Annotated in this window: 50 protein-coding genes (2 of these 50 cut by a window edge); 11 read left to right on the plus strand and 39 right to left on the minus strand. The window is 48.5% G+C overall.

Annotated elements, in window-relative coordinates; genetic code table 11:
- On the plus strand, positions 1–937 hold the 3' portion of the coding sequence (locus HCZ42_RS05140; RefSeq protein ID WP_167419671.1) for a sensor histidine kinase. It extends 467 nt beyond the left edge of the window; the window shows 937 of its 1,404 coding nt (coding positions 468–1,404); its start codon lies off the left edge, out of view; its stop codon occupies positions 935–937.
- Positions 938–956: 19 nt separating this feature from the next.
- On the opposite strand, the gene HCZ42_RS05145 is transcribed toward HCZ42_RS05140, so the two are convergent.
- Positions 957–1,919, minus strand: a complete 963-nt coding sequence (locus HCZ42_RS05145; protein ID WP_167419800.1) for a phosphotransferase — start codon at positions 1,917–1,919, stop codon at positions 957–959.
- Positions 1,920–1,929: 10 nt separating this feature from the next.
- Positions 1,930–2,208: a GNAT family N-acetyltransferase gene (locus HCZ42_RS05150; protein ID WP_167419672.1), complete on the minus strand. Its 279-nt coding sequence runs from the start codon at positions 2,206–2,208 to the stop codon at positions 1,930–1,932.
- Positions 2,209–2,368: 160 nt separating this feature from the next.
- Here HCZ42_RS05150 and HCZ42_RS05155 point away from each other — a divergent pair, with 160 nt between their 5' ends.
- Positions 2,369–3,106 carry a PilZ domain-containing protein gene (locus HCZ42_RS05155; RefSeq protein ID WP_167419673.1) on the plus strand — a complete coding sequence of 246 codons (738 nt, stop codon included), beginning with the start codon at positions 2,369–2,371 and terminating at the stop codon, positions 3,104–3,106.
- 61 nt (positions 3,107–3,167) lie between these two features.
- Here HCZ42_RS05155 and gltS read toward each other — a convergent pair whose 3' ends face one another.
- On the minus strand, positions 3,168–4,394 hold the full coding sequence (gene gltS / locus HCZ42_RS05160) for a sodium/glutamate symporter (RefSeq protein ID WP_167419674.1): 1,227 nt from the start codon (positions 4,392–4,394) through the stop codon (positions 3,168–3,170).
- Between the two features lie 693 nt (positions 4,395–5,087).
- Between gltS and HCZ42_RS05165 the strand changes: the two genes are divergently transcribed.
- Positions 5,088–6,008: a DUF368 domain-containing protein gene (locus HCZ42_RS05165; protein WP_167419675.1), complete on the plus strand. Its 921-nt coding sequence runs from the start codon at positions 5,088–5,090 to the stop codon at positions 6,006–6,008.
- A 90-nt stretch (positions 6,009–6,098) separates the two neighbouring features.
- On the opposite strand, the gene HCZ42_RS05170 is transcribed toward HCZ42_RS05165, so the two are convergent.
- The 4 genes from HCZ42_RS05170 to ectA all read right to left on the minus strand — a co-directional run bounded on the left by HCZ42_RS05170 (position 6,099) and on the right by ectA (position 9,839).
- On the minus strand, positions 6,099–7,520 hold the full coding sequence (locus HCZ42_RS05170) for an aspartate kinase (protein WP_167419676.1): 1,422 nt from the start codon (positions 7,518–7,520) through the stop codon (positions 6,099–6,101).
- Positions 7,521–7,606: 86 nt separating this feature from the next.
- The gene (locus HCZ42_RS05175) at positions 7,607–7,993 is read right to left on the minus strand and encodes an ectoine synthase (RefSeq protein ID WP_167419677.1); all 387 of its coding nucleotides are present in this window, start codon (positions 7,991–7,993) and stop codon (positions 7,607–7,609) included.
- A 13-nt stretch (positions 7,994–8,006) separates the two neighbouring features.
- Complete coding sequence (gene ectB / locus HCZ42_RS05180) at positions 8,007–9,272, minus strand: diaminobutyrate--2-oxoglutarate transaminase (RefSeq protein ID WP_167419678.1); 1,266 nt, start codon at positions 9,270–9,272, stop codon at positions 8,007–8,009.
- Positions 9,273–9,296: 24 nt separating this feature from the next.
- Positions 9,297–9,839, minus strand: coding sequence for a diaminobutyrate acetyltransferase (ectA, locus tag HCZ42_RS05185; protein ID WP_167419679.1), 543 nt, complete (start codon positions 9,837–9,839; stop codon positions 9,297–9,299).
- Between the two features lie 315 nt (positions 9,840–10,154).
- On the opposite strand from ectA, the gene HCZ42_RS05190 reads away from it, so the two are divergent.
- On the plus strand, positions 10,155–10,997 hold the full coding sequence (locus HCZ42_RS05190; protein WP_167419680.1) for a tetratricopeptide repeat protein: 843 nt from the start codon (positions 10,155–10,157) through the stop codon (positions 10,995–10,997).
- A 22-nt stretch (positions 10,998–11,019) separates the two neighbouring features.
- On the opposite strand, the gene choV is transcribed toward HCZ42_RS05190, so the two are convergent.
- Genes choV through betI form a run of 6 tightly spaced genes read right to left on the minus strand, consistent with a single transcriptional unit; the run spans position 11,020 to position 17,872 of the window.
- Complete coding sequence (choV, locus tag HCZ42_RS05195; protein WP_167419681.1) at positions 11,020–12,207, minus strand: choline ABC transporter ATP-binding protein; 1,188 nt, start codon at positions 12,205–12,207, stop codon at positions 11,020–11,022.
- A gap of 2 nt (positions 12,208–12,209) precedes the next feature.
- Positions 12,210–13,052 (minus strand): choline ABC transporter permease subunit, encoded by an 843-nt coding sequence (choW, locus tag HCZ42_RS05200; RefSeq protein ID WP_053407171.1) that lies wholly within the window; start codon positions 13,050–13,052, stop codon positions 12,210–12,212.
- A 49-nt stretch (positions 13,053–13,101) separates the two neighbouring features.
- Complete coding sequence (locus HCZ42_RS05205; RefSeq protein WP_167419682.1) at positions 13,102–14,040, minus strand: choline ABC transporter substrate-binding protein; 939 nt, start codon at positions 14,038–14,040, stop codon at positions 13,102–13,104.
- A gap of 36 nt (positions 14,041–14,076) precedes the next feature.
- Positions 14,077–15,768: a choline dehydrogenase gene (betA, locus tag HCZ42_RS05210; RefSeq protein ID WP_167419683.1), complete on the minus strand. Its 1,692-nt coding sequence runs from the start codon at positions 15,766–15,768 to the stop codon at positions 14,077–14,079.
- 25 nt (positions 15,769–15,793) lie between these two features.
- Positions 15,794–17,254, minus strand: a complete 1,461-nt coding sequence (betB, locus tag HCZ42_RS05215; RefSeq protein WP_167419684.1) for a betaine-aldehyde dehydrogenase — start codon at positions 17,252–17,254, stop codon at positions 15,794–15,796.
- 21 nt (positions 17,255–17,275) lie between these two features.
- Positions 17,276–17,872: a transcriptional regulator BetI gene (gene betI / locus HCZ42_RS05220; RefSeq protein WP_053407167.1), complete on the minus strand. Its 597-nt coding sequence runs from the start codon at positions 17,870–17,872 to the stop codon at positions 17,276–17,278.
- Between the two features lie 384 nt (positions 17,873–18,256).
- On the opposite strand from betI, the gene proV reads away from it, so the two are divergent.
- From proV to proX, 3 genes are read left to right on the plus strand one after another with little or no spacing between them, the layout of a single operon-like run.
- Entirely contained in the window at positions 18,257–19,444 is a 1,188-nt protein-coding gene (proV, locus tag HCZ42_RS05225; RefSeq protein ID WP_167419685.1) for a glycine betaine/L-proline ABC transporter ATP-binding protein ProV, read from the plus strand.
- A gap of 4 nt (positions 19,445–19,448) precedes the next feature.
- On the plus strand, positions 19,449–20,531 hold the full coding sequence (gene proW / locus HCZ42_RS05230) for a glycine betaine/L-proline ABC transporter permease ProW (RefSeq protein ID WP_167419686.1): 1,083 nt from the start codon (positions 19,449–19,451) through the stop codon (positions 20,529–20,531).
- A complete protein-coding gene (proX, locus tag HCZ42_RS05235) occupies positions 20,524–21,531 on the plus strand; it encodes a glycine betaine/L-proline ABC transporter substrate-binding protein ProX (protein ID WP_167419687.1) in 1,008 nt (335 codons plus the stop codon). Before proW ends, proX begins: the two co-directional genes overlap by 8 nt.
- A gap of 60 nt (positions 21,532–21,591) precedes the next feature.
- Here proX and HCZ42_RS05240 read toward each other — a convergent pair whose 3' ends face one another.
- From HCZ42_RS05240 to HCZ42_RS05250, 3 genes are all read right to left on the minus strand, one after another.
- Complete coding sequence (locus HCZ42_RS05240; RefSeq protein WP_167419688.1) at positions 21,592–22,389, minus strand: PhzF family phenazine biosynthesis protein; 798 nt, start codon at positions 22,387–22,389, stop codon at positions 21,592–21,594.
- A gap of 38 nt (positions 22,390–22,427) precedes the next feature.
- Positions 22,428–23,084 (minus strand): Qnr family pentapeptide repeat protein, encoded by a 657-nt coding sequence (locus tag HCZ42_RS05245; protein WP_167419689.1) that lies wholly within the window; start codon positions 23,082–23,084, stop codon positions 22,428–22,430.
- 246 nt (positions 23,085–23,330) lie between these two features.
- A complete protein-coding gene (locus HCZ42_RS05250; protein WP_167419801.1) occupies positions 23,331–24,272 on the minus strand; it encodes a GlxA family transcriptional regulator in 942 nt (313 codons plus the stop codon).
- A gap of 87 nt (positions 24,273–24,359) precedes the next feature.
- Here HCZ42_RS05250 and HCZ42_RS05255 point away from each other — a divergent pair, with 87 nt between their 5' ends.
- Complete coding sequence (locus HCZ42_RS05255) at positions 24,360–24,923, plus strand: cysteine hydrolase family protein (RefSeq protein WP_167419690.1); 564 nt, start codon at positions 24,360–24,362, stop codon at positions 24,921–24,923.
- Positions 24,924–25,018: 95 nt separating this feature from the next.
- Here HCZ42_RS05255 and ureG read toward each other — a convergent pair whose 3' ends face one another.
- The 23 genes from ureG to doeA form a co-directional block, all read right to left on the minus strand.
- Positions 25,019–25,642 (minus strand): urease accessory protein UreG, encoded by a 624-nt coding sequence (gene ureG / locus HCZ42_RS05260; protein WP_167419691.1) that lies wholly within the window; start codon positions 25,640–25,642, stop codon positions 25,019–25,021.
- A gap of 34 nt (positions 25,643–25,676) precedes the next feature.
- Positions 25,677–26,390, minus strand: coding sequence for an urease accessory protein UreF (locus HCZ42_RS05265; RefSeq protein WP_167419692.1), 714 nt, complete (start codon positions 26,388–26,390; stop codon positions 25,677–25,679).
- A gap of 3 nt (positions 26,391–26,393) precedes the next feature.
- Positions 26,394–26,963, minus strand: coding sequence for a HupE/UreJ family protein (locus tag HCZ42_RS05270; RefSeq protein WP_167419693.1), 570 nt, complete (start codon positions 26,961–26,963; stop codon positions 26,394–26,396).
- 55 nt (positions 26,964–27,018) lie between these two features.
- Positions 27,019–27,471, minus strand: coding sequence for an urease accessory protein UreE (gene ureE / locus HCZ42_RS05275; RefSeq protein ID WP_167419694.1), 453 nt, complete (start codon positions 27,469–27,471; stop codon positions 27,019–27,021).
- A gap of 14 nt (positions 27,472–27,485) precedes the next feature.
- Positions 27,486–29,189 carry an urease subunit alpha gene (ureC, locus tag HCZ42_RS05280; protein WP_167419695.1) on the minus strand — a complete coding sequence of 568 codons (1,704 nt, stop codon included), beginning with the start codon at positions 29,187–29,189 and terminating at the stop codon, positions 27,486–27,488.
- A 31-nt stretch (positions 29,190–29,220) separates the two neighbouring features.
- Positions 29,221–29,556 carry an urease subunit beta gene (locus tag HCZ42_RS05285; RefSeq protein WP_167419696.1) on the minus strand — a complete coding sequence of 112 codons (336 nt, stop codon included), beginning with the start codon at positions 29,554–29,556 and terminating at the stop codon, positions 29,221–29,223.
- Positions 29,557–29,567: 11 nt separating this feature from the next.
- Positions 29,568–29,870: an urease subunit gamma gene (ureA, locus tag HCZ42_RS05290; RefSeq protein ID WP_167419697.1), complete on the minus strand. Its 303-nt coding sequence runs from the start codon at positions 29,868–29,870 to the stop codon at positions 29,568–29,570.
- 28 nt (positions 29,871–29,898) lie between these two features.
- Positions 29,899–30,804: an urease accessory protein UreD gene (locus HCZ42_RS05295; protein ID WP_167419698.1), complete on the minus strand. Its 906-nt coding sequence runs from the start codon at positions 30,802–30,804 to the stop codon at positions 29,899–29,901.
- The gene (gene urtE / locus HCZ42_RS05300) at positions 30,801–31,496 is read right to left on the minus strand and encodes an urea ABC transporter ATP-binding subunit UrtE (protein ID WP_167419699.1); all 696 of its coding nucleotides are present in this window, start codon (positions 31,494–31,496) and stop codon (positions 30,801–30,803) included. Before urtE ends, HCZ42_RS05295 begins: the two co-directional genes overlap by 4 nt.
- Before the next feature lies 1 nt (position 31,497).
- A complete protein-coding gene (gene urtD / locus HCZ42_RS05305) occupies positions 31,498–32,349 on the minus strand; it encodes an urea ABC transporter ATP-binding protein UrtD (RefSeq protein WP_167419700.1) in 852 nt (283 codons plus the stop codon).
- Positions 32,346–33,509, minus strand: a complete 1,164-nt coding sequence (gene urtC, locus HCZ42_RS05310; RefSeq protein ID WP_167419701.1) for an urea ABC transporter permease subunit UrtC — start codon at positions 33,507–33,509, stop codon at positions 32,346–32,348. Before urtC ends, urtD begins: the two co-directional genes overlap by 4 nt.
- Positions 33,510–33,519: 10 nt before the next feature.
- Complete coding sequence (urtB, locus tag HCZ42_RS05315; protein WP_167419702.1) at positions 33,520–35,160, minus strand: urea ABC transporter permease subunit UrtB; 1,641 nt, start codon at positions 35,158–35,160, stop codon at positions 33,520–33,522.
- A gap of 88 nt (positions 35,161–35,248) precedes the next feature.
- A complete protein-coding gene (gene urtA, locus HCZ42_RS05320; RefSeq protein ID WP_167419703.1) occupies positions 35,249–36,535 on the minus strand; it encodes an urea ABC transporter substrate-binding protein in 1,287 nt (428 codons plus the stop codon).
- Positions 36,536–37,017: 482 nt separating this feature from the next.
- Positions 37,018–44,178 carry a polysaccharide lyase family 8 super-sandwich domain-containing protein gene (locus HCZ42_RS05325; protein ID WP_167419704.1) on the minus strand — a complete coding sequence of 2,387 codons (7,161 nt, stop codon included), beginning with the start codon at positions 44,176–44,178 and terminating at the stop codon, positions 37,018–37,020.
- A gap of 400 nt (positions 44,179–44,578) precedes the next feature.
- Positions 44,579–45,334: a maleate cis-trans isomerase family protein gene (locus HCZ42_RS05330; RefSeq protein ID WP_167419705.1), complete on the minus strand. Its 756-nt coding sequence runs from the start codon at positions 45,332–45,334 to the stop codon at positions 44,579–44,581.
- A 58-nt stretch (positions 45,335–45,392) separates the two neighbouring features.
- Positions 45,393–46,337, minus strand: a complete 945-nt coding sequence (locus HCZ42_RS05335) for a cyclodeaminase (protein ID WP_167419706.1) — start codon at positions 46,335–46,337, stop codon at positions 45,393–45,395.
- A 15-nt stretch (positions 46,338–46,352) separates the two neighbouring features.
- Positions 46,353–47,327 carry a hydroxyectoine utilization dehydratase EutB gene (eutB, locus tag HCZ42_RS05340; protein WP_167419707.1) on the minus strand — a complete coding sequence of 325 codons (975 nt, stop codon included), beginning with the start codon at positions 47,325–47,327 and terminating at the stop codon, positions 46,353–46,355.
- Positions 47,328–47,377: 50 nt separating this feature from the next.
- Complete coding sequence (locus HCZ42_RS05345; RefSeq protein WP_167419708.1) at positions 47,378–48,784, minus strand: aspartate aminotransferase family protein; 1,407 nt, start codon at positions 48,782–48,784, stop codon at positions 47,378–47,380.
- Between the two features lie 35 nt (positions 48,785–48,819).
- On the minus strand, positions 48,820–50,340 hold the full coding sequence (locus HCZ42_RS05350) for an NAD-dependent succinate-semialdehyde dehydrogenase (RefSeq protein ID WP_167419709.1): 1,521 nt from the start codon (positions 50,338–50,340) through the stop codon (positions 48,820–48,822).
- Between the two features lie 155 nt (positions 50,341–50,495).
- On the minus strand, positions 50,496–50,975 hold the full coding sequence (locus HCZ42_RS05355) for an Lrp/AsnC family transcriptional regulator (RefSeq protein ID WP_053407142.1): 480 nt from the start codon (positions 50,973–50,975) through the stop codon (positions 50,496–50,498).
- 101 nt (positions 50,976–51,076) lie between these two features.
- Complete coding sequence (locus tag HCZ42_RS05360) at positions 51,077–52,087, minus strand: TRAP transporter substrate-binding protein (protein WP_175579401.1); 1,011 nt, start codon at positions 52,085–52,087, stop codon at positions 51,077–51,079.
- Between the two features lie 93 nt (positions 52,088–52,180).
- Positions 52,181–53,188, minus strand: coding sequence for a N(2)-acetyl-L-2,4-diaminobutanoate deacetylase DoeB (gene doeB, locus HCZ42_RS05365; protein ID WP_167419710.1), 1,008 nt, complete (start codon positions 53,186–53,188; stop codon positions 52,181–52,183).
- 24 nt (positions 53,189–53,212) lie between these two features.
- Positions 53,213–54,400 carry an ectoine hydrolase DoeA gene (gene doeA, locus HCZ42_RS05370; protein WP_053407139.1) on the minus strand — a complete coding sequence of 396 codons (1,188 nt, stop codon included), beginning with the start codon at positions 54,398–54,400 and terminating at the stop codon, positions 53,213–53,215.
- Between the two features lie 276 nt (positions 54,401–54,676).
- Here doeA and HCZ42_RS05375 point away from each other — a divergent pair, with 276 nt between their 5' ends.
- The 3 genes from HCZ42_RS05375 to HCZ42_RS05385 all read left to right on the plus strand — a co-directional run.
- On the plus strand, positions 54,677–56,110 hold the full coding sequence (locus HCZ42_RS05375) for a PLP-dependent aminotransferase family protein (protein ID WP_175579402.1): 1,434 nt from the start codon (positions 54,677–54,679) through the stop codon (positions 56,108–56,110).
- A 132-nt stretch (positions 56,111–56,242) separates the two neighbouring features.
- Complete coding sequence (locus tag HCZ42_RS05380) at positions 56,243–56,803, plus strand: TRAP transporter small permease (RefSeq protein ID WP_167419711.1); 561 nt, start codon at positions 56,243–56,245, stop codon at positions 56,801–56,803.
- A protein-coding gene (locus HCZ42_RS05385) for a TRAP transporter large permease (RefSeq protein ID WP_167419712.1) crosses the window boundary here: on the plus strand, positions 56,800–57,671 show its 5' portion. The gene runs 406 nt beyond the window's last position; 872 of the gene's 1,278 nt are visible here — the first part of the coding sequence; it begins with the start codon at positions 56,800–56,802; the stop codon falls past the right edge of the window. Before HCZ42_RS05380 ends, HCZ42_RS05385 begins: the two co-directional genes overlap by 4 nt.

A 57,671-nucleotide genomic window follows, 5' to 3' on the forward strand; every position in this document is an offset into this window, starting at 1 on the left:
CAGTACGCGACATACCGCAATCGCTAACGCACAGGTTGATACACCGTACATTGCCCTCGCAGGATTGGTGTTGGTTTCGATTCTTGGCTTTGCGTTAGGTGCTTATTGGCTGGTAAAACGAAGCTTGCTTCGCCCTATCGAACGAGTGACAAATCAACTGCAAAAACAGGCGGAGCACGATTTTCACCTCCAACCGGATTTCACTCGACAAGTCCCAGAGCTAGTACCGATTGCGCACTCTTTTCACTTGATGGCGAAACATATCCAGCAGCAGTTTTTGCAGTTGGAGTATCAAGCAGAACATCGCCGTCAGAGCTTATTACAACTTAGCCATGATTTAAAAACACCATTATCGAGTGTGCTGGGTTATTTAGAGACATGGCGCTTTCAGCACCCGAAATCCAACCCACTGATTGACGTTGCCTACCGAAACGCTGAAAAGCTCTCAGAACAATTGCACTCGCTGTTGGCGATCGCCAAGCAAGACGCGCCAACACCCAATTACGATTATCGCCCTATCGATTTGGCGGTATTGATCTCAGAATGCGTCGAGACAATGCGACCTCAGTTTGAGCGTAAAGACGTGAAGTTGAATCTCGAAATGGATAACGAAATACAAACTGTCGGAGACAACGGACTTCTAGAGCGGCTGATACTCAACCTAATGGAAAACGCACTTCGCCACAGCCCAACAGATTCAGAAGTCAGCTGCCAAGCGAAGTTGAGTGACGACAACTCTCGTGTCCATTTTTATTTATCGAACCAAGTTGAAGATGGTGCCGAGAGTGGCTCACTCGGAATCGGTACCAAAATCGTCCAGTCGATCTTAATGCTTCACCATAGCTATCTTCAAACCAGCGTAACCTCATCCCTGTATCTGCAGACATTTGCTCTAAGAGTGGCTAATACTGGCTCAACTACAGCCCAAGAAACATGAGTAGAATCAGGCTTACTTTTCAGTAAGCCTTTAATTGTTCTAGCGCTTTATCTTTTAGCGCTTCGGTATAAGCATTTATTTTCCAATGGTTTGGACTCCACCCTTTTACGAAGCGCTGAAAATCGGCCCATGCGATAGCAAACAGTGGTTGCCATTTTTGCTCGACGTCGCTCGCATCAAGCTCTGGTCGCAACTCGGTTAACGCTTGTCTAAGGTGCATGAAATATGCATCCAGCAACCACTGTTCGGTTGCCTGACATTCTTCGGGCGTAACGGCGCTACTCATAAATAACGCAACGTCTTTCATCGCACATCCGGCTCCGACGTATTGAAAATCCACCGCTGCAGCGCGGTCTCCTTGCTCGGTAAAGCAGAAGTTAGCCAACTTAGCATCGCCATGAACCAAAGTTGGGTATGCTGCCTGTTTCAATACTTGGTCTATTTGCTCCGCCGTCGCTTTCAACGTTTGGTCTTCTAGAGCGTCAAATTCATCAGGCCGAGTAGCCAAATGCCAGTAAGTGCCTGTCTCCCAAAGTCTATTCGCATCCGACTGGATGTGCTGAGCGTGAAAATAGGCTAACCAGCGTAAACACGCGCACAAGTGATTGGGCTTTGCTTGGGTTATCACTTGACTAAAACCGCGTTGTTTGAGGTCTTCCATCACCAATAGCCATTCATTTTCATGCTGTTCAACCCACAAAGCGTTTGGCGCAGGGCTATGAGCATTGAGCTGGGCGATATAGCGTTGATACCAACTCAGTTCCACTTGATACGATTTCAGCTTGCGCTGGTGCGATAAGTCGGTGTTCCAGCCCCTTGGATGTGATTCTGGTTTGGGCAGGCGCACATGTTTGATGACAATGCTGCTGTCATCAACAAATAGCCTGACCAACTCGCCATATCCACCCCATAAAACTTGCAGTTTTTCACATCGATGAAGAGTACGAAAACCAAGTTGCTCAACGACAGCCAAATAATTCATATGTGCCATACTAAACTTTAAGATGAGCCCACTGAGGATTGCGCTCAAGATAGTGGACAACGTAGCTGCAAACTGGCTTCACTTTAACCGCCATTTTTTCCAGCTCAGGCAGTACCGCTTCCATCATCACTTTGCCGTAACCTTTACCTCTGAGTTCTTCTGGAACCTTAGTTGAAGTGATGACATAAACGCCATTTTCAACTTCGAATTTGACGATCGCGTAGTAGTCGCCCTCTAAGTGGACGCGAAATTGCGAGCTGTCTGGCTCAAAAAATAGGACTTGAGACATATGAAACTCCTAAAACTGATACCTAGTTCAAATAAATCAGGCAATTTGATGTTTGAACTAATTACTGGCTATACATAAAATTTATATCGTTCATAGCATTATGACTAACGACATCTTCCCGTTAATTAAAAACATAACACGCGGGATAAAGGGAGACTAGATGAATACCCAAGCGGTAGAGAAGGACCAGGATTCACATCCCGAGAGTAAAGACCGAAGTGTCACCACCGTCCATAGTGCTGATGCTTTAGCCATGATCGAACATGGCGGCGAACTTACTATGGGTATCACGACACCAGTTGGCATGACTTTTCGTTGTAAAACGGCTTTTATCGGCACGCATTCGAACAGTATGATTCTGGCGGAGTTGCCTGACAAAGTACCGGAGACAGACCTTGATCACTTCTTCCAAGAAGGTTTCTGGTCGACGATTAGGGCAATATCACCGCGAGGTGAAGGTGCAGTGATTCATTTTCGTAGCCAGATACACCATATTGTCAAAGACCCTTTGCCGATGGTGATGCTTTCAATCCCGCCAACCATGCAGGTTTCTCAACTGCGTAAGGAGCCGAGATTTGAAGTTAACTTGGAAGCAAAAGTTGTCGCTGAAGGTAGAAAGTTTGACTGCGAGATTCGTGACTTATCGAAAAGCGGCTGCCGGTTTATAACCTCTCCACTTAACCACACTTTCCAAATCGGTGAAGAGATTGCGCTTTACGTATTAATCAAATCAGGTCGAGTCGGTTCGTTTGAACCGCTATACGGGACAGTGTGTAACTTACAACGTTCGATGCAATACGCCAAATACGGCGTGAAATTTAACGAACCGGGTAAAACCAACGCCAAGGATTTACTCAGTCATTTTAAATTTGACGGCACTCGATTGAGACTAAAGTAAATAACACCTAACAGAAAACGCCCTGTTGTCACCGACAGGGCGTTTTTATTTGCGGCTCAACTCACCCGAGGAAAGAGATATAGCCTTGTAGAATCACTAGGTTGACGATATCAATAAAGAATGCGCCAACGATAGGTACCACCATAAACGCTTGTGGTGAAGGTCCAAATTTGTTCACGATTGAGCCCATATTCATTACTGCTGTTGGCGTCGCGCCTAAGCCAAAACCGCAATGACCGCCAGCGATCACGGCTGCATCGTAATTCGAGCCCATGACTTTAAATGTCACGAAGTAAGCAAAAATACCGAGCACGACAGATTGCACCGCCAAAATCACCAAGAATGGAATCGCAAGGTCAAAAATGTTCCAAAGCTTTAAGCTCATCAACGCCATCGCTAGAAATAGCGATAACGCCACGGTACCCAAAATATCGATGGTTTCCGCATTCACTTTATGTAGTTTGGTCACTTCAAGAATATTGGTGATGAACACACCGATAAATAGCGCGTAAACGAAGTCCGGAATCATCAACCATTTGACTTCAAAACTGCTGACCCACTGCTCTAGATACTTTGCACCCGTGACACAAATCAACAGAATAAACAGCACTTCGATCACTTTCTTCGCCGTGACTCTATCTTCTTCGTATTCATTGTAGGTAATGACTTCTGGGAACTTCTCGTGAGTCTGAGTACCACGGCCATATTCAGACTCGAAGTTGTTCTTATCGACCAGTTTCTGCGCCACTGGACTACCGATAATACCGCCAATGATTAGACCAAATGTCGCCGATGCCATCGCGATCTCAAGCGTATTACTCAAGCCGTAGTTTTCGGTAAACGTTGTAGACCACGCTGCACCAGTTCCGTGCCCGCCAGAGAGCGTAATCGAACCCGCGATTAAGCCCATCAAAGGATCGAGACCCAATGCCGTCGCCAATGAAACGCCTACCCCATTTTGAATAATGATGTAAAACGATGCGACCGCAAGGAAAACAAAGACTTTAGCGCCACCTTTCATCAACTGCGTGTAGTTCGCCGCAAGACCAACGGTACTGAAAAACATCAGCATAAATACGTTTTGCAGCGGTAGCGAAAATTCTAAATCCACCCCATTGAAGTGCATAAGGGTAATAAAAACGGCAACAATTAAGCCACCTACAATGGGCTCTGGGATGTTGAATTTCTTTAGTATCGGTAGCTTAGAATTGACAAAGTGACCTAAGAATAGAACGCTGATTGCGATTAAGAAAGATTCTAACGGTCCAATTGAAATTATCTGATTCATATAACCTCTTTATTGTTCGTCACTCATCTTCCCTAATGAGTTAAGAGCCATTGAAACTGGCTCATCGCTAGGCGCAAGCACACGCGAAAAAAGTAGCGCGATTTCCTATGCGATTATTGAAATTTCTCTATTGAAAAGTTTCCTCTCTACAGCGGGGACTCCCGCTCCATTTCAACAGCAATACCCCGAATTTTCATCGTGGGCACCAAAAGAAAGGCGACATTATTAATGGAGTTAGAGCAATTTGTCGAGCCTAGGCTGTAAAAACGTGCGCTCGGCAGGTGTAAACTTGAAGCACGTTCAAGTTACCTAACATGATGAATTAAATGTAATTTGGACGAATTTGAGGCAAAAAAAGAGCCAATCGCAAAAGTCGATTGGCTTATATATTGTGTGAACAAAATGCATTCACTAACAACGTCAGTTGGCTAGGTGACCCTCGGCTTAAAAAGGGTCATTTGTATTAATGCAGTATGCGTGCCAACTTTTCAAAGCCCATATTTGCAGTAAAACACACGTTTTTTGTCCGGATTGAGTTGCCAGAATGCAAAATGAAATTGCAATTTGCGAATAAATTGCAAAACAATATTAAACAAGATTCTTATAAATGCTTCTATCAGTTTAATATTTTTCATACTTTTTTTAACTTAGAGTCGATATACTCGTAGCACCTAACTTTATCAACCGAGTAGCATGAACTATTTTACGACTTTCCTGAAAGGGGTAGCGATGGGCGCTGCTGACGTAGTCCCAGGCGTTTCAGGTGGCACTATCGCTTTTATTACTGGCATTTACGACACTCTGCTCGAAAGCATTCGACGCGTTAACCCTAGTCTCTTAGGTATCTGGAAGCGTGATGGCTTCAAAGCCGCATTCAATCACATCAACGGCTTGTTCTTGATCTCACTGTTTGGTGGTATTTTCATCAGCATTGCCACTTTAGCGAAGTTAATCTCTTGGTTACTCGTTACTCACCCGATCCCATTATGGTCATTCTTTTTTGGTCTGATTTTGGTCTCGGTGTTCCACATGCTTAAACAGGTCGAGCAACGCACACTTAGCCGCTTTATCTTCCTGCTGCTGGGCGTCGCATTCGCCTATAGCATTACGGTGCTAAAACCTCTGCATATGGAACCAACCAGCCTTAACGTCCTGCTGGCGGGTTCAATCGCCATTTGTGCGATGATCTTACCGGGTATTTCGGGCAGTTTTATTCTGCTGCTTATCGGTATGTATACCCCCGTGCTTGGCGCGGTGAAATCGTTTGATATCTCAATTCTGGCGCTGTTTCTCTCAGGCTGCGTAGCTGGTCTACTGACGTTTTCACATCTACTATCGTGGTTACTAAGACGCTTTCGCGATTTTACTTTAGTGTTCTTGACCGGTTTGATGCTGGGCACACTGCCTAAGATCTGGCCTTGGAAAGAAACGCTGACATGGCGCACGAACTCTAAAGGTGAGCAAGTACCGTTGTTACAGGAAAACTTATCGCCTTTTGATTTTGAAGCAGTCACGTCACAGCCGGCGCAACTGGGCATCGCCATTGTACTGATGGTGTGTGCGATTGCTCTGGTGCTGGGTTTAGAGAAGTTTGCCGAAAACCGCGATATCTAAAGCAAGCACAGAAGAAGTAATCAAAGAAAAGGCGATACCTAGGTATCGCCTTTTTGTTAGGGGGAGATGATTCGTTTTTCTTGCTCTAGATTAAGCGACTTGACCAATCGCAATGTGGTCTTGCTTGGCAAACAACTCTTCGTGTAAGGCACAAATCGCTTTCTGGTACTCTTTGTCACTCACCACAAACTGCACGTTGACGTTGCGCATCGATGAGTGCAACGCCGCTGGTGTAATACCGTTGTTCATCAGCGCCAGCACACCCTGAGCCAACGCTTTGTTGGTATCAATCTGTGAACCAATCACAGAGATCAGCGCCACCATACGTCCTTTAATCGAGGCTTTCGGATAACGTTTTTCCGCTTTGTATAGCACCTTGTTCAGGCTTTCAGTGCTGCCACCCAGGTAGTAAGTGATCGAGTTTGCATTCATCTCTTTACCAATCAGATTCACGCGTGCATCTGAGATAATTTCCATCAACTCACAGCTCACGTTGTCCACCTGACCAACCATCGCTTGGTCAAACAAGTGCAAAGCAAATACTTTCTCTTTGCCCGCGATAATCTCAACGCGGTCTTCATCTGGTTTGTACTGACTTGAGATCAAGGTGCCTTGATGCTCTGGCTCAAAGGTGTTCTTGATTTGCAGTTCAATACCACTTTCTCGAAGGCCAGCCGCCGCATTCGGGTGAATCGCTTCCATGCCTAAGTTCGCTAACTGATCAGCAACATCATAGTTAGTATGACCAATCGGCAACACTTTCTCAGGGCCAACCACGCGAGGATCAGCCGAGCTTAAGTGATACTCTTTGTGGATGATTGCCAAATCCGCGTTAGTAATGGAGGCTACTCGGCTGAACGTCATTTCACTGTAGCCGCGATCGTAGGTCGTCATTAGACCTTCTTTACAATAGGCGTAACCAGTAACAATCGGCAGTTCTTTGTCCATATCGATGCCGTCAAACGCGTCTTGAATAGTTTCATCCAAGCTTTTTGGCGTTTGTGTATCCCAGCCTGATAGGTCAACAAAAGTAGCGTTGATACCCATATTTTTCAGCTTTAACGCAGTATTAAACGCGCTGTGTGCTTCACCCAATGACGATAAAAACTCGCGAATCTGTGGCAAGTACTGTCTCAACGAAAACTGCCCGTACTGACAGGTTTCCATAATATTGGTCACACAGTTTTTCGCTTCAGAAATGCGTGAGCGAATAAACTTGTCCGCTCGCATACGATTCATTGGGTCTGCAAAGATGTTCTCGTTGGTCAGCAGCATACGCTTCTCAACATAATCCAGAGCCTCTCGCCATTCTTCATCCCGCTTCGCAATCAATTGGTAAACGCCAGGCTTGCCGGTTTTCTTACATTCCAATAGCGCATCGGTAATGCCGCCGTAAGCAGACACCACAAATGCGCGTTTGTAGTGTTCTTCTGGACGTAGGATGATGTTTTCGAGTACAGCATCGAATGCTGTCATTGATGTACCGCCGATTTTTTCTACGGTATAAGTCATATTAGATAACCTCGATTATTTAATGACATGGAGAGTGAGGAGGATTTGAGATAGCGGGGCACAGAGCCCCACTCGCTGCCGCTCTGTTAGTCGACCAGAGGGTAGACACCGTTTTCATCGTGCACTTCTGCGCCGGTGATCGGTGGATTGAAAACACAAGCCATTACCATCTCTTTGCCCTTGTAGGCGCGCAGGTAGTGCTCGTCATGTCTATCGAGAATGTACAAAGTACCCGGTTTAATTGGGTAAGTTTCACCGCCAACCACTTCGATTTCACCTTCACCACTCATGCAGTACACCGACTCTAGGTGGTTCTGGTAGTGGATATGTGTTTCGGTCCCTTCAAAGATGGTCGTGATATGGAAAGAAAAACCCATTTTGTCATCTTTCAACAACATGCGAACACTTTCCCATGTTTCTGCTACGACTCTACGTTCACTGTTTCGACACTCATCTAGTGTTCTAACAATCATGTTTTCTTCCTTGTTATGATGCTTTTTTAAAGTATTTTGTTGCAACGCTTTCTACCGCATTTTCAAAAATGCTCATGCCTTGCTCGAGTTCTTGTTCGGTAATCGTCAGTGGACAGAAGAACTTAACGATTTCATCATCAGGACCCGCTGTTTCAATCACCATACCCAGTTCAAAACAAGTCTTAGCGATCTCGTCCGAAAGATCACCATTTCGGCACTCAATACCAATCATCATGCCGCGACCCTTTTGCTGTACGAATAGCTCTGGGTAACGCTTAAGTAGGCGCTGAATCGTGTTAGACACTGTCTGTGAACATTGACCAATGTGCGTTTCAAACTGGTCGTCTGCCCAATAGATTTCTAGCGCTTTTGCCGCGGTAACGAAAGCGTGGTTGTTACCACGGAACGTACCGTTGTGCTCACCCGGTTTCCATTGGTCAAGCTCAGGCTTGAGCAAGACCACCGCCATTGGCAGGCCGTAACCACCAATTGATTTCGATAGCGTCACCATATCTGGCTTAATGCCTGATGGCTCAAAACTGAAGAAGGTACCAGTACGACCACAACCCGCTTGGATGTCGTCAACGATCAATAGAATATCGTTTGCTTTACAGATTTTGCTCAGGCGTTGTAGCCACTCGTTTGATGCGACGTTCAAACCACCTTCACCCTGAACGGTTTCAAGCAGAACCGCCGCAGGTTTGTCCATACCACTTGAGTTGTCAGACAGCATGGTTTCGAACAACGCCAGACCATCAACATTCGCGTAACCGTCATACGGAATGCGAGTGACGTTGTTCAACGGTGCACCATTACCCTGACGGTGATGCTGGTTACCTGTTGCTGCCAGCGCACCCGCAGTACAGCCGTGGAAACCATTTGTGAATGCAACGATGTTGCTGCGACCAGTCACTTTACGCGCTAGTTTCAGCGCAGCTTCAACAGCGTTAGTACCTGTTGGGCCAGTAAACTGGACTTTGTAATCTAGGTCTCGTGGAGCAAGGATGTAACGCTGCAGCGATTTAAGAAACGTTGCTTTCGCCTCGGAATGCATATCCAATCCGTGTGTGATGCCGTCAGCTTCGATGTATTCAAGCAATGCTTGCTTAAGGACTGGGTTGTTGTGTCCGTAGTTAAGTGAACCGGCACCAGCAAGAAAGTCCAGATAGCGCTCGCCTTGCTCAGTTTCTAGCCAGCAACCTTTTGCTTTTTTGAATACCACTGGAAAACTGTTTGAGTATGAACGTACTTTGGATTCTTGTTTTTTAAAAATATCCATGTGAAAGACCGTAATGGCTCCTTTTTATTGAGGATTATTTAAGGGGATGCGATACAAATATTCGGTATCGTGCGTGCCTTTGAAATGTGCTTCTTCGTCTAAGAACGTGCTGACTTCACCACGATTACCGTTGTTGGAATCTAGCTTTTTGAACAACGACCAAGACGCGTCGTTGTCTTTGGTGATGGTGGTTTCTACGGCATCGACTCCTTGTAGCGATTGACGCTGCAACAACTGGTCGAGCATTTTGTAAGCCAAGCCTTTACCGCGATAGCGTGGAGACACAGCCACTTGCCATACGAACAACACATTAGGATCATTGGGTTTTCTGTAGCTTGAGATAAAACCAGCAATGTCTTTGTCTTGCTCCGCAATGATGCAAGTGTCGCTGAAGTGCGCTGCTTGAAGAAAATTGCAGTACGAAGAGTTAACATCCAATGGCGGACAATCTGCGATTAAACAGAAGATCTTGCCTCCATCCGCTCTGCTAGGTTCACGAAAATTCCATTTTTTACTTGGGGTCTCACCGATTTCGGGATACATCACCCAAGGCGCTGATGTAATCATGTGCAAAAACATTTCCTTTGAACTCTAAACAAATTTCGCAGTTATTATCGCGCATTCCCTCCGGTTAAAATCAAGAGACATCCCAATTTATGTGACAGGGATCACAAAAAGAACTCGATAAATCACCAAAAAATGATTAGAACTCTAAATTGTTGCAGTTTCATTTCACGGTAAAAATTCAATTTGAGGGCGAAAGAGTTACCAGTCTTTTTCGTGCAAGAAGATAAATTTCCTCGTAATTACCATACTAACTGACGCACGAATTTGTTAAGTTTCTTCTGACGATAAAACAAAGATTTAACCGGATGACTTGCTATGCGCATTTTGATACTTCTCTTAGGGCTGTTTTCTTTTGTCCAGCCAACACTCGCCGAACAAAAGTCATACTCTGAGAGCGACTTACTAGACCGCCCGCTCATGGAGCGATACATACTTGATGAGCTCAAAGCATTAAGACAAGAGCAGCAAGATTTGGAGAGAAAGCTTACTGTTCAAATTACTGACCGTGAGTTATCCGTTGCTGATAAGTCGCTTAACTATGCAAATGTCACCGTCACGTACTTTTTCTACATCATTGCAGGTGTGGCTTCTTTGATCGCATTTGTCGGCTGGCAATCTCTGAATGAGTTTAAGAGCAACACCAGAGAGATGGCGGACAAGCGCCTTGATTCGATAGCTAAAGAGTACGAGAAGAAGTTCAGTGTGCTCGAGCGCGACTTGAAACGTAAGACGCGCATCATCAGCGAGAACAACAAAGAAATCGAAAAGATCAACGAGATCCACAACCTGTGGCTGCGTGCCCAAAGCATGCCGACACCAGAGCAGAAGATTGATGTGTACGATGAGATTTTGGGCATTCGCCCTGGTGATTTGGAAGCGCTGACGTACAAAGCCGACGCCGCGATGGAAATCAACGAGTACCACTGGGCACTCAGTCTTTCAAACCGAGTGCTTGAACTCGATACAACCAACGGACCGGCATTGTACCAGCGTGCGTGTGCCTACTCTCGTCTCGGGGTTGAAGAGCAAGCAATTGAAGATTTAGAACGTGCGATCGAAGCGAGCCCTTCTATCCGCGACCTGATCAACACAGAGCCTGATCTAGAAGGGCTACACGGTAATCCACGCTTTGATGCGCTATTGCACAGCGAACACTAAGGTTACCGAATCGCTCCACAAGCTACGCCGCTTGTGGAGCGTTATAATTCCCTAGCAGCGCATCATAGAAGTTGCTGTCATTAAGTACACCTACTAGCTTGCCATTTTCGACTAACAGTATTGGCTGACCGCTACGCTGCTTAAGCTCAATCGCTTCTCTCATTCCAATCTCTGGGCTAGCCACCACGATGGTATTTTGATCCACTTGGTCAATATCAAACTGACCTTGTTGCCATTCAATCAGCTTAAGACCTTTGCCTTGCACAAGTTGAACATTCGCTGGCGTTTGTTCTACCCATACTTGCTTAGCCGCGCAAACTTCCAGTTTGTCCTGCTGTTGCCTTAACTCACTCACTGGCTGCATCAGTGAACGCCCTTTGAGGACATTTAGCGGATTAGTATGCGCAACAAAGTCACGAACGTATTCGGTTTCTGGCTGCAACACTATCTGTTCTGGTTTACCGTGTTGAATAAGTTTCCCCGACTCCATAATCGCAATGTTGTTGCCGATTTTCAGCGCTTCATCAAGGTCATGGCTGACAAACAAGATGGTCTTGTTGAGCTTTTCCTGCAGAGCGATCAACTCGTCTTGCAACTGCGCACGGATCAGCGGGTCCAGCGCAGAAAACGGCTCATCCATCAACAAGATATCAGTGTCCATCGCAAAGGCACGCGCTAGACCAACCCGTTGCTGCATACCGCCAGACAACTCGTGTGGGAATTTATCCGCCCATTCGGTTAACCCGACCATATCAAGCTGCTGCTTGGCTTTCTCTCTGCGCTCTGCTTTAGGCATGCCTTGCATTTCTAGGCCAAACGCGACGTTATCAAGCACGCTTAACCAAGGCATTAGGGCAAATTTCTGAAACACCATCGAAATTCGGTGAGTTCGCAGATGACGCAGTGTGGCTTCGTCACAATCCGCTAAATCAACTTTCTGCTCGCCATCTTTGATCTCCAGTGCGCCGCGCGAGATGGTATTCAAACCATTCACCGCCCTTAGCAGACTTGATTTTCCTGAACCAGAAAGCCCCATTAATACACAGATTTCACCCTCTTTAACGCTCATACTAACGTTGTCCACGCCGACAACTTGACCGGTTTGGTCGATGATCTCCTGACGGGCTTTGCCTTGGTCGAGCAATTCCAACGCTTTCTGTTGCTGGTCACCAAATACCACATCAAGGTTTTTAATCGTAATTGCATCCATGATTATGCTTCCTTCTGGTTAGGTGTTTTACATAGGCGGTCGAGAATGATTGCGACAAGGACAATCGCCAGTCCAGCTTCAAAGCCTTGCGAGATGTTTACCGTATTAAGCGCTCGAACGACGGGTTTACCTAAGCCATCTGCACCAACAAGCGCAGCGATCACCACCATCGACAGTGACAACATAATACACTGAGTCACACCCGCCATAATGCTTGGCATCGCAGCAGGAAGCTCGACTTTGAACAGCAGCTTCATGCGGTTGGCACCGAACGCTTTGCCCGCTTCGATCAACTCTTCAGGCACCTTAGTGATCCCGAGGTAGGTTAAACGAATTGGCGCTGCGATGGCGAAAATGATGGTCGAGATAAGCCCCGGAACAATGCCCAAACCAAACAGAACCAGTGTCGGGATCAGGTAGACAAACGTCGGCACCGTCTGCATCAAATCGAGAATCGGTCTGAGCAGCGTATATAACCAAGGACGGTGCGCCGCCATAATGCCCAGAGGAACACCAATTAATACGGAAATCGTTGTCGCCGCGAAGACTAAGACAAAGGTTTCCAGCATTTCTTGCCAGTATCCTAGGTTCAAAATGGTCAGTAGAGCCGCGACAATAAACAGCACCAGTGGCACGCTGCGGTGCAAATACCATGCGATCGCAGCCGTCAGTACGATAGGCGCCGCCGGCGGCATCCACTTAAAAATGTCTACAACAAAAAGAATGATGGTTTCGAGAAAAATGGAAATCGCATCAAACAAGCCAGACGCATTGGTCGTCAACCAATCTACGCCCGTTTCCATCCATTGACCTAAGGGGATTTTGTTGTCTGTAATAAAATTCACAATACACCTTTGTTTGTTAGGGTGAGCCTTTGCAGCTCACCCTGTCTAATTACGCTTTTGAGTTGATATAGTTGCTTACCGCTTGAGCTGCATCTTCGCCCGCTAGCGTCTTCACGCCTTGCAGCCAAGTTTCGATTTGCTCAGGGTTTTGTTTCAGCCACTGCTGTGCGGCTTTTGCAGGCTTCACTTTCTGGTTGAGGATCGCTTCCATCAGCTCATTTTCCATCTCAAGGCTGAACTCGAGATTCTTCAGCAACTGACCTACGTTTTGACATTGGTTGAGGTAGTCAGCACGTACGTTGGTGTACACATTCGCACCGCCGTAGTTCGGACCGAAATAGTCGTCACCACCGTCGAGGTACTCCATTTCGATGTTGCTGTTCATCGGATGCGGCGCCCAACCTAAGTAAACAATCCATTGATTGCGACGTGCAGCACGTGATACCTGCGATACCATGCCCGCTTCACTCGACTCAACAAGGCTAAAGTCTTTCAGGCCAAATGCATTCTCGTCGAGCATTGATTGGATCAAACGGTTACCATCGTTCCCCGGCTCGATACCGTAGATGCGGTCACGGAACTTATCCGCGTGTTTCGCCAAGTCAGCAAAGCTTTTCACCCCAGCATCGTAAACGTACTTCGGCACAGCTAGTGTGTACTTGGCACCTTCTAGGTTAGCGCGCACGGTTTCGACCGTCCCCGCTTCACGGTATTTAGCGATATCTCCCTCCATTGTTGGCATCCAGTTGCCAAGGAAGATATCGATATCACCGTTCGCCATCGACGAGTACGTCACTGGCACAGAAAGCAGGTCAGTTTTGGTTTGGTAGCCCATACCTTTCAGCAGCTCGCTTGTTACCGCTGTGGTCGCGGTAATGTCGGTCCAACCGACATCAGCGAAACGCACGGTTTCACATTGGTTACCATAAGCGTTCATTGCTAAGGTACTTAGCGCGAGAGTTGAGAGCATTTTTGTCTTCATAGACATATTAATTTCCTTATATTAATTACTGACTTTGGGGACTTAGCCCAATTTTCTTTTTGGTGAATTAATTCGTTGTTTTTCCTGCCACTGCGGGGCTATCCACACTGGTAGATCTTGTGTTGGCAGCGGCGCTTTGTTAAGAATCATGTCTGCAGCACGCTCGGCGACCATAATGGTTGGCGCATTGAGGTTGCCGTTTGGAATAGTAGGGAAGACTGAAGAGTCCACCACACGTAGACCTTGGATGCCGCGCACTCGGCACGTTTCATCCACTACCGCCATCGGGTCGTCATCGGCGCCCATTTTACAGCTGCAAGAAGGGTGATACGCACTTTCGACGTTCTCTTTGACCCATTCGTCGATCGCTTCATCACTCTTAATATCCATACCCGGTTGGATCTCTTCACCGCGATACTCATCCATCGCTGGCTGCATTAAGATTTCGCGCGTCAGGCGAATACAGTCACGCCAGTCTTGGCGATCTTGTACGGTAGAAATGTAGTTGAATTCGATACGCGGTTTGTCGTGTGGATTTGCCGAAGTAATCGCAACCGTGCCACGACTTTCCGGTTTGTTGGGCCCAACGTGGACTTGAAAGCCGTGGCCATCAAACGCGGCTTGTCCGTCATAACGCATCGCCGCAGGCAGAAAGTGATATTGAATATTCGGCCACTTAAGACCTTTGCGAGAGCGGATAAATGCGCACGATTCAAAATGGTTGGTTGCGCCTAATCCTTTGTGGGTCAGGATCCACTCTGTGCCAATCATTCCTTTGCTTACCAAGCCTAGCTTACTGTTGAGCGTGATCGGCTGTTTGCAGTGATATTGGAAATAGACTTCAAGATGGTCTTGCAGGTTTTTACCCACGCCTGGAAGATCGTGTGCGACCTCAACTCCGGCCTTTTCCAGTACGGTTTTTGGCCCAATACCCGACAGTTGCAGCAGTTGCACTGAACCAATAGAGCCCGCCGACGAGATCACTTCTTTTACCGCGTAGCACTGCTGCACGCTGCCGCGCTTTTCAAACTCAACGCCGACGGCCTTCTTACCGTCAAGCAGCACTTTGCGCGCGACCACACCTTTAACTAGCGTCAAGTTAGAACGCTTGAGTGCACGCCTTAAGTACGCGTTAGAAGTTGAAGCGCGTACGCCTTTGTCGACGGTCATGTGCATCGGGCCAAAGCCTTCTTGCTGATAACCGTTGTAGTCGTCCGTTTGCGGGTAACCCGCTTGCTGACCTGCGTCGATAAAGGCTTGGTAAAGTGGGTTGAGCGCCATATCGTTACCGTTACAAGTCCCTAGCGGACCTTCGCCGCCACGGTAGTTATCCTCGCCGCCTTGCCAAGACTCCGCGCGACGAAAATACGGTAGACACGCTTGGTAGTTCCAGCCTTTCGCGCCGTGCTCTTCCCACTCGTCAAAGTCACACGCGTGACCTCGCACATACACCATGCCATTGATTGATGAGCTGCCACCGAGCACTTTACCGCGTGGGCAATGCAGCTTGCGCCCGTCGAGACCTTTTTCTTGTGTCGTTTCGAACTGCCAGGCGTATTTTTCGGTATTCATCGGGTACGACAGCGCGGTCGGCATCTGGATGAAAATGCTCTTATCAGTACCACCAGCTTCGAGTAGTAGCACCTGATTCTCTCCGCTTTCTGTCAGCCTGTCTGCCAACACACAGCCGGCCGAACCCGCGCCGACGATAATGTAATCGTAGCGTTGTTGCATTTGTTGTCTCCATTGAGGTTAGCGTTTAAGCGTAAGGACTGGCGAAATCGCCAAGCTCGACCAACACACTCTTGGTTTGCGTGTAGTGACGTAGAGTTTCTGGACCGTTTTCACGTCCTACCCCAGAGTGCTTGTAGCCGCCAACTGGCATTTCTGCTGGCGAGTCACCCCAGGTGTTTACCCAGCAAATACCTGCTTCGAGCAGATGAATAACGCGGTGCGCACGCGATAGGTTTTGCGTAAAGACTCCCGCTGCGAGGCCGTAATCGGTCGCATTGGCACGTTGAACGACGTCTTGTTCGTCTGAGAACTTCAGCACCGACATCACAGGACCAAAGATTTCTTGTTGTACATGTGGCATAGAATCATCGCAGTCAACAAACACGGTTGGTGCAACAAAGTTGCCTTTGCCTAACCCGTTTTCAGTCACACGATAGCCACCGGTAAGTAAGGTCGCGCCACTGGCTTTACCTTGCTCGATGGCGTTAAGTACTTTGTCTAAGTGGTCGTTAGAAATCAGTGCGCCGATTTGTGTTTGCATGTCCATTGGGTCACCAACCACCAATTTCTCTGTACGCTGTTTAAGCTGCGCGACAAATTGGTCGTAAATCGACTCGTGAACAAACACGCGCGTGCCGTTAGTACACACTTCGCCTTGGGTATAGAAGTTCGCGACCATCGCCGCAGAGACCGCATCGTCGAGTTTGGCGTCATCAAACACGATCATCGGTGACTTTCCGCCGAGCTCCATCGTCACGTCTTTGAGCGTTTTTGCGCTGTCTGACATAACTAACTTGCCAGTGCCAGATTCACCAGTGAATGAGACTTTGGCAATCTCTGGATGCGCAGTGAGCATTTGCCCGACACGATGATCGCCTTGCACCACGTTAAATACGCCATCAGGCAGCCCCGCTTCGCTAAAAATCTCCGCCAGTTTCAACGCGGTCAAAGGCGTTTTTTCTGAAGGTTTGAAGATCATCGCGTTACCCGCAGCCAATGCAGGCGCGGATTTCCACATCGCGATTTGAATTGGGTAATTCCACGCGCCAATGCCGGCGCAAATACCTAATGGTTCACGTCGGGTGTAGAAAAACTGCGATTGACCCAGAGGCTGCTGCTCGCCCTGCATCGCCGGAACCAGTCCCGCGAAATACTCGATCACATCCGCACCGGTGACGATGTCGACTTCCATCGCTTCTTGCAGTGGTTTGCCAGTATCGGCGACTTCCAGCTTGGCTAGTTCATCGTTACGTTCACGCAGAATGGCAACAGCTTTGAGTAAAATGCGACTGCGCTCGATTGGCGTCATGGAAGACCAAATAGCAAAACCTTGCTTGGCTGAATCGATCGCCGCTTGTACGTCGCTCTCGCTCGCTTGATCGATTTCAGCAAGCGGCTCACCGTTGGCCGGATTGTAAGTGGTAAAACTTTCCCCAGAACTGCCAGAGCAAGCTTTACCATTGATAAATAATGATTTTAGTTTCATATGAAAATGCTGACTTTATGTTTATTTTTGCGAATAAAACGTAAGTTGTTTATCCAGATAATCGTTAATGATGGTGCGCGCTTTTTCGGCATCGATCCCGTCGGGGTTGAGCGTCCCGCGAAGCCAAATACCGTCAATCAAAGACGCGATACCATGAGCGACCACTTCGGCCTGCTCTTTGGCAAAAAGTGCTTTGAGTTCAATAAGCAAATGAGAAAGCAAACGACGTTCGTTGACGCGTTGCAATCGCTTAAGTTGTTGGTCGTGCATCGAGTACGACCAGAAGGCGAGCCAAGTCTTTGCCACCTTGTTCTCAGCCTGAAAACCGACGAAGTTACCATCAATAATGGCGTTGATTCGTTGCTTGTGCGCATCCGCAGGAAGTTCACGTAGGCGTCCGGTTATGGTTTCAGACAACTGGCGCAAGATCTCGCGCATCGTTTCTTCCAACAGACCGTGCTTACCGCCAAAGTAATGGTTAATGATCCCCGTCGATACCCCAGCTTCTTTACTGATCAAAGAGATGCTCGCCGCATGCAAACCCACGCGATCAATGACCGTCATTGTGGCTTGCACAAGCTGCGGTTTGCGTATTTTTGGCATCCCAACTTTAGGCATTTTTCGTCCTTTTTTATTTTTAATTGAACGTTCAGTTAAATATAAAATGCCTTAAAATTAGTTCGTACTCAAATTATTTCTTCCATTTACACCAAAAATGAGAGAAGAACTCTAACGAAAAAATGCGACATCAGTGAGAATTAAAGGCTGGAATAAAACCGCATTCTTCTTTGTTCACATGCGGATACCGCTAAAGGAATTGTTAAATTTTTATCTTAAAAACAATAAATTACGATCAAATCATATTTTTAACTTTAAGTTAAATAAAGCATAAGAGATGAATGAAACAAAGTTTACAGAATGGTATTCATTGAAAAATTACAAATATTTACTTAGAGTACTAAACGTTCATCAACAAAACATAGCCACAAAAGGACTAACAACATGGATCCCATACTGGAAGTTAAGGGACTGTACAAAGTGTTTGGCGATGAGACTGAACGCGCCTTTGCAATGATCAACCAAGGTGCGGATAAAGACGCAGTCTTTGAAAAAACCGGAGCGACCATAGGTGTCAACGATGTTTCCCTTAGCATTCGAGAAGGCGAAATCTTCGTTATCATGGGGCTTTCTGGTTCCGGTAAGTCGACTCTCGTTCGCCTGCTTAACCGCCTGATCGAACCTTCAAAAGGTAACGTTCTCCTCAAAGGCAAAGATATCGCGCACATCTCCGAGAACGAGCTACGCGAAGTACGCCGTAACAACATCTCAATGGTTTTTCAAAACTTTGCCTTGATGCCCCACATGACGGTGATTGAAAACGCAGCGTTTGGTCTAGAGCTGGCAGGGGTTGACCCAGATACACGTAAAGCCAGCGCGTTAGCGGCACTCGAACGCGTAGGTCTGGATGCCTATGCGGAATCATTCCCTGACGAGTTATCAGGTGGGATGAAGCAGCGAGTTGGTTTGGCACGAGCACTGGCTTGTGACCCAGATATCTTGCTTATGGACGAGGCGTTTTCGGCGCTTGACCCATTGATTCGAACTGAAATGCAAGACGAGTTGATTCGCCTACAGAACGACGACAAACGCACCATCGTCTTTATCTCCCATGACTTGGACGAAGCAATGCGCATCGGTGACCGCATCGCGATCATGCAAAACGGTTCAGTTGTGCAAGTCGGCACGCCCGACGAGATACTCAACCACCCTGCCAATGACTACGTACGTGCCTTTTTCCGCGGTGTGAACGTGGCCAGTGTACTGACCGCGAAAGACATTGCGCGTAAAAAGCCAGCAGCAGTGTTCAAAAAGTCTGAGCACGACGGCCCAGCCTCCGCAATGCAGATTCTGATCGATAGCGACCGTGACTACGGCATTATCGTCGACAAAACCAGCCGTTATTCTGGCATTGTCTCACTAGACTCGTTACGTGCGGCAAACAAAGAGAGCCGTTCGCTTTCCAGCGCTCAGTTGGAAGATGGCCTAACTCTCAAGCCGGAGCAACCAATTAATGACATCTTAAGCCTTGTGGCAAATGTGCCTTACTCGGTTCCCGTTGTGGATGACGACGGCAACTATTTCGGTGTTGTCACTAAATCACGCTTGCTACAAACGTTAGATAAGGATTAACACCATGTCATCAGAACAAACCAACAACGATCCTTGGTCACAAACGACGACTGAGCAAAGTGATCCGTGGGGTCAAGCCGCTACAAGCGACTCAGGCGCATCAGACTGGTTAAGCTCGGAAGTGGTGACAGAAAAGCCATTTGATATTTTGAACCCGTTTGATAATGCGGTACTGCCTTTCGACTCTTGGGTAGAAACCGGATTGAACTGGCTGGTCGAACACGGACGCCCACTGTTTCAGGCGATCCGCATCCCTATCGACTTTATTCTCAGCTCGTTTGAAACCGCATTGGTCTCGACACCTGCACCCTTCATGCTGGTGATCCTATTTCTGCTCGCGTGGCAGTTTTCGAGCTTAAGACTCGGATTCGCTACCGTCGTTTCACTGGTGTTTATCGGCCTGATTGGTGCGTGGTCTGAAGCAATGACCACCCTGTCTTTGGTCATGACATCGGTGTTTTTCTGCCTGCTAATAGGGTTACCGATGGGGATCTGGCTATCGCGCAGCGACACCGCCGCTCGATTTGTCAGACCGATCCTCGACGCGATGCAAACCACACCCGCCTTCGTGTATCTCGTGCCTATCGTGATGCTGTTTGGTATCGGTAACGTTCCAGGGGTGGTTGTAACGATCATCTTTGCGCTGCCGCCAGTCGTGCGCTTGACCATTTTAGGTATTCAGCAGGTTCCGGAAGAGCTGATCGAAGCGGGTCACTCATTCGGTGCCAACAAAAAACAGATGCTGTATCGCATTCAATTGCCACTCGCACTACCAACCATCATGGCGGGTGTGAACCAAACGCTGATGTTGTCACTCTCGATGGTAGTGATCGCGTCGATGATTGCGGTGGGTGGTTTAGGCCAAATGGTACTACGTGGTATCGGACGCTTAGATATGGGCCTCGCCGCAGTTGGTGGTGTTGGCATCGTTATCCTCGCTATTTTGCTTGACCGCATTACACAAGAACTAGGGACAAATGCTGGTAACACCAAGACCCGTTGGTACCACACTGGCCCTATCGGCATGTTCCTTCGCAACAAAAGTAAGAAACAAGAACTTACATTAAGGAGAAATACTAATGATTAATTCATGGAAGAAAGCGTTCACTGTAAGCGCAGTTTCCACTCTCGCTTTATCAAGTAACGTTTGGGCTGAAAAACTGCCAGGAGAAGGTGTCACGGTTCAACCAGTTCAATCAACTGTTGCAGAAGAAACGTTCCAAACACTGATCGTCAATCGCGCGCTTGAAGAGCTGGGCTACGATGTGCAGCCAACCAAAGAAGTGGACTACAACGTTGGCTACACTTCTATTGCTAAAGGTGACGCGACTTTCTTAGCAGTGGGCTGGTTCCCACTCCACGCAGACAAGTACACGCAATCTGGCGGTGACGACAGTTTCTTCCGTAAAGGTCAGTACATCAGTGGTGCAGCGCAAGGCTATTTGATCGATAAGAAAACCGCTGAGAAATACGGCATTACCAACATCGGTCAGTTAAAAGATCCAAAACTAGCGGCGCTGTTTGATGCGGACGATGACGGGAAAGCTGACTTAACTGGCTGTAACCCTGGTTGGGGTTGTGAGCTAGTAATCGAAGAGCAGCTCACGGCTTACGGCCTGCGTGATACGGTTGACCACAACCAAGGTAACTACGCAGCGATCATCGCCGATACGATTTCTCGCTACAAGAAAGGCGACCCAATCCTGTACTACACGTGGACGCCTTACTGGGTAAGTGGTGTGCTTGTTCCGGGTAAAGACGTAGTTTGGTTAGAAGTGCCATTCTCAGCACTGCCTGGTGAGCGTAAAGACGTTGATACGACTTTAGAAAACGGTAAGAACTACGGTTTCGAGATGAACTCTATGCGTATCGTGGCGAACAAAGAGTTCACTGAGAAAAACCCAGCAGCGGCGAAGCTATTTGAAATCATCAAACTCAACATCAATGATGTGAGTGCGCAAAACATGATGATGAGCAAAGGTAAAAACAGCATGGCTGATATTGAGTCTCACGTTGAAGGTTGGGTAAAAGCAAACCGCAAACAGTTTGACGCATGGATTGCTGAAGCGAAAAAAGCTGCAATGTAATCACCTGTTCAGGCAAATGAGATAAACGGAAAGAGCCGCATGATGCGGCTCTTTTTATGTTTAAACAGTCATGGTCCCAGTTAGCGCGGTCACCGCACAACCCGAGAGCTTAACCAGCGACGGCGACAACATTTCCACTCCGACATAGCCACCACGCGAAGACGCTTGATAACCCTGCATCCGGCTCTTATCGAGTTTGCCTGCCCAGTACACAGCTAGGGCACAATGCGCAGAGCCCGTGACAGGGTCTTCATCCACTCCAACCCAAGGCGCAAAGTAGCGCGAGGTAAAATCCTGCTTGTCACTCGACTTAGCCGTCACCAGTACGCCACGCCCCCGTCGTGCTTTCAGAGCATTGAAATCTGGCTGTAATTCTAGGAGTTTTTTCTCATCGTCTACGACAATAAACTGCTTGGTATCAAACATGGCGTAATCAACGATATCGCTATCACTCAGGCCCAGCAGGCGAATGATATCTGGGTCACGTTCGCCGGTAAAATCAAGCGCTGGCGCAGGAAAAGCGAGGTCGATACTGTCACGGTTTAACTCTGCGGTTAACACACCGGAAAGCGTATTGAAGGCGATGCTATCACCACATTGATACATACCAATCGACTTCAATACATGCGCCACAGCTAACGTACCATGACCACAGAACTTCACTTCCACTTTTGGCGTAAACCACTTTAGCTGCATAGTATCGAGCGATAAAAATGCCGTTTCCGACACCGCCATTTCGGCGGCGATCGCTAACATTACACTTTCTTCCAGCGCGCTTTCGGTGATGCATACTCCTGCCGGATTGCCTTTAAACAGTTCAGATGCGAACGCGTCAACCTGATATATCTGTAATTCCATAATTTACCTAGTTGTGACAAAACTTATTACTCTGCCAACTAATCGGGGACAACAATTAAACCAAGCGGCTCCAGTAGCTGAGCTTGTTGCCAGTCGCAGATCTTGACCCCACTTAAGTCGACTTTCCTTGGATCTAGCCCTTCTAATTCTGTGTGGCTGAGATTACAGCCCTGAAGGCGAAATTGCCCCCAGCAATCTTGTGAAAATACGCCACGGCTAAGATCAGATTCTTTAAACGACGCACCATACAAATTGGCGCCAATCCAGCGGTTTTCAAACAAGTCACATTTTTCAATGCAAAGACGCTCTAAGTTGGCATACGACAAGTTACAACCCGTGATGTATGCAGAACAAAAGTAGACACTATGACTGACCTGGTTAGAAAAATTGGCTTGTACAAAGCTCGCACCTTTTAAGTCACACTCTCTAAACTCGATGCCAAAACAATTCGCGCCTTTAAAATTTGCCATCGAAAGCTGGCAGCTTTTAAACGACGCATCCCGTAGGTCGCTGTACTCAAAATGGCAACCTTCCAACTCGCCTTGCGCAATAAAACTGCAATCGACAAATTGGGCGTCTCTAAGATTTGCGCGGCTAAAGTCGCAACGATAAAAATGGCAGGACTTAAAACAAGCGTCACTTAAATCTTGCCTAGAGAAGTCCACTTGGTCAAAAACTTGATGGGTATTAGTCATATACTTCGCCCTTATTCCAACTGAATCGAAAGACTACCAACTACAACCAAGAAAACAACAAAAACAACCGTATGTAAAACAACAACTTAAAAACGCTCAAATTGCCATTTTAAGCCACCAAACAGGCGCGTAGAGCGAGGTTAAAGTCAAACATCGAACAAGGTAGGTCAGAAAAAAGTTTTGCTACTCTCAGAGCCATTTAGCGAGTTTTCGGTATTTTTATCTACTCTATTGCGAGCAACCTATTTAGGCGTCGCTTTGTGTCGCGACAAAGCGGCTGCGAAACGCGCTAGGCGTTAGGCCAATCGCTTTCACAAAGACCTTTCTAAAGCTATTCACGTCTTCATAGCCGACCAGATAACTGATGTGCTCGACCGATTTAGCGCTGCTTTCCAGCCATTCGCACGCCTTTTGAATTCTCACCCGTTGGATGTAGTGAATCGGCGTTAATCCTGTCGCCTTGGAGAAATGCCGAATAAACGTGCGGCTAGTCATACAGGCGAGCGTAGCCAATGTATCAATATCTAAAGGATCGTTGTAACTCGCTTGAATATGGCGCTGGACCAGAGCGATCTTGTCATCACCGTGCGAATAGTTGGGGGAAAAGCTCTGGTAGTAGCGCTGGTCTCTTACGCCAGTATCGACCACCAAATACTTACCTAACTGTCGGGTATCTTGCGCATTCGCATACCTCGTGACCAATGCGAAACACAAATCCATCCAAGACATCAAGCCACCTGCGGTGATGATATCGACGTCATCAATCACGATCTTATTAATATCGATATTCACATCGGGGTGGCAACGCGCGATCTGCTGCTCCAATTGCCAATGTGTCGTAATGGTTCTGCCACGCAACAATCCTGTCTGTGCCAGAACAAATGCGCCCGCACATACCGAACAAATGACCGCTCCTTTAGCGTGCGCATCGAGCAAATAATCAAGTAACGCCTGCTCTGGGTGCAAAAAATACTCACCGCCCATATTTGGTGGCAGGACGACAATGTCAGCGTCCGTTGCACTTAAATCTGGCAGCTCACTAATAGCAGGAACAAACTCTGGCGAGTCATCGACTTGCGTTTGCTTATTCGCAAGCAATAAGAATTCTTGCATGCCGTGCACCGCACTTTGCATGGCTCCAGGGTAGTTGATGATTTCAACCAAAATTCGCTTTGTCACTTTTGCCATAGAATCTGTCATTTTTGACATTCGTTAGTCCTTCAAGACTAGTCATAATGATTATGCAACGCAACACATTAACTTAAGGACTAACCAATGAGTAAAACCGCACTGCTGTTAATCGACATTCAAAATGATTATTTTTCTTCGTTTTCTGGCGCTAAATGGGCACTGTCTGGTACTGAATCCGCGGCACAAAACGCTGCGATGTTGCTGTCGGTATTTAGAGAGAAAAACTTACCGGTGATCCATGTTCGACATCAATTCACCACCGCTGATGCGCCGTTTTTCGCCCCAGACACTGAAGGTGCACAAATTCATGCCAGCGTAACTCCGCAATCAGGCGAAACCGTTGTGGTTAAATCAGAGATCAATAGCTTTAAAGCCACTGAGTTAGATGCGGTATTGGAGCAAAAAGGTATTGAGCGCTTAGTGATCGTTGGCGCGATGAGCCATATGTGTATTGACGCCGTCGTTCGCGCCGCCGCTGATTTAGGCTATGAATGTCACTTAGCGCACGATGCGTGCGCAACGCTGGACCTTGAGTTCAATGGTACCCATGTGCCAGCACATCTGGTACACGCGGCGTTTATGGCAGCGCTCGAGTTTGGCTACAGCCAGGTCGACTCAGCGCAAAATCTAGCCAAATTAGCAGAGTAAACCCGCGTCAATTGACACGCTAAAAATAAACAACCACCTTATTGCAAGGTGGTTGTTTTGATTAAAACTTTTAGGGTGTGGCTGAACCAGAGCGCTTAATTGTGGAACTCCAACATTCCTTGCGTGAGGATAAAGTCGATGATCGTATCCAGCCCTTTACCTTCTTTAAGATTGGTAAACACAAACGGCTTGGTTGGTCGCATACGTTGGGTATCTTGTTCCATGACTTCCAGCGACGCACCAACATAAGGGGCAAGGTCGATTTTGTTTATCACCAATAGGTCAGAGCGCGTAATGCCCGGCCCACCTTTGCGCGGGATCTTTTCCCCTTCCGCAACATCAATCACGTAAATAGTCAGATCTGCGAGCTCTGGGCTAAACGTCGCGCTGAGATTATCGCCGCCGCTTTCGACAAACACCACGTCGAGGTTTTTATGGCGCTTGGCTAACTCATCTACTGCCGCCAAATTCATTGATGCGTCTTCGCGAATCGCGGTGTGTGGACATCCGCCGGTTTCGACACCGATGATTCTATCGGGCTCTAGCGCTTCCGCTCGAGTCAGGATCTTAGCGTCTTCCTGAGTGTAAATGTCATTGGTCACAACCGCGATATGGAGCTTATCGCGAATCGCTTTACACAACACTTCCAATAAGGCGGTTTTTCCCGACCCAACCGGGCCACCAATACCAATTCGCAGAGGCTGCTTATAACTTTCCATTGTCGTTCCTATTTATCCGTTTTGACTGCCCCGCTCAGGAGCGAAACAGTCTTGTATATTGTGTTTCGTGAAGGCTGCTGGCGATGGAGACCGACGGAGTAAAACTGCCAATCATCCAATCCTCAATGTGTTCTGATTTTGCTAGCGCTGCGGCAAATTGGTCGCACATGTTGAGCAATGCGATCTGGCCATCGGTCTGACCAAGTGGAACCAATTTGACTCCCGCCATCACCAAATTCTCTGCCCAACTCCATAAGTAACCTTGTTTAAGCTGATGTGGTGCGATCTTCCAATGCACCGCGGCGATGCAAAGCCCTAATAACTGAGTGGGTGGATAAGCACCGATGTCGACACCGGCTACCGACACGTCAAGCTTGTCCAGTAGTGCGTTTAGTGCGATACCTCGCTGCTTTTCTTCTGCACGCAATTCTTTAGTTTCTCGGCTGCTATAAAGCACGTTCACGCTCTGGTGAATTTGTTCTTCATCACCTCGGAGAATCGCGTCGTAGAGCTTATCGATAACCGGTAGTTCAAGCGTCGCCACGCTGTTAAACAGCATATTGCCTAACCATTGCTCCATTGACGCTCTATCGGATACCCAACCCGCTTCAACCGCCCACTCAAGCCCTTGAGAATAGGTGAAACCACCAATGGGCAACGAGGGACTGATCAACTGAAACAGTCGGTAACTCGATACGTCAGAAGGTTGAACGCTTTGGGGTTGAGTGACTATTTGCTTTTCAGCCATCAATTATGCCGTCATCAGCAATAGTGAACTTGCAGCAGCAACACCAACTGACAACCAACGCGACGCGATAACAAAGCCGAGCTTTTTCCCCGCTAGCATCAAGATGGTTGCACCCACCGCCATACCTGCTGCAAACAAAGAGGTATTTCCACTCGCTTCAACACCGTGCGCGTAGCCGTGGAAGAACATCATCGCGACACACGATGCGACGGCTAACTTGAACACACGTTGCGACTGAGAAAACGCTAACGAGATAGCGATACTGACGACAAAAAGCGACGCGATAATAACTTCTTCAACACCATTCATAACGCCGAACAGCTGCCCTGCGACTAAGCCACCTAGCAGTGTCAGCAAAGACAACGCCACCAAGCCCAGTTTTCGAGATTGCGATGTCGACAGGCAGCCAACTAACAAACCAAAAGCAAACAACATGATCAGATGGTCAAGGCCGGTGAATGGGTGGGTCAGTCCACTGGTGAATGCGGTTGAGTCGTGTCCCGGATGCGCATTGGCAATCGCAGGAACCAATAGAGTAGTGAAAACCGACAGCTTTGAAAAAAGTGATTTCATATAAGATTCCTTTCTTATTTTTGATTATTAATTTAAAAACAATATGTTGCGTGCATTAATGATGGTGATGATGGCCGCCACTTTTGCCACCATAAGCACCGCCTTCTGGCTCAAAGGAGGCTTGTTCTACGGTCACTTCCGCGCCCAAACCTTTGACCATCTCATCCAAAACGTGGTCGTGCTGATAACGCACCCAGCCCGGTTCCACCTGCAATGGAACATGTCGGTTACCCAAATGATAAGCGACTAACGTCAGTCGATGCGGGTCGTTACAGTAAACGCTTGAAACCGTCTCTGCCGCCGCTTTGACTTCAACAATCACGCCGCATTGGCTTTTGAGTTTTTCTCCGCCACGCAGGATATGGCCGCGTGGTAGAAACAACCCAGCGTCGCGACCATCGTCGAGTGACACCCTTAAGCGACTCTTGATTCGACTGTCTATCGGCAAGCTCAAGGAGGCGTTTGGCGTGACTTCCCGATCAGTAACAATTTCTGTTAGTTCAATCATGTATGTTCCTTTACTCAAAATAAGAAATAACGCTGAGCCATTGGCAACACGTCGGCGGGCTCGCAAATCAATAACTCGCCATCAGCACGCACCTGATACGTTTGTGAGTCAACTTCAATATTCGGCTGCCAGTCGTTGAGTTTCATGTCGGCTTTGCTGATGGTTCGGCACTGTTTAGCTACGCCGATCAAACTTTGTAAGCCAAGCTCGGAAGCGATTCCTGCATCCTTTGCCGCCTGCGAAACAAACAGCATCGAGGTGTTATTTGATGCCTTACCGTAGCTGCCAAACATAGAGCGATAATGAACTGGTTGAGGAGTCGGAATTGATGCATTGGGATCACCCATCGGTGCCATCGCAATCATGCCACCTTTAAGAATTACACTTGGTTTTACGCCGAAAAACGCTGGCTTCCAAAGAACCAAATCAGCCAGTTTCCCCACTTCAATCGAACCGATCTCATGTGCCATCCCGTGGGTAATCGCAGGGTTAATGGTGTATTTGGCGATGTAACGCTTAAGCCTGAAGTTATCACTGTAGCTTGAGTCTTCTTTCAAACTGCCACGCTGTACTTTCATCTTGTGCGCGGTCTGCCAAGTGCGAGTAATCACTTCGCCGACACGCCCCATCGCTTGGGAGTCTGAGGCGATCATTGAAAACGCACCAAGGTCATGCAAGATATCCTCAGCGGCGATGGTCTCACGGCGGATTCTTGACTCGGCAAACGCCACATCTTCTGCAATTGACGGAGACAGGTGGTGGCACACCATCAGCATGTCGAGGTGCTCATCCACCGTATTGACGGTGTATGGGCGAGTTGGATTGGTGGAGGATGGCAATACATTCGCCACGCCCGCCGCTTTGATAATATCGGGCGCATGACCGCCACCCGCCCCTTCGGTGTGGTAGGTGTGGATCACTCGATCGCCAATCGCCGCTAACGTCGATTCAACAAAGCCCGACTCGTTGAGAGTGTCGGTATGAATCGCGACCTGCACGTCCATTTCATCTGCCACGCTTAGGCAGGTATCGATTGAGGCCGGCGTTGTGCCCCAGTCTTCATGGAGCTTTAAGCCTACCGCGCCCGCTGCGACTTGTTCTCTTAACGCTTCTGGTTGGCTGGCGTTCCCTTTACCAAGCAGACCAAAGTTCATCGGGAAGCTGTCGAGCGCTTCCAACATACGGTGCATGTTCCAAGGACCGGGCGTGCATGTGGTTGCGTTGGTGCCGGTATTCGGCCCCGTTCCACCACCTATCATGGTCGTCACGCCTGACGCTAGCGCTTCTTCGATTTGTTGCGGGCAAATAAAATGGATGTGCGAATCAATACCACCCGCAGTGAGAATTGAACCTTCTCCGGCGAGCACTTCAGTGCCCGGACCGACAACGATCGTCACGCCTTGCTGCACATCCGGGTTGCCCGCTTTACCGAGGGCTTGAATACGGCCGTCTTTGATCGCCACATCGGCTTTGACGATACCCCAATAATCTAAAACGATGGCGTTGGTGATCACGAGATCGGGTGTTTCTGCCGAAGGTCTTTGACTCTGCCCCATCCCATCTCGAATCACTTTACCGCCACCAAACTTAACTTCATCGCCGTAGACGGTGAAGTCTTTCTCTACTTCCAACCACAGCTCTGTGTCGGCTAGACGAACGCGGTCTCCGACCGTAGGGCCGAACATCTCTGCGTACGCTTGTCTGGATATCTGCGCCATTTTTCTTCCCTGTTGATTACAACGTATCTCGTTACAACTTACCCATGACTTTGCCTTGAAAGCCGTAGATTTCCCTTTCACCGGCAAACTCGACCAGCTCTACCGTGCGCAGTTGACCCGGTTCAAAGCGAGTCGCCGTTCCGGCTGGAATGTTGAGGCGAAAACCCAGTGTTTTGTCACGCTCAAAACTCAGCGCGTCGTTGACTTCAAAAAAGTGGTAGTGCGAGCCGATTTGCACCGGTCGGTCCCCTAGATTTTGCACCTCGACTGAAAGGGTCTCCCTACCGACGTTGAGTTCGATGTTTCCCGCCGCAGTTTCGACTTGTCCGGGCACAAAGCCTGTGTGGTTGCTTGTTGATTTCGCCATATTGGTTTCCTCTACACGATAGGTTCATGGACGGTCACCAGCTTGGTTCCATCAGGAAAAGTGGCTTCGACTTGTACGTCTGGGATCATTGAGGGCACACCTTCCATGACGTCATCGGCGCTCAATAAAGTGCGACCAAAATCCATCAGCTCGGCAACCGTTTTGCCTTCGCGTGCACCTTCTAGAATCGCACTGGAAATGTATGCGACAGATTCTGGGTAGTTGAGTTTTAAGCCTTTCTCTTTGCGCTGCTTCGCAAGCATTCCAGCGCAAAAAATCAGCAGTTTGTCCTTCTCTCTTGGTGATAATTCCATGTCACTGCCTTATTGTTTTTGATTCTCTTTACGTCGCCCAAATACGGGGCGGTTGCGGTGGTTGTGTCGTCCACTGCTGTCTGACTAGCTGCCAAACCTGCTGCAAGCTGCTTAACATGTCTTCGCTCCAATGCGCCAATGCTCGTACCACAATCAGGTGCTCGATTTGACTGACGGCGATCAGAAACTGCGATTTATGCGGCTGTTGCTGTATTTGCTGGAGCAAGTCCTGTACCAAGAGAAACAGGTTTTCATCTTCGCTGGTGATGTAGAGCGTACCCAACATTGGGAAATTCAACATTCCTTTATCTTTCATAAAGTTATCATCACCATTCAGATTCAAACCTTCGGTAAGAATGCATTCTCCGTCGAGAAATATCTCGGTTTTGCCAATCAGGTGACCTTGGTCGAATCCCTCATTTAGTGCAGGACGTCCAAAGCAGTGCATCTCCCAGCCCAAAAACTGTGCACCGGTTTCGAGATGAATTTGGCTATCCAATCTTGTGTGAGCATTGGGGAAGAAGATGTTTTCCTGCGGTAGCCACTCCAGTCGCGAGTGACTGTCTACGTGAAGCACTTGTCGCTGATGGGAATACTTGGCTGCCGAACGATAAAACTTGGTCGCGCCGGGTGTCGTCACCAACACTTGTGCACCATCGCGAGCCTTGACCTGAATATTCAATGAGTCACCACCCACCACGCCCCCCGGCGGATGGAGCAAGTAGGTATGACACGTGCCGCCCTCTGGGTACAAAGGGCGCTGAATCGCCAGTGGTCCTGACTGTTTACGATGCTTCAAGACGGTTTTGTCACCTCGGTCAGCAAACTCAAGTTCAAGCTGCGCTTGCCAGCCCTGCTGAGTATGGGTAGTGATCGTTTGACCAAGCGCCCAAATCAGCGCTCGGTCAGTTGTCGATGAGACAGAAGTCGTCATACGGTTAAGTACTCCTTGATTAAGCGCTCATCAAGGTCGCCCATTTCTCCTTCGGCTACTCGTCTTCCGCGGTCAAGAATGCAGAATTGGTCGCCTACTTTTCGTGCAAAAGGCAGTTTTTGCTCCACCAGCAACACCGTCAGCCCCATCTCTTTGTTGAGCATGCGGATGATGTCGCCAATCTCTTGCACTATGTTGGGTTGAATCCCCTCCGTAGGCTCATCAAGAATGAGTAATTTCGGATTCACCACCAACGCGCGACCAATCGCCAACTGTTGCTGTTGACCACCAGACAGATCACCACCTCGGCGATGCAGCATCTCTTTCAACACCGGAAATAGGTCAAAGATAAAATCTGGAATGGTGCGATTGCCCTTTTCACGAATGGGCAGTCCAACTTCGAGGTTTTCCTGCACCGTTAGCATAGGAAAGATCTGTCGTCCTTGCGGAACGTAGCCAATCCCCATGCGTGGTCTTTGTTCGGCGTCGTGCTTAAGCAGTGATTCACCGTTGAGTTTGATATCGCCGCTGGTCACCTTCACCAAGCCCATAATGCAGTTGAGGATGGTGGTTTTACCGACGCCGTTGCGCCCCATCAGTACGGTGCATTTACCTTCAGGAATTGAGATATCCAAGTCCCACAAGGTTTGGCTTTCATCGTAGGACTGGTTAATGGCTTGAACTTCTAACATGTCATTCTCCTAGGTAAACACGCTTAACTTCAGGGTGAGACTGAACTTGATCCATCGTGCCTTCTGCAAGCACGTGTCCTTGGTGCAACACCGTGACATGGCTGGCGATCGAGCGGACAAAATCCATGTCGTGCTCGACCACCACCACCGAGTGTTTACCCGCAAGCGAGTTAAGCAGCTCTGAGGTACGGTCCATTTCCTGATGCGTCATCCCTGCTACTGGTTCATCCACCAGCAACAGCGTTGGGTTTTGCATCAGCAGCATGCCGATTTCTAGCCACTGCTTTTGTCCGTGAGACAAGTTCCCCGCGGTCAATGCCGCGTTATCTTTAAGATGAATAAGCTCTAGCACCGATTCCAGTTTGTCTTTTTGTTCGCCGCTCATTTTCGCCACGTAAGATCCCCAGAAGCTGCGGACGCCAGACATGGCTAACTCCAAATTCTGCCAAACAGTCAAACACTCAATAACGGTCGGTTTCTGGAACTTTCGCCCGATACCTGCGTTGGCGATCTCAGACTCGTTCATTTTGAGTAGGTTGATGTTCGAACCCAGCCACACCTGACCGGTATCCGGTTTGGTTTTACCGGTGATGATGTCCATCATGGTGGTTTTGCCCGCGCCATTCGGGCCAATGATGCAGCGAAGTTCGCCTTTTTTGATGTAGAGGTTTAAGTCGTTGATCGCTTTGAAACCATCAAAGCTCTTATTCACACCTTCGACATACAGCAAGATGTTGTGTCGCGTATCGATCAGTGGATGTCGCTCAGGTTTGAGGAATGAAAACACCTCATCGCGACGGGTTAGCTCTTGCACTGAACTACGTAGTCTGCTGGCACTGGTTAAGGTATTCATGCGGTCGCTTCCTCTTTGTTGAGCGTACTTTTCTCTTTGCGTACTTTGGTTGTCGAGAACTTATCGCTAATAAATCCAATCAGTCCTTTCGGGAAGTACATGGTCGACAGCACAAACAGCCCACCTAGGGCAAATAACCAGACCTCCGGAAACTCGACCGTAAACCAGCTCTTGGCGTAGTTGATCACCAACGCGCCGACGATCGCGCCAAACAGGGTTGCTCTGCCGCCGAGTGCCACCCAAACCACGACTTCAATCGAGTTAAGCGGAGCAAATTCACCAGGGTTGATAATCCCCACCTGCGGCACATATAGCGCGCCAGCAATACCCGCGATCACCGCCGACAGCACAAACATCCATAGCTTGATGCCGTCAACGTCGTAACCCATAAATCGCGTGCGCGACTCGGTATCGCGAATCGACATTGAAACGCGCCCCAAGCGACTGCCGATCACGCTGCGACACACGATATAACTGACGATGAGCGCCAAACCAGTTAACACAAACAGCACGATTTTTGTCGCGTCTTGTTGCAAACTAAATCCGAGAATATCTTTGAAATCGGTCAGACCGTTGTTACCACCAAAGCCCATCTCATTGCGGAAAAACGCCAACATTAACGCGTAAGTAAGTGCCTGAGTCATGATCGATAAATACACACCGGATACACGTGAGCGAAACGCGAGATAACCAAACACATAAGCCAGCGCACCGGGAACCAGTACGACCATCAAACAAGCGAACCAGAACTGGTCAAAACCGAGCCAAAACCACGGTAATTCCTGCCAGTTCAGGAACACCATAAAGTCTGGCAGCGTTGCGTTACCGTAAACGCCTCGGTCACCGATTTGTCGCATCAGGTACATGCCCATCGCGTAGCCACCCAAGGCGAAAAACGCACCGTGTCCTAAGCTAAGAATGCCTAAATAACCCCATACCAAATCGACCGCTAACGCTAACATCGCATAGCTGAGATACTTGCCCATCAACGAGATAGTAAACGTCTCGACATGGAGTGGATTGCTCGCTGGCAGCAACATATTGGCCAGCGGCATCAGAATCACAGCGGCCAAAATAAGCAGCACCGTGATTTGCCCGCCTTTGTCACCACGCATCGCGGCTAACACAAAGGACTTCGATTGTGTTGTTGTAGATTGCATGCCGCTCTCCTTAGCTCTCTGCCGCTCGACCGCGTTGTGGGAATAGTCCGCGTGGACGTTTTTGAATAAACAGGATGATAAATACCAGCACCAGTATTTTTGCCAGTACCGCGCCTGCCCACGGCTCGAGGATCTTGTTAAACAGGCCTAAGCTCAGCCCTGCGACTAGCGTGCCCCATAAGTTGCCGACACCACCAAACACCACGACCATAAACGAATCGATGATGTACGCCTGCCCCATATTCGGACCAACGTTGGTAAGCTGAGATAACGCCACACCAGCAATACCTGCAACGCCTGAACCCAAACCAAAGGTCAACGCATCGACCCTTTCTGAGCGGATACCCATCACTCGCGCCATACCTCGGTTTTGCGAGACTGCACGAACTTGCAAACCTAGCGGTGTCTTTTTCAACACCATCAACAAACCGGCAAACACCATGATGCAGAAAAGAATGATGTACAGACGGTTATAAGTGAGTGACAGCATCGGGTTGATTTGTAATGCGCCAGACATCCAGTCCGGTGTGCTGACTGAGCGGTTTAAAGGAGAGAAAATAGAGCGAACCGCTTGCTGCAAGATAAGACTGATACCAAAGGTGGCAAGCAGGGTTTCTAGCGGTCGCCCGTACAAATGACGAATCACACTGCGCTCTATCGCAATACCCACTAAGCCCGAGACAATAAACGCGGCCGGAATCGACAAGATCAGCGCTAAACCGATCTGATTTGGCATCAATTGCTGAAGCACATAGGTGGTGTAGGCACCGATCATGATCAGCTCACCATGAGCCATGTTGATTACGCCCATCACGCCAAAAGTAATCGCTAAACCGATACCCGCGAGCACCAAAACCGAACCGAGACTCAGGCCAAAGAAGGCCGTTTCAACGCCGGAATAAAGCGCTTCACTTTGTTGATATTTACCTAATCCTTTTTTGGCAGCTTGAACCACTTGCGGTTCTGGATTTGAATTTATGATTTTATTGAGTGTTTGCAGCACGATGGGCTGCTTGTAAGTCGCGAGTTGTTCAATCGCGGTAATGCGCGTGGCGGAATCGTCAGCCAACAAAGCGTCATCAATCGAGAGTGCGAGGGCCAGCAAGTCTTGGACATCAGAGTTTGACTCCGTCTCTTGCAGAGTGCGTAGTCGCTTGACGATCGCTTTATCGTCACTGCCTAACAACTGATTGACACTGTTAAGGCGAACTTGTGCGTCTTCGCTTTTAAGCCCCATCGACGCAATTTCTAGTCGCAATATGCCACGCAGCTTATTGTTCACGCGAACTTTCTTAAACGCTCTTGGGTTAGAAATCTCTAGCTCGGTATCGTCCCAAGCGCTGGCAATAGACGTGGCTGTTTTAACATCGTTGGTGATATAGAGCGAGCGGTAGAAATCGCTTTTTCTGTCGTTAAAGTAGTACAGGTTGCCTTCTAACCAGGCAGTGAGAATCGGTGTCGAAAGCTGATTCGACTCGTTTTCGATCAACCACTCAATCGCTGATTCTTTTTGCGTGTGGCTTTTGCCTAACAAGGCGTCGGTAAATGTTTCGCGGTCAGTGACACTTGCCAGTGCGGCATTGGCACTTACTAAGCTGAACCCTAAAACAAGGAACACGACCACTTTCAGTAGTTGGGTAATGCGTTTCATGAAATGCGTCCTTTGGTCTATTTGAACAACGCCAAACAGATTGATGGAAGCGCTTCTAAGCATGCCGCTTAGAAGCGCGAAGGGTGACTTAGTTGCTGCTACCAGCACATTTGCTCGTTTCAACATTGAAGGCACCGCAAGAGAACGGCTTAGACCAGCTAGAGAACAACTTGGCAGACTCAGGTAGGTAATCCGACCAAGCGTCACCCGCGACCAGACCTGTGGTTTCCCATACCACTTCGAACTGACCATCGTCTTGGATCTCACCAATCAGGACGGGTTTGGTAATGTGGTGGTTTGGCAGCATGGTGGAATAGCCGCCAGAAAGGTTAGGTACTGCTACGCCAATGAGCGCGTCTTGTACCGCTTCAGGGTCAGTCGTACCTGCGTTGGTCACCGCTTGCGCCCACATATTAAAGCCAATGTAGTGTGCTTCCATTGGGTCGTTGGTAACGCGCTTATTGCTGGCGATAAACTTCTGCCACGCAGCGACAAACTCGTCGTTCGCTTCGGTATCCACGCTCATAAAGTAGTTCCAAGCCGCCAAATGACCGACCAACGGCGAGGTATCCATACCAGACAGCTCTTCTTCACCGACAGAGAACGCCACAACAGGAATATCTTCAGACGACACACCTTGTGCGCCTAGCTCTTTATAAAATGGAACGTTGGCGTCACCGTTGATGGTAGAAACCACCGCGGTTTTCTTCCCTTCCGCGCCGAATTTCTTAATATCAGACACAATCGATTGCCAATCAGAGTGACCGAACGGCGTGTAGTTGATCATGATGTCTTTGTCGCTGACACCTTTGTTTTTCAAATACGCTTCGAGGATTTTGTTGGTGGTACGCGGATACACATAGTCCGTCCCCGCCAGTACCCAACGTTCAATGCCTAACTCATTCATCAAATAATCGACCGCAGGAATCGCCTGCTGGTTTGGTGCAGCGCCAGTATAAAACACGTTCTTCGACGACTCTTCGCCTTCGTACTGAACCGGGTAGAACAAGATGCTATTGAGCTCTTCAAATACGGGCAGCATCGATTTACGTGATACCGATGTCCAACCACCAAACACCACATCGACTTTCTCTTTTTCGATCAGTTCGCGTGCTTTTTCTGCAAATAAAGGCCAGTTCGATGCAGGATCCACCACAACCGCTTCGAGTTTTTTACCGAGCAAACCGCCCTTCTTGTTTTGCTCGTCAACCAACATCAAGACCGTATCTTTCAATGTGGTTTCACTGATCGCCATCGTGCCCGAGAGTGAATGCAGGACACCCACCTTGATCGTCTCTTCCGCTAACGCCATTCCTGAACTCATGGCAAGACAAGTACCCACTGCTGCAAGCTTTAATTTGAACATCTTGTTCATTTTGTATCTCCATATGATGAATAGTTATTCAATAATCAATTCATCAAGAAGAGTGCCAAAAAATAAACACATCAATAACAAACATTAACCGATTGAAATAAAACAAATAATTTCAAAAACAACACCAAACAATGAACTGATGCTCATTTTGGTGCGCTGCATATTGGTGCAATAAGACCAGTGATTTCACTAATTTAGAGAGATAGTAAAAATGTGCGTGGTCAATTGGATAAACGGGGGGAAAGTTGCGGGTAGATATCAGCGATATAAATGTACCCATCATGTATTTTTTTGAGCGCATAGTTGATCGCGAGTTTAACCAACCCTGTCGATGCTTGATGAAGAGATGAAACTTCAGAGTTAAAATTGCATGAAGTACATAACACAGCGCCCACGCTTTCAATCTGTAAAAATAGCCAGCAGACGCTGGCTATTTGTTAGTTTAAAGCATACGGTCACGAAGCTTTATCATCGTGAAGATGTTATTTTGCAATCACAAAATGGTAACTGGCTCCCGCGAGGTTATCGGTTGATACCTTAAAGAAACCATCCTGCCACTGAATACGCTGCTCATCATCGCTGATAATTTGTGAGCCATCAAACAATGGGAACTTTACCTCGACTGAGTTTGCATCTCGGGTCGGTTGAGCGATCCATATATGTAGCTGACCATTTTGTTTTCTGGTAAGCAGCGAAACTTGCCCGCGAACGACCAATTCCGGTGTTGTGACCTCTTCACTCACCCATACGTTTGCCGCGTACATACCTGAACCAGACTCTGCCACGGCATGAATTTGGCCATTTTGATGCAGTATTGTCACCTCTGGTTCTGTTGCATATTGTGCGGTCTGTGCGGCACTCTTTTGTGGCAACAGCACATAAGCATAATGGTTGTTGACTACACTATGCCCAATAGTGCTCAGTAGTCGCCATCCCTGTACTTGAGTGTTATCCATCTTACTGCTATTTAGTGTATATGGCTCAGCCCAGTCTCCCGTCTGGTAACTGCGCTCTAGGGAAACGGCCTGTTCATATGGTAAAACGATACCAAGTTGGCTACCTGACGTATTTCCTTCAATGTGTATTGTGCTTTGCGGCACCGCGCCGTCAGTGAACACTTTCCCATCGACCATGATCACATTATCGCCCTGCTCATTCAGCTTGCGAGCATCCAGTCCGGTAACGGTTTGCGCGAGACGCTCCCCCTGAATGTTTGACCCAATGGCGAGGATTTCATCGTCAAACATGAACCATGATTTCTTCGCTCGCAGACTGTCATCCCAGTTATGGAAGTCCATACCAAATGTTCCTGCCTTTTGGTTGGAAGCACCACCAACCCAATCCATATTGGTTTTTCGACCTCCGCTATAAGCACTGCGACGACCGCCACTGCCAGCTAAGACACGTGTGTCTGAGGTCGTCCCTGGAAGACGCGCCATGTCCATCAATGGCCAATGGTTGTAATGCTGCTCTAAGTCGGCATCATAAAGATAAGTCATCCCGTCTCCGGTGTACCAACCTTTAGCATTTTCACCTCGACTACCAGCTTCGTAGTTGCCTGTACGGTTTGAATGCGCCGCAATACCAAATAGGTAATTTGCCTTTCTGTGTACTACGCGATCCATATTGTGAAACAGGAAGTTCCCTTCAAGTTCACCACGAGCCAGAAGCGTATCATCAGCTAGGATTTGATTGATGATAGGAACGTAGACTAAGTCGGTCGCCACCCCATAACTACTTTGCGTTCTGTTGTTCTGAAGATGGTGCTTCAACAATGCACCTAAGCGCTTCTGTGGTTCCCCTTGTATAGCCGGATATAGCCTCAATAGCGAGCGTAAAAGCGCAGCGCCTTCACCGCTGGATTGCGACCAGCCACGTGCAATAGCGCGACCATTCATCATATCCGGCATCTGGCCTCTAAATAGCAGTGGTTCGTAGGCCTTTTCGACCAGTCCGGTAACTTGTTTCAGTTCCTCTGGGAGTATGTCCGCCCCTTGTAGCACGAACATGACTTTACTCACACCCGATATCACTACCCCGCCATAAGTTCCGGTATAAGGTATATCCACGTGCTGGATAAAGCTACCGTCACGGTAGAAGCCATCACCACGAGTCACTTCTTTTAAAACAGGAGGTAATGCCGCCAGCGCAAGATCGACCTCATCTTTTTTATGGTCAAGCAAGCCACGGATCAATGTGATGAGCACGGTATCAGCACGATTACCGCCAGTATTGCTAAATTGCGAGCCTCGGCTACCTTGGCTGCCATATTGGTAACGTGGATCAGGTAACATGTAACGCGACACTTCGATGGCCGTTTGCATCATCTCTGAAGACAGCTCATCGCGCATTAATACCAAAATGTCGTTGAGTAACATTGGTACGCCAATTTCCCATTCATGCCAGTTTCCCAAATGAGTCATGCCTGTTGTGAAATGGGTGGTCAACATTGTGTTCAACGCATCAATTAAGGTTTGCTTAAGCTCCACACTTCCTTTCAACTCGCCAGGCATATGGTAGGCAATCGCCATCTGCTTAAGCCTGCGGAACGTGTCTTTGATCGCTCGGCCATCGCGCGCTCCTGCCAGAGTCAGGTCACTCCACAGTGCCGAGTGCCATTCACTTTTTGGAGCGATGGACTGCCATGCTGTTTTACCTGACAGCAGATGTTTATCGATTATGGCCTGTGCATTAGGATCGCTCGCCAACTCCGCTGTACCCACCAGATGAGTTTGCCAGTTTTTCAGCGCACCTTGGTAGGTAGCTAAGGTTTCCGAAGGCAAGAAGCCAGAGGCTTTATTCGTCATCACCAATTGCGCTGCATTTGCGCCGTCTGCCTTTTCTTTAGTCGCAAAACTGAAGTAGGTAATTTGGTCTGAGGCATTTGGGTTGCGCAACAACAGATCCAGGTAAGGTTTACCTGTATTTGCATTAATCAGATCGGTCACATCAACCTCAACCCAACGGTCAACGCCTACCTCATCATTGTTTATCGACTTCGTCACGGTGGCGATAGGTGACGTTCTGGCTGTAGTCACGTCAGGTAACGCGTTCCAGCTCAGTAAACGCTCATTCCAGTCGTAGTTATCCAGCTCCACCGCTTGCAAACTTGCCGAGCTAAGCGTTTTCAGGTCAATCACATTGGCGTACACTCGCAGCTTCGCGGCCGTTACTGATGCGCCTGCCAGAGAGGAAAGGTCAAATCGCAAAACGGAACGACGGTCGTATTTACCCGGTCCATTCTTAACGGTCATATACCCCGAGGTACCAAAGTTTTTGTCGGCATTCGCGCCACCTTCAACTCGGCTGTCCTGAATAACGGTCAACTCTAACTCGTTTGCCAAAGCTCTTTCAGCCGCAGCTTTCTTTTCATTATCGACAGTATCGCTGGTTGTTCCGTCGGCCGAATCCTCAGTGGTTGAGCCTCCGCTTTCCATACTGTTGTTACCGCCTTGCGCGCCTGAACCATTACTCGCATCATTGCTATCAGATTCAGAGCTATTGTCAGCGTCAGTGGCTCCGTTTGCTACACCTTGTAAAATCAGCTGAGGTCCGTTACTACCATACTCCTTGGTCGCAAAACTGATAAAGTTTGCCCCTTGATCCGCACCAAGATCGACCAGTTCCAACACTAGGTTATTCATTGATGTTGCCGTGTTAATAGCATCGGCAATATTTAGCTCAATCCATGTACCTTTATCAGCTTCGGTTACGCGCGTAACGTCTGACTGTGCTCGCATCGTTAGGTCAGGGAAATTTCTGTATGTTAACGTTGATTCAGACCAGGCTCCGCCTTCGACCAGACGCGCGGCTATCAAGCGATCAACCCCCTCAGTTTTTACGCCACGTATATACAAACGCAACGTTGCGTTGGCCACTTTATTCTGACCAATTTGGCTGAGGTCAAAGCGCAACAAACTGCGGCGATCGTAAACGCCAGTGCCATTTTTGAGCTGCATGTACCCGCTGCTGCCATAGTTATTCGGCGCTGAAGCTCCCCCCTGAACAAAAGCATCTTCTGTAGGCTTAATCGTCAGACCAGCATTAAGTTTTTCGGCTCCTTCTATCGTTGCCTGATCGGTCAAAGCTCCACCGTCTAACACCGCGACTGCAATGCTATCGTTCAACTTCGTAACATCTTGCCCCTGACTGAACACAAACTGCACGCTATTGCCCATCTGTGCTGCACTTCCCGGTGTAATGAGCTTTTGTGTGGTACTAACACCTTGTTTTATCACCGTCAGATTGACCACGCTGTAAGGCTGTCCCGGTGTGGACACTGTGACGACCAGCTCAGCACCAGAGCGATCTAACAAGACTACGCTTGGTTTATCGACTTTTACGCTAAGTTCCGGCGATAGCGTCAACATTCCGGCTTGATGAAACACGATACCGACAGTGCTTTTTAAGGTATGCTCAACAGCCTGAATTTCAGATGTATTCTGAAGGACCCGAACAGGCAAATTTTGTTGATATTCCGCAGTTTGTTGCGCTGTTTTTCCAGGCGCAATGATGTATTCGTAAGAAGCATCCGTTGGTTTCACACCGTGTGGAATAACCAGCGTGAACACATCTTTGTTGATCACATCGTCTGACTCACCGCTTTTGATGAGTGACCAGCGACCAGACTGGGTTTTATTCGTGAGGCTTCTTTCGCTGGCATCTAAAAAGACGTAGCCAACACCATCATGGTGAACCCAACTGCTGCTTGCGACATCGTGTTCACCCATCGCCACGACTCGTTGACCATTACCAATCGTCACATCGCCATTGAGCAGTGTCTGGTTGAGCGTTGTATTGACATTCTCGCGGTGCGTTGAACTGATACCAGCCCCCAACGCAACAATTTCGCCACCAAAACTAAACCAAGATTTTTTCGCTTTGGTGTTACCACCAGCGTCTGACAATGGAATTCGCTTACCACGCTCTAATCGCCAGTTTGATTCTATTCTTTCAAGGTGTGTGACATCCATGTCCATATCCATGGTTGCGACGCCCACAGCACCGTTACTCACACCGCCAACAAATGTCACATCTTGCATTGGTGAGCCCCAATAACCCGGCGCTTCCTGATATTCTGGTGAAGTCACACCCGGTAACTTACGCCAGTCCCATACTGGGAAGATGTTGTAGTATTCCTTGCCTGACTGCATTAAGAACGTCGAACCAAAGCCCAGCCAATAGCCCAGCAAATTTTCTCCATTACCATTTTCAGAAGGTGACATGCGTTTTGAATTCATCTTTATGCCAAACATAAAGTTGTCTGTCGCGGCAACGGAATAGTCGCTTCGCCAATAGTGACGAAACCCATTCAGCCCCGAAGGGGCACCAAAATAGACGTGTTGTTTGTACGCTAGTGCTTCATCAGCACGTTCCGGTACTAGAGCGGCAATCATATCCATATTGGTAAGCACCTGAACTTTATCGGTTGGATTACCCAACTCGGAAAGTTCCGTCTTAGGACGAGAGATGCCTCGGCCCAACACGTTGTAATCGAGCTGACCTGAACGACTCATCCAGCGCATACCATCTAACAACAGACCCGCAAGCTTATCGATTTTATCTGAAGAAAATTTCCATTGCAGATCATGGACATTGTACGCCCAAAGCAACACTGGATTCAGGAATACTTCACCATAGCCGCCGGTGTACAACTGTGCACCATGCTGATGGAACGACCAGTCTGGCTGAATGCCTTCTTCTGTTGTAACTTCAATGGTGTTTTCAATGTCTTTCAACGCCGCACCTACGATGGTGCTGTCTTGAAGTAATAAGCCGTTGTACAGCACACATAAAGAAATATCGGTTCGGTTAGCACCTGTTTTTTCGGTATTTGGTTCGGTAGGCATTATCGTCGACACTTGCTCCTTCATCGACTCTGGTAGCGCCTCACCCAGTAACAATGCTACTGTACCTAAGTATCTTGGTTTACCGATCTGTTCCCACCACCACTGAGACGTTGGCTTGACGTCGAACCAATGCGTGAGAGCTTTCAGCGTCGCTGTCTTATATATTTCTAAGCCAGTAGATGCATACGCGACAGCAATCTTCCTCATGTAATCGAGGTGTTGCGAAGGCGCCCAAAAGTCTCTCCCTTGAGAAGCATAATCAATCCCCGGCCAGCTGCCGTCTTCGAGTTGCTGAGCAATATATTCATTGGCCTGTGCCAGCGTAGACTTCCCGGATTTGGCACTACGCTTTGCTTCCTGAGTAATAAAGTCAGGTACGATTCGCTGCTGCAGTTTTTCAAAATCGCTAGCTGCTGTTGAAGGTTGATCTGTTTGAACGTCAGACGTGGCGGGTGTATCGATGGCTACTTGAATGTTGTAAGTATTCTCAATCTTTTCTTTTTGATCAGAGACTTTATTTTCGATACGTTCACTGACAGCCAATAGCTTTGTCGCCTGGTTAAGTTTGGCATTAACCGGTGATACTGTAGCGTTAAAGTCTTCGTTCAACTGTTGAATCTTGTCTGCGAGTTTATTAACTCTGTTTTGTAGATATTGTGCTTTTTCTTCCGAAGATTCAGCAGCAATCTCGTCGTTAAGTTGATTAATTTCATTTTGTACCGTTAATACTTGAATATCGAGTTGAGTTTCCAGTGCCAATTTTTCACGGTGGGCTTGTTCTTGTTGGCGCTTAGCTTGATTTTTCAGCCACTGTGCATTCTCAACCTGCTCTTTCAACTCTTTTTCAAAGGCATCCACAATGACCTGTTCTTGATTGCTGGCATCAAAAGGAAACGCATCACTGTTGTCACCAATACCATCGCCATCCGAATCCTTCGATTCATGCGTATTCAGAGGAAATGCATCTTGGTCGTCGCTTACACCATCATTATCGTCGTCGTCGTCCAAACCGTCCGTAATGCCATCCCCATCGGTGTCACGCATTGAAATCAGTTTCACCAACATCTGCGGGTCAGCCAATACCTCTTCGTTCTCAGCAATACTGCGCAATTGTATCGCTTGGTAGTCTATAGGCCCACTTTCACTCTTTATAAACTGATTTATTGCTTTAGCGACAGATTCAAGAGTTTGACTCGCTTTGTTTAAGTCGTGCTGCGTAGGTTGAGTTCCTGAATCGGATAGTACGACGGTAAAACTACGGGCAAACGCATGTAATTGTTGTTGATTTTCACGCAAATAATCTTGCACTAAAGCGTCTTCATCCGACATATTCACCAGCGCAGCAACTTGAGACTTCGCTTCTTCTAACGTTAAGCCTTCAGCACGCTGCTTGCTATATAGCAAATGGGTTAACGGCGTAACGTTGTTAATACCTTCTGGAGCGACCATAAGATAAGATTTTCTCAGTACTTCACCGTGATCTTCATCGATCGTTTGATGTTTAATCACTCTTGTGACCAGTGGATAGTCTTGTGGGTTTCCAGCGAGACTCGTTACGTCAAGTTCTACATATCCTCCTTCCTGAGACAACGCGGTGGGCTCTCCTTCATCAAGTTGAAAGTTTTGATTAACATCAAGCCACACTTGAGCACCACGTAAATATCCATCTATCACTTTCGCTTGATAAGTACGTCTGTCCACGGTCTCATCCCCATGTTTAGACGTATTGTCATCGTGACAGCCGACCGCGATAAGTACAGACACCGTTAACAGCGATAATTTACTTTTACGCAAAAGACACCCTCCAATTATCAGACCAAAATTTTACATTTAGTAAAACGTTATTTCACATTTTTAAAACTATAGGTTCATAGATAAATTGGTAAAGACAATATACTCAGCAAACAGATTGCAATCTCATAATTGATTCATACTATTAATGAGAACTTGATTAACTTCACATAAGGTTATGGTTTGAGAGAATCTACAGGCTGAAGGATAGGTTTGTAAGACATAGCATCGACATTTAGACGCTCTTCGAGAATATCTAACTCAGTGGCGCATGGGCTCGAGTGGAGATAACGTGCAGAGCGCTGAGCATTCGCAACTATTGAGACAAAACAGCGGATGAGCCTAGTACACAGAGGCGTTCTCGTTAGGCTCACTACTTTGAAGAAGGTGACTCCCTATACCGTTAGTTTAGGCCTTGCGCGGAGCTATCGATCAATCTCAACGCGTCCCACAGCATGACTTGGTTTGAACTCAACACAGGAAGAGCAAAACGTTGGCTAAAATGGGGCAGTAGATGCATCACACGCATATTGGTACATGAAATAAACACCGCGTCCGCCTGATAATCAATTGAGGCCAATAACTGCTCTAACGCGTTCTCTATATCAGCGCCACCAATGGCTGGAATGTTTGGATCATAATCGAGATTGAAATGACCAAACGCCGCCACCTCGATGCCTTGCGCTGTCATCGCCTGATAGAGTGGCAGATTCACTTCGTTGGTGTATGGCGTCAACATAACAATACGTTTTGCCTGATGATATTCGAGAGCGCGTAACACGGCCTGCCACGGATTGGTGGTCATCACTTCTGGACGTTCTTGCCGTATCAGTTCACCGATCTGCTCAGAACCAATCAGCATGCTCGCCGATGTGCATCCAAACGCAACCACGTTGATGGGCCACATTGGGGCAATCGTCTGCATGCAGTCACGGATGCTGTGCTGCATTTCGTGAAGATGTTGCAAATCGACACTTCCTGTCGTCAAAAAGCGGGAGGTGTACAAGCGGACATCTTGCGGTAGATGCTCACGCCATTCATTTTCGAGCACATAATCGGTTGCAAGCTGCATCAGCCCAATCGCTCGTTGGTAAGGGGAAACATCCGGTGTAAATTCAAACTGGGTGGTCAAGCAGTCAAATGTGCAGAGCTCTGGCATGGGTTAAGCCCTCAAAAAGAGCGGTGATCGCCCACCGCTAAAGTCACAGGAAAATCGGTTAGTTGGAGAGTTGTTGCGCGGTGTAGTTGGCAATTGCGGTATCTTGAACGCCCGTACCGGTTAAATCGCATACTGAGATATCATCCGCGTGACGCTGAAAACGCACCTTGCCACACACGATATCGCCAAGTTCCGATACCGAACGCGTCAACGGTTTTTCGATGTAGCGCAACTCACCGAGCGACTCTGACTGGCTCAGTCGGTCGACAACCAGATGGTCAGCGTTGAGAATCACTGAGGTAGCCAACTCGCGTTTATGCGGGCTATCAGACCCCATCGCGATCACATGCGTCCCGCGAGGAATGTCCTGCCAATTGAGTAGCGGTTCTTTTGATGGTGTGGTGGTGACGATAATTTCTGCATCTCGGCATGCCTGCTGAACGCTCGGATGTATCGTGACAGACAAACCATAGCGCTGCTTCATTCGTTGTTGGTAATCACTCGCCTTAGACTCATCCCTCGCCCAAACATTGATGTGTTGGATCGGCCTAACTAATGCAATCGCGGCGGCTTGCAACTCGGCTTGTAGTCCACAGCCGAGCACAGTAATGTTTGCGGCGTTGGGGGTTGACAAGTGCTTAGCGGAAATCGCGCCCGCCAACGCAGTGCGAATATCGGTGAGATACCCTTCATCAAACAGCACACTATCCACCAGCCCTGTCTTAGCGCTGAACAACACCATCAAACCATTCAGGCTTGGCAGCCCCAGTTTCGGGTTATCAAAGAAACCTGGACTGATCTTAATCGCAAAACGCTCATTGCCCTGAATGTGAGCGGTTTTTACGTCTACCTCACCATTACTCTCTTCGATTGCCATACTGAGGATTGGCGGCATCGTCACTTTGCCCTGACCTAGCGCGCTAAACCCCGCTTCGACGGCTTGCAATGCGTCAAGATTCAGCTTGGTCACTTGCTCGATTTGAGCTCTGTTATAGATTTTCATCCACGTGACTCCCGTTTATTCACGAGCCTGGCGGCCGATTTTTAGCGCGGTTTCAAAAGTATCGGACGCGACATTTTTCCCGCTCACGACCAACACCACTTTCTTGCCTTTCAGATCGAGTTGATGCTGAAAAATAGCGGCTAAACCGACGGCGGCCGCACCTTCCACAGCAAACTTCTCAGCGTCGAAAATATCTGCCATGCCTTTAGCAATGCTCTCTTCACTGACCAGAAACGCTTGGTCCATCACCTGTTGAACCAGCTTGAAGGTATAGCGGTTGTCCAAACCAATGCCGCCACCGAGACTATCGGCGAACGACTCATATTCCGGCACTTGCACAGGCTTACCCGCTTTGAGGCTTTCCACCATCGCCGCGCCTTTATCCATTGAAACGCCATACACTTTGACGCAGCTATTATTAGATTTGGCGGCCAAACCGATCCCACCGATCAACCCACCGCCTGACAGGCCAGCAAAGATAACATCCACATCGGGAAGATCTTCAAGTATTTCCAATCCAATCGTGCCTTGACCTGCAATGATGTCTGGGTGTTCAAACGGCGAGAGATACGTCATCGACTCTTGTTCCGTCAGTCGTAACGCTTCACGCTCAGCGTCATCTTGCGCCTGTCCGACAATACGAACCTCGGCGCCCAGCGCCTTAATTGCGTCGACTTTGTTTTTTGGCACTAGGTTAGACATACAGATCACCGTACGCACGCCCAAACGTTGCCCAGCGTAGGCGACGGCTCGACCGTGATTACCCGTAGAACAAGTCACCACACCATGACGTTTCTGCTCATCGGTGAGCTTGTTCATCGCGTGGGTCGCACCACGGAGTTTAAACGCACCAATGGGTTGTAGCGTTTCCAGTTTTAGCCAAATTTCGCATTGATACTGCTGTGAAAGGAGTGGCGAATAAAGCAATGGCGTGCGGCTTACTAGCCCGTTAATCGCTTTTTTCGCGGCAAAGATTGCTTGTGCTTCCATTGAGTTCTTGTCCTGAAACCGCCCGCAAGGGGCGGTGTGATATGAGGTGATTATTTCGGTTGCCACTGTTTGGAGGTGACGAGATTGTCCATCACCTTATTGACCGCCTGATGCGCTTTATCGACGATGGTGTCGATGTCGTTACGATTGGCGATCAGCGGTGGTGCGAAGCCTAGAATGTCACCATGTGGCATTGCACGTGCGATCAAACCTTGTTCCAAACACGCTGCCGCGATTTGCGGACCCACTTTTAGATTGGCGTCGAAGTGCTCACGACGTAACTTGTCTGACGAGAACTCAAGCGCGTGCAACAAACCAACACCGCGTGTATCACCGACCAGCGGGTGGTCTTTGAAAGTCTCCGCCATGCGTTGCTGCAAGTAAGCGCCAACTTCTGCTGCATTTTGCACCAAACCTTCTCGTTCGATGATGTCGAGGTTACAGTTCGCCGCCGCCGCGCCCATCGGGTGACCAGAATAGGTATAGCCGTGGCCGATGGCCCCCCATTGGTCGGTACCGTCTTCTAGCACACTCCAAACGCGTTCGCCAACGATCACGCCAGACAGTGGTTGATACGCCGAGGTTAAACCTTTCGCGACGGTGATGAGATCCGGCTTCATGTCGTAATGTAGAGAACCAAAGTCTGAGCCTAAACGACCAAAACCACACACCACTTCATCGGCAATTAACAGCACATCGTATTTATCCAACACTTTGCGAATCGCCTGCCAATAACCTTCTGGTGGCGGAACAATACCACCGGTACCGAGCACAGGCTCAGCGATCATCGCCGCCACTGTTTCTGGCCCTTCCGCGAGGATCATCGCTTCCAACTGGTCAGCACAGTACTGTGAGAATTCCAGCTCAGACATACTTTCGTCTTCACGGCGATAGTAATATGGCGCCATGGTGTGCTTGATTCGTTCAAGTGGCAGGTCAAAATGAGCATGGAAAAGTGGTAACCCAGTCATTGAGCCTGATGCGATACTCGAGCCATGATAACCACGGTCACGCGAAATGATCTTTTTCTTCTCTGGTAGACCACGAGCGTTGTTGTAGTACCACACCAACTTAAGCTGAGTTTCGTTCGCATCGCTGCCAGACATGCCGTAGTACACTTTGCTCATGCCTTTCGGTGCCATCTTGATGATACGATCTGAGAGTTTTACCAGCGCTTCATTGGTATGACCGACATAGGTATGGTAGTACGCCAGTTCTTTCGCCTGCTCGTAAATGGACTCGGCCATCTCAGTCCTGCCATAGCCAATGTTCACACAGTACAATCCGGCAAACCCGTCGATCAATTCGATGCCTTCTGAATCGGTGATTCGAATTCCGCTTCCGCTCGAGATAATCCTTCCCGAAAGCTCCCCAGCCGCATATTGCTTCAGGTGAGTTGAGGCATGAAATACGCGTTGACGATCGATCTCTAGTAGTTGTTGGGTTTTGTTGCTCATGGTCCTTCTCCTTTTGGATATCCATATTTCGTGTCTCAACTGCCACTGACGGTAGGCAAAGCGCCTAAGCAGCAATACTTAATTTCGCTATATTCTTCAAAGCCGTGACGGCTCCCTTCACGCCCTAGCCCGGACTGCTTCACGCCACCAAACGGGATTGGGTGTCCCGTCATCTTGACGGAATTGACGCTCACCATGCCGAACTCCAAACCACGCATGCATTGCCAGATCTGGTGAATATCGTGTCCGTACACGTAGGCTGCCAAGCCATATTCGGTGTCGTTACTCATCTCGATGACGTCGTCCAAGTTTTGGTAAGACAACACGCCCGCGACTGGACAGAAATTCTCTTCACGGTAGACCGCCATCTCTGGCGTGACATCTGCCAGCAAAGTCGGAGCAAAGAAATTCTCACCCGGTACCGCGGTGTGAAAGCCTGCGACTAATCTCGCGCCTTTATCCAGCGCATCACGCACCAAATCATGAGCTTTATCGACCGCGGCGCGATTAATCAACGGTCCCATGGTGACGTTGTCGTCCAGCCCATTACCCAGCACTATGGTGTTCATCTGTTTGGCAAACGCTTCAAGAAACGCTTCGTATTTATCTTGTGGAACAAAGATTCGGTTCGCTGCCAAGCAGTCTTGTCCTGCGGTCTGGAATTTGGCGTCCACTGCGGCTTTTGCTGCCTGCTCGACATCCATATCTGGAAGGACAATAAACGGTGCGTTCCCGCCGAGTTCCATACTGCACTTTTTCACGGTTTGCGCCGCGTCACGCAGTAACAGTTTGCCCACGCGAGTCGAGCCAGTGAACGACAGTGCTTTGACTTTATCGGAGTGGCATAACGTTTGAGACACGATGACTGCATCACCGGTAACAACATTGAATACCCCCGCCGGAAACCCTGCACGGTCTGCCAACTCGGCTAATGCCAAAGCGGAAAACGGTGTTTCACTGGCAGGTTTGATGATCACCGGACAGCCAATCGCTAACGCCGCGGCGGCTTTGCGCGTGATCATGGCGTTTGGAAAATTCCACGGCGTAATCAATGCCGCGACGCCAATCGGTTCACGTACCGTCGACAGCTGCGCATTGGGGATATGGCTTGGGATCGTTTCGCCGTAACTGCGACGCGCTTCTTCAGCAAACCAGCGAATGAACGATGCTCCATAATCGATCTCACCTTGGGCATCGGCGAGGGTTTTACCTTGCTCCATCACCATTAATCGCGCCAGATCTTGTTTTGATGCCAAGATCAGGTCATGCCAACGCATTAGAATTTCCGCACGTTCTTCCGCCAACAGTTTTCGCCATTGACGAAACGCTTGATCCGCTTCATCAATCGCTTGATACAACTGTTGTTGAGACAATTTGGTGATGTAACCAATCACAGTGCCATCAGCCGGGTTGTCCACTGGATGAAAGCGGTCGCCACTGACCCATTTGCCATTGACGTATGCCAACCCTCTCACCAAACGTACGTCTTCCATTATTGCCATCATGTCGTGTGAAGCTTTCAGTTCATCGCCATGCAAGCTATGTAGTGCTGTCATGAGTCCTTCTCCCAGCGTCGTTGTCCATAGTTAAACTGTAATGGAGAAGCGTGCTGAATAATTTCTGATGCTAGGCTTCCAGGCGTGAAATTTTTCTTTTCGACACGCACTAAAATAGTGATTTTTCTGCTCCCATTGCAGACACTTTTTCCCTTTTAGAACAACGCGTTTTGATTGATTTCTAACGTTCCCGAATCACGCTTAATGGTTTTAGTCACTATGTAGGTGAAGTAACGTTCAATACCAACTTCAGAGTCAAGCCAGTTATCGATAAGGCGTTGATACTGGTCGATGTCTTCAGACTGAATCTTGAGGATGTAATCCACGCCGCCGCCTGTGGCATAACAATCGGTCACTTCGGGCGAGTGCATCACCAACTGCTCAAAACGTTTGAATGCTTGAGCGTTGTGTTCTTTGAGAGAGACCTCCACCATCACCGACGTGCGTTTAAACAATACATCGGTGTTCACTTTTGCCCCATAACCTTCGATGATGCCGGCTTCTTCGAGCTTTTTGACCCGCTCCCAGCAAGGGCTGACGGACAGGTTAATCGCTTCCGCAAGATGAGATTTGGTGATACGACCGTTGTCGTGAAGAATTTGTAGAATTTTGACATCGTAACGATCGAGGCGCATGGTGATTCTCCCTGTTCGATACCAACCGCGCCAGATGCTGCGATTGGTCAACCGCTATAAAGTGGCCCGCAGGCCACTTTCCTTATGCGAAAAACTTCGCGTTATTGGCTGAACTCTTGGTCGAGCGACTCCAGAACCGCTTTACCACTTTTACCTGTTAGCTCAGCGTATTTGTCACGCATCGCCATCGACGCTTGCTTAAATGCCGCTCTTTCCGCTTTATCTAGCTCAATCATTTGTATCTCCGGCTTCGCTTGTTTGATTTGCTCTAAGCGCGCTTGGTTAAATTCGGCTTGTTTAGCGAAGATAAAGTCGTTCATGCCAGTGATGACTTTTTCTACCTGCTGCTGACGCTCAGCAGAAAGTGTATTGAACCAATTGTTGTTGGTGATCACTGTGGTAGTGAACTGCTGCTGACCCGCCCAGATCATGTAGTCACTGACTTCATAAAACTTCATCTCTTCAATCGCAAACACAGGGTTGACCTGACCATCGATCATCTTCAGCTGCAGTGCGCCGTACACTTCAGAATATGGCAGTGGTGTAGGGTCAGCACCGAAAGATTTGTAGGCTTCGACCAACATTGGCGAAGCCATCACACGCATTTTGAAGTTGTCGAAATCATCAGGTGAACGGATTTCACGGTTGGTCGTCCACACCATTTCGCCTTCTGGGTACATGGTGAGTAGTTTGAGGTTTTTCTGCTCCAATTTACCCCCCAAGGTGTCATAAATGGTTGGGCTGGAACTGAGGACTTTTTTGTTCACCTCATTGTCTTGCGAGAGTAAGTAAGGGATAGAGAAAACTTGCATTTCCGGTACAAAAGAACCAAAGATCCCCGGAGAAGCGTTAGTAAACTGAATAATACCGTTGGCGGTAAGCTCGGTTAGGTCTTCAGACTGACCTAACGTGCCGTAAGGATAAACTTCAACGGTAACATCACCGTCGGTTGCGTTTTCAATACGCTTTTTAAACTCCTGAGCATACGCATCTTGCACCGAGCCTTTGACTTCTTCTAGAGCGAATTTCCATGTTTCTGCGTATGCGTTGCTTGCGAAAAAACTGGCGGCGATCAGCGCAGTGCTAGTTAGGTAACGGTAACTATGTTTCATCGGATTGATCCCTTGTTTCCTTAGTTGTCTGTGAGTCAATTCACCAACGACTGGTGATACGCCAGACCCGATGTTGTGTCGTATCGAAATGGGTTAAATGAGTTCTCCACAATCTTCGGCGAGTACCGCGAGTGTGTCGCCAATATTGACCATGGCAGGAAATCGACGCGCGGCGAAAATACCGCTTCGCTCTGCGCGGTACTCTACCGGTACTTCGCCAGTACGCTGTGTGGAGTAGATTTTGACCAAGACATCGCCTTGCTTAACCGCATCACCTAGCTCAAAAAGATACTCAGAAATACCTTGATGCTTACTCTGTACGTAACAACTGGCATCGGGCATATCAAGCAGTTTGGTCGGCGTCTCAGGTTTTTCATAGTCCCCTTCCAGGTTGCCTGCAAAGCGTAAGAAGTTGCGAATACCACGGTCGGCATACGCGATCGTCTCGGGAGAACTGGTGCCACCGCCACGCAGTTCAGTCGTAACAAACACCTTGCCTTGAGACTCAACGGCGGTGTCATACAAGCTGGTCGCATCCATCTCAAGTAAGATCATGGTATATGGCGCGCCAAAGAGTTTGGCACCCAAAATACACGCTTCTTCCTGATCCGGATTATCGAGGCGATGCGCCGCAGCAAACGGAACGATATCGAGCGTCTTTCCGCCTGAGTGGATGTCTAACGCAAAGTCACACATTGGCACCAAGTAGCGACTAAAGTAGTCGGCGATTTTCTCCGTCACCGTCCCGACAGGGTTGCCGGGAAAGCTCCGGTTGAGGTTACCTTTGTCAACGGGCGAGGTTCGTGAAGCACTCTGCACCGCAGGCAAGTTCATCATCGGCACGATAATTACTCGCCCTTGGATTTGCTCAGGCTGCAACGAGTTCGCCAACTTGAGCAAGCTCGTGATCCCTTCGTATTCATCGCCGTGATTTCCGCCAGTCAGTAGAGACGTAGGCCCCGAACCGTTTTTTATCACTGTGACCGGAATCATGATGCTTCCCCAAGCGGATTCATCATGAGAGTACGGCAGAGCGAGAAAACCGTGTTGGACGCCTTCATGCTCGAAGTCTACCGTGGCTGAAATTGAGCTGTCTTGCATAGCCAATCCTTTCTGTTGTTAAGCTCAGTGTTTAACAAATAAGTGACGAGGGAAATCGCACAGAGTTTTCGCGCCATCGCGGGTAATGACGATACTTTCGGTGGTTTCCAATCCCCAATCTTCGAACCAAAGCCCCGGCATAAAGTGGAAGGTCATGCCTTCTTTGAGTACCGTTTTATCGGTATCACGCAGGCTCATGGTTCGCTCGCCCCAATCAGGCGGGTAGCTCAGGCCAATTGGGTAGCCACAACGCGCACCTTCACGGGAGAAGCCCGCTTTATCCAATACTTTGTTTAACGCGTTTGCGATGTCCGCGCAGGTATTACCCGGCTTAGCCACTTCCAATCCAGCCTCAAGCCCGCGGGTTAGGGCTTCATCCGCACGCTTAAATTTGTCATCCGGTTCACCGAGGAAAATCGTGCGCGACAACGGGCAATGGTAACGGCGGTGTGCCCCTGCGATTTCAAAAAACGTCCCTTCTCCTTTTTTGAATGGTCGGTCATCCCAAGTCAGGTGCGGTGCCGACGCGTCTGCGCCAGATGGCAATAGCGGTACGATAGCGGTGTAATCGCCAAAGTGATCTTCATGCCCAAGTACCGCCTGACGGTTTATTTCCGCCACCAAGTGATGCTTAGGTAAACCAGGTTCAATCATGTCAAATGCCACGCGGTGCATGTTTTCAACGATACGCGCTGCGCGATACATGTACGCCAACTCCTGATCAGATTTCACTGCGCGACACCAATTCACCAGTCCAGTGGCATCCAGCAGTTGGGCATTGGGTAAGTGTGTGGTTAGCGACTCATACGCTGTCGCACTGAAATAGTAATTATCTTTCTCAACGCCGATGCGTCCACGGTCCCAAAGGCGAGGAGCAAGCACGGCCTCCACCAAATAATCCATCGGATGCAAGGGCGGGTTCATCACGTAATGGTCTGGGTAATAGGTGATATTTTCAGCCGACATATACGCAGTGCGATACGCGCCATTCGCGTCTTGGCAGCGGCCAAACCAAACCGGTTCACCCGACGAGCCAACAACCACACATTGAGGTACGTAAAACGACCAACCGTCATATCCGGTTAACCACGCCATGTTGGATGGATCATGAATAATCAACACATCCAACTCGCGCTCGACCATCGAATGTCGAACCTTGGCTAACCGCTCCTGGAACTCATCCAGGGTAAAATGCAAAGCAACGCCTCTCATAGTTTCTCCTTGTTAAAAATCCGACGCCTTATGGGCCTTCGGAGACGTTGAGGTATTTCTACCTTTCATCAGGTCAGCAGACCTGAGTACAAAAATTCTTGCTCATCACCACTGCGATTAAATCTGTTAAACATGAAATCAGCTATTTGACCTGCTACTAGAAGCGATAAATTTCATGTCAATCATTACAATTGTGGTGCATTTTTGTGCATTAGACCGCATTTGACGGCTAAAAACTCGCCATTTGTTAAATCGAAGTTACAATGAGCGTTAAAAATGAATCAATTAAAATATTGTGTCATGACAATTTCTTTGAACCCGATCATTCGCCCAGGCACCCCAAAATACATCTCCATCGGCAGTTATCTTGTCGAGTGTGTTCGCAGTGGCTATTTAAAACCCGGTACTCGGCTACCGACCCATAGAGAGTTTGCCGAGCAAATTGGCGTCAGCGTACAAACGGTCAGTCATGCTTATGGGTATGCAGAAAAGAAAGGCGCGCTTGAGTCTTGGGTGGGTAATGGAACGTTCGTCAAATCCGGCTTTGTTGACGAGATCACCGACAGCGAATTTATGCTGACACAGGAAATGAAAGAGACACCCGACGAGATCGACATGTCGATCGCTCATCCCGTCGTCACTGACCGCCACGTCACTCTGTTCAATCAGGCGCTAATGCACATCGCCAGCCAAAGCGACAATCGCTGCTTGATCAGTAAAGCCAAACCAGTGACTGGCCAACCTCACCACATCGAATCCGGGTCTCGATTTCTAAGTAGCCAAGGGCTAGAAGTCGGCACTGAACAAATTCTCTTAACCAATGGAGCCTGTCACGGCTTAACTCTGGCGCTAAGTACTGTTGTGGAGCATGGTGATTGGGTTGCTTGTGGGCAGTTAGTCGATCATGGTCTGATTTCACGCTCTCGAATGTTGGGATTTAAATTGCAGCCGCTTGAAATGGATGAGTTTGGTATTACCCCAGATGCGTTTGAATGGGCGTGCAGGCACAAGCCAATAAAGGCGCTGTGTTGTACACCGAGCATGGCCAATCCAAACAGTGCGCATATGGATAAAGCACGCAGAGAAGCGATCGCTGAGATCGCAAAAAAATACGAAATCTACGTGATTGAAGACGACGTTTATGGCGCGTTGGAACCCAATCGAGTTCCACCACTTGCTGCGTTGCTGCCAGAACAAGCTTTCTACGTCACCAGTTTAACCAAGGTCGTGGCTCCCGGCATGCGCACTGGTTATCTCACTGTGCCTCGTCACTTCCTGCAACATGCTATTGGCCGTTTAGCCGCAACCAGTTGGTCCGCGACGCCTCTACCATTTGAAGTCGCTCATTTGTGGATTGAAAACGGTACATTGAATCGATTGATCCGCTTTCAAATCAATGAATTTGCCAAAAGGCAGCGAATCGCAAAAGCAGCGCTGCAGGGTCACAGCTATAGCGCTCATCCGAACGGACAGCACATCTGGCTTAAGTTACCTGAGCAATGGAGCAGTGATGAGCTGGTCGCTTCTGCAAAACGCTCTGGGGTGCAAATCACCAGTTATAAACCGTTTGTGCTCGATACCAATCATCCGATTCCATATGTGCGTATTAGCCTAGGAGCGGAAATGAATCGAGGCTATATCCAACATGGTTTGTCGGTCATTTCGGAGATCCTCGATACCAATCCACCAACGTCTCACTTTTTGGTCTGAGCAGTCGCCTCGGACCAATTTTTTCTGCAAAAGGGCCAAGTTCAGAAAATCTTTCGCTTCCATCCGATTGACTTGATTGTCATGAAAACGATAACGTTTTATTAACATATCTAGCTAATTAGGAGCGTGGCGATGAAAGGGATTTTTCACTGGCTGGACAGGTATATACAAAAGGCAGAAGCCGCGCTTCTGATTGGCTCAGTACTGTTAATCGCACTCAACTCGATTGCTAATGTACTCGGACGTTATCTGTTTAGTCACAGCCTCTACTTTTCAGAAGAACTCAATTACTTCCTGATCATTGCGGTGACGTTCATCGGTTGTAGCTATGCCGCCAGACAATCACGCCATATTCGAATGACCGCCTTCACAGATATGTTGCCTAAGCGCTTACAAACACTGGCGAACGGGGTGATTTACCTTCTCACCGCACTTTTAGTCGCTGTGCTCACTTGGTATGCCTGGCAATACATCGGTAAAGTCAACCAAATGGGACGCCTTTCACCCGCAATGCAAGTACCGCTCAGTTGGGTTTACCTTATCGCCCCTATCGGCCTGTTTTTTAGTACCGTTCAGTTTACTCGTGTTGGCCTGCGCCACATCAAACGCTTTGTCCAACTCACCATTCTTTCACGTTCCGTTCGCCATACTGGCAGCCTGAATAACCATCGCAAACAGGAGAAGGCGCTATGACGACGGCACTGATTATCACCATGATTACCTTACTCGCATTTGGCTTTCCAATGCTGGTACCGTTATTGGCGGCTACGATGTTGGGCTTTATTGTCTACCTTGGACTCGGCCCTGATTTTATGATTCAGCAAATGCTGGCTGGCATCAAACCCGCCGCGTTAATCGCTGTGCCGATGTTTATCCTCGCGGCCGAAATCATTACCCGAGGCGTGGCAGCGACACGATTACTCGATGTAGCAATGGCGTTTGTCGGCCACGTTCGTGGCGGTCTGGCGATCACCTCGTCACTCAGCTGCGCGATGTTTGGCGCGGTATCGGGCTCAACGCAAGCCACTGTGGTTTCTGTTGGCTCTATCATGCGACCGAAAATGCTCGAGTATGGCTACAAAGACAGCTTTGCTTTAGCCCTGATCATTAACGCATCCGATTTGGCTCTACTGATCCCACCGAGTATCGGGATGATTATTTATGGCGTGGTGTCGGGCACCTCAGTTGCTGAGCTGTTTATCGCGGGAATAGGCCCGGCGATCGTTATCTTGCTGATGTTCTCTGCCTACTGTTATTTCTATGCGGGCAAAAGTTCCGTGAAAAATGCGCCAAAATCGAATTGGAAAGAACGTTGGACGACCATTCGTAAAGCTGTACTGCCGTTTGGCTTTCCTCTGATTACCGTCGGCGGCATCTACGCGGGCGTATTTAGCCCAACCGAAGCCGCGTCTGTATCCGTGTTATACGCGGTGATTCTCGAGATGGTGGTCTTTCGCAAAGTGAAATGGAAAGAGCTTGGTGGTATTGCGCTTTCGACAGGTATGGTCACCGCGGTGGTGTTTATCTTAGTGGCGGCGGGCAGTGCGTTCTCTTGGGTGAT

Origin of the sequence: Vibrio hepatarius, assembly GCF_011806575.1 — a bacterium.
GTDB classification, from domain to species: Bacteria; Pseudomonadota; Gammaproteobacteria; order Enterobacterales; family Vibrionaceae; genus Vibrio; species Vibrio hepatarius_A.

What these genes read in the sequence shown, in the direction of transcription:
- HCZ42_RS05145 (WP_167419800.1), bottom strand. Translation starts at nt 1,919, where the DNA reads ATGAATTATTTGGCTGTCGTTGAGCAACTTGGTTTTCGTACTCTTCAT.
- HCZ42_RS05150 (WP_167419672.1), bottom strand. Translation starts at nt 2,208, where the DNA reads ATGTCTCAAGTCCTATTTTTTGAGCCAGACAGCTCGCAATTTCGCGTC.
- HCZ42_RS05155 (WP_167419673.1), top strand. Translation starts at nt 2,369, where the DNA reads ATGAATACCCAAGCGGTAGAGAAGGACCAGGATTCACATCCCGAGAGT.
- gltS (WP_167419674.1), bottom strand. Translation starts at nt 4,394, where the DNA reads ATGAATCAGATAATTTCAATTGGACCGTTAGAATCTTTCTTAATCGCA.
- HCZ42_RS05165 (WP_167419675.1), top strand. Translation starts at nt 5,088, where the DNA reads ATGAACTATTTTACGACTTTCCTGAAAGGGGTAGCGATGGGCGCTGCT.
- HCZ42_RS05170 (WP_167419676.1), bottom strand. Translation starts at nt 7,520, where the DNA reads ATGACTTATACCGTAGAAAAAATCGGCGGTACATCAATGACAGCATTC.
- HCZ42_RS05175 (WP_167419677.1), bottom strand. Translation starts at nt 7,993, where the DNA reads ATGATTGTTAGAACACTAGATGAGTGTCGAAACAGTGAACGTAGAGTC.
- ectB (WP_167419678.1), bottom strand. Translation starts at nt 9,272, where the DNA reads ATGGATATTTTTAAAAAACAAGAATCCAAAGTACGTTCATACTCAAAC.
- ectA (WP_167419679.1), bottom strand. Translation starts at nt 9,839, where the DNA reads ATGATTACATCAGCGCCTTGGGTGATGTATCCCGAAATCGGTGAGACC.
- HCZ42_RS05190 (WP_167419680.1), top strand. Translation starts at nt 10,155, where the DNA reads ATGCGCATTTTGATACTTCTCTTAGGGCTGTTTTCTTTTGTCCAGCCA.
- choV (WP_167419681.1), bottom strand. Translation starts at nt 12,207, where the DNA reads ATGGATGCAATTACGATTAAAAACCTTGATGTGGTATTTGGTGACCAG.
- HCZ42_RS05205 (WP_167419682.1), bottom strand. Translation starts at nt 14,040, where the DNA reads ATGTCTATGAAGACAAAAATGCTCTCAACTCTCGCGCTAAGTACCTTA.
- betA (WP_167419683.1), bottom strand. Translation starts at nt 15,768, where the DNA reads ATGCAACAACGCTACGATTACATTATCGTCGGCGCGGGTTCGGCCGGC.
- betB (WP_167419684.1), bottom strand. Translation starts at nt 17,254, where the DNA reads ATGAAACTAAAATCATTATTTATCAATGGTAAAGCTTGCTCTGGCAGT.
- betI (WP_053407167.1), bottom strand. Translation starts at nt 17,872, where the DNA reads ATGCCTAAAGTTGGGATGCCAAAAATACGCAAACCGCAGCTTGTGCAA.
- proV (WP_167419685.1), top strand. Translation starts at nt 18,257, where the DNA reads ATGGATCCCATACTGGAAGTTAAGGGACTGTACAAAGTGTTTGGCGAT.
- proW (WP_167419686.1), top strand. Translation starts at nt 19,449, where the DNA reads ATGTCATCAGAACAAACCAACAACGATCCTTGGTCACAAACGACGACT.
- proX (WP_167419687.1), top strand. Translation starts at nt 20,524, where the DNA reads ATGATTAATTCATGGAAGAAAGCGTTCACTGTAAGCGCAGTTTCCACT.
- HCZ42_RS05240 (WP_167419688.1), bottom strand. Translation starts at nt 22,389, where the DNA reads ATGGAATTACAGATATATCAGGTTGACGCGTTCGCATCTGAACTGTTT.
- HCZ42_RS05245 (WP_167419689.1), bottom strand. Translation starts at nt 23,084, where the DNA reads ATGACTAATACCCATCAAGTTTTTGACCAAGTGGACTTCTCTAGGCAA.
- HCZ42_RS05250 (WP_167419801.1), bottom strand. Translation starts at nt 24,272, where the DNA reads ATGGCAAAAGTGACAAAGCGAATTTTGGTTGAAATCATCAACTACCCT.
- HCZ42_RS05255 (WP_167419690.1), top strand. Translation starts at nt 24,360, where the DNA reads ATGAGTAAAACCGCACTGCTGTTAATCGACATTCAAAATGATTATTTT.
- ureG (WP_167419691.1), bottom strand. Translation starts at nt 25,642, where the DNA reads ATGGAAAGTTATAAGCAGCCTCTGCGAATTGGTATTGGTGGCCCGGTT.
- HCZ42_RS05265 (WP_167419692.1), bottom strand. Translation starts at nt 26,390, where the DNA reads ATGGCTGAAAAGCAAATAGTCACTCAACCCCAAAGCGTTCAACCTTCT.
- HCZ42_RS05270 (WP_167419693.1), bottom strand. Translation starts at nt 26,963, where the DNA reads ATGAAATCACTTTTTTCAAAGCTGTCGGTTTTCACTACTCTATTGGTT.
- ureE (WP_167419694.1), bottom strand. Translation starts at nt 27,471, where the DNA reads ATGATTGAACTAACAGAAATTGTTACTGATCGGGAAGTCACGCCAAAC.
- ureC (WP_167419695.1), bottom strand. Translation starts at nt 29,189, where the DNA reads ATGGCGCAGATATCCAGACAAGCGTACGCAGAGATGTTCGGCCCTACG.
- HCZ42_RS05285 (WP_167419696.1), bottom strand. Translation starts at nt 29,556, where the DNA reads ATGGCGAAATCAACAAGCAACCACACAGGCTTTGTGCCCGGACAAGTC.
- ureA (WP_167419697.1), bottom strand. Translation starts at nt 29,870, where the DNA reads ATGGAATTATCACCAAGAGAGAAGGACAAACTGCTGATTTTTTGCGCT.
- HCZ42_RS05295 (WP_167419698.1), bottom strand. Translation starts at nt 30,804, where the DNA reads ATGACGACTTCTGTCTCATCGACAACTGACCGAGCGCTGATTTGGGCG.
- urtE (WP_167419699.1), bottom strand. Translation starts at nt 31,496, where the DNA reads ATGTTAGAAGTTCAAGCCATTAACCAGTCCTACGATGAAAGCCAAACC.
- urtD (WP_167419700.1), bottom strand. Translation starts at nt 32,349, where the DNA reads ATGAATACCTTAACCAGTGCCAGCAGACTACGTAGTTCAGTGCAAGAG.
- urtC (WP_167419701.1), bottom strand. Translation starts at nt 33,509, where the DNA reads ATGCAATCTACAACAACACAATCGAAGTCCTTTGTGTTAGCCGCGATG.
- urtB (WP_167419702.1), bottom strand. Translation starts at nt 35,160, where the DNA reads ATGAAACGCATTACCCAACTACTGAAAGTGGTCGTGTTCCTTGTTTTA.
- urtA (WP_167419703.1), bottom strand. Translation starts at nt 36,535, where the DNA reads ATGAACAAGATGTTCAAATTAAAGCTTGCAGCAGTGGGTACTTGTCTT.
- HCZ42_RS05330 (WP_167419705.1), bottom strand. Translation starts at nt 45,334, where the DNA reads ATGCCAGAGCTCTGCACATTTGACTGCTTGACCACCCAGTTTGAATTT.
- HCZ42_RS05335 (WP_167419706.1), bottom strand. Translation starts at nt 46,337, where the DNA reads ATGAAAATCTATAACAGAGCTCAAATCGAGCAAGTGACCAAGCTGAAT.
- eutB (WP_167419707.1), bottom strand. Translation starts at nt 47,327, where the DNA reads ATGGAAGCACAAGCAATCTTTGCCGCGAAAAAAGCGATTAACGGGCTA.
- HCZ42_RS05345 (WP_167419708.1), bottom strand. Translation starts at nt 48,784, where the DNA reads ATGAGCAACAAAACCCAACAACTACTAGAGATCGATCGTCAACGCGTA.
- HCZ42_RS05350 (WP_167419709.1), bottom strand. Translation starts at nt 50,340, where the DNA reads ATGACAGCACTACATAGCTTGCATGGCGATGAACTGAAAGCTTCACAC.
- HCZ42_RS05355 (WP_053407142.1), bottom strand. Translation starts at nt 50,975, where the DNA reads ATGCGCCTCGATCGTTACGATGTCAAAATTCTACAAATTCTTCACGAC.
- HCZ42_RS05360 (WP_175579401.1), bottom strand. Translation starts at nt 52,087, where the DNA reads ATGAAACATAGTTACCGTTACCTAACTAGCACTGCGCTGATCGCCGCC.
- doeB (WP_167419710.1), bottom strand. Translation starts at nt 53,188, where the DNA reads ATGCAAGACAGCTCAATTTCAGCCACGGTAGACTTCGAGCATGAAGGC.
- doeA (WP_053407139.1), bottom strand. Translation starts at nt 54,400, where the DNA reads ATGAGAGGCGTTGCTTTGCATTTTACCCTGGATGAGTTCCAGGAGCGG.
- HCZ42_RS05375 (WP_175579402.1), top strand. Translation starts at nt 54,677, where the DNA reads ATGAATCAATTAAAATATTGTGTCATGACAATTTCTTTGAACCCGATC.
- HCZ42_RS05380 (WP_167419711.1), top strand. Translation starts at nt 56,243, where the DNA reads ATGAAAGGGATTTTTCACTGGCTGGACAGGTATATACAAAAGGCAGAA.